The 48,876-nt window shown below is 69.2% G+C and carries 44 protein-coding genes and 1 pseudogene; 16 read left to right on the forward strand and 29 right to left on the reverse strand.

The genetic code is table 11. The annotated features are described in order from the left end of the window. Nucleotides 1-14 precede the first annotated feature (14 nt). The 12 genes from AOK01_RS26910 to AOK01_RS26965 all read right to left on the reverse strand — a co-directional run bounded on the left by AOK01_RS26910 (nt 15) and on the right by AOK01_RS26965 (nt 12,734). On the reverse strand, nt 15-2,129 hold the full coding sequence (locus AOK01_RS26910) for a hydantoinase/oxoprolinase family protein (RefSeq protein WP_245702430.1): 2,115 nt from the start codon (nt 2,127-2,129) through the stop codon (nt 15-17). Next, on the reverse strand, nt 2,122-2,946 hold the full coding sequence (locus tag AOK01_RS26915) for an SDR family oxidoreductase (protein ID WP_190854736.1): 825 nt from the start codon (nt 2,944-2,946) through the stop codon (nt 2,122-2,124). Before AOK01_RS26915 ends, AOK01_RS26910 begins: the two co-directional genes overlap by 8 nt. Before the next feature lie 11 nt (nt 2,947-2,957). Beyond that, complete coding sequence (locus tag AOK01_RS26920) at nt 2,958-4,181, reverse strand: NAD(P)/FAD-dependent oxidoreductase (RefSeq protein WP_055516123.1); 1,224 nt, start codon at nt 4,179-4,181, stop codon at nt 2,958-2,960. After that, nucleotides 4,181-4,405: a ferredoxin gene (locus tag AOK01_RS26925; protein WP_055516125.1), complete on the reverse strand. Its 225-nt coding sequence runs from the start codon at nt 4,403-4,405 to the stop codon at nt 4,181-4,183. The genes AOK01_RS26920 and AOK01_RS26925 overlap by 1 nt, the downstream gene beginning before the upstream one ends. Beyond that, entirely contained in the window at nt 4,402-4,923 is a 522-nt protein-coding gene (locus AOK01_RS26930; protein WP_190854729.1) for an aromatic-ring-hydroxylating dioxygenase subunit beta, read from the reverse strand. The genes AOK01_RS26925 and AOK01_RS26930 overlap by 4 nt, the downstream gene beginning before the upstream one ends. Then, nucleotides 4,920-6,353, reverse strand: a complete 1,434-nt coding sequence (locus AOK01_RS26935) for an aromatic ring-hydroxylating oxygenase subunit alpha (protein ID WP_079103777.1) — start codon at nt 6,351-6,353, stop codon at nt 4,920-4,922. The genes AOK01_RS26930 and AOK01_RS26935 overlap by 4 nt, the downstream gene beginning before the upstream one ends. Continuing rightward, entirely contained in the window at nt 6,350-8,125 is a 1,776-nt protein-coding gene (locus AOK01_RS26940) for a CocE/NonD family hydrolase (RefSeq protein WP_055516127.1), read from the reverse strand. The genes AOK01_RS26935 and AOK01_RS26940 overlap by 4 nt, the downstream gene beginning before the upstream one ends. A gap of 12 nt (nt 8,126-8,137) precedes the next feature. Beyond that, entirely contained in the window at nt 8,138-9,088 is a 951-nt protein-coding gene (locus AOK01_RS26945) for a VOC family protein (RefSeq protein WP_055516129.1), read from the reverse strand. Between the two features lie 115 nt (nt 9,089-9,203). After that, nucleotides 9,204-9,857 carry an FMN-dependent NADH-azoreductase gene (locus AOK01_RS26950; protein ID WP_055516131.1) on the reverse strand — a complete coding sequence of 218 codons (654 nt, stop codon included), beginning with the start codon at nt 9,855-9,857 and terminating at the stop codon, nt 9,204-9,206. Next, nucleotides 9,854-10,963, reverse strand: a complete 1,110-nt coding sequence (locus tag AOK01_RS26955; RefSeq protein WP_063792870.1) for an LLM class flavin-dependent oxidoreductase — start codon at nt 10,961-10,963, stop codon at nt 9,854-9,856. Before AOK01_RS26955 ends, AOK01_RS26950 begins: the two co-directional genes overlap by 4 nt. A 65-nt stretch (nt 10,964-11,028) precedes the next feature. Further along, nucleotides 11,029-11,661, reverse strand: a complete 633-nt coding sequence (locus AOK01_RS26960) for an NAD(P)-dependent oxidoreductase (RefSeq protein ID WP_055516133.1) — start codon at nt 11,659-11,661, stop codon at nt 11,029-11,031. Nucleotides 11,662-11,696: 35 nt separating this feature from the next. After that, nucleotides 11,697-12,734 carry a zinc-binding dehydrogenase gene (locus tag AOK01_RS26965; RefSeq protein WP_055516135.1) on the reverse strand — a complete coding sequence of 346 codons (1,038 nt, stop codon included), beginning with the start codon at nt 12,732-12,734 and terminating at the stop codon, nt 11,697-11,699. A gap of 350 nt (nt 12,735-13,084) precedes the next feature. Between AOK01_RS26965 and AOK01_RS26970 the strand changes: the two genes are divergently transcribed. After that, complete coding sequence (locus tag AOK01_RS26970) at nt 13,085-13,582, forward strand: MarR family winged helix-turn-helix transcriptional regulator (protein ID WP_055516137.1); 498 nt, start codon at nt 13,085-13,087, stop codon at nt 13,580-13,582. Between the two features lie 103 nt (nt 13,583-13,685). On the opposite strand, the gene AOK01_RS26975 is transcribed toward AOK01_RS26970, so the two are convergent. Continuing rightward, nucleotides 13,686-14,600 (reverse strand): alpha/beta hydrolase, encoded by a 915-nt coding sequence (locus tag AOK01_RS26975; RefSeq protein ID WP_055516139.1) that lies wholly within the window; start codon nt 14,598-14,600, stop codon nt 13,686-13,688. A 116-nt stretch (nt 14,601-14,716) separates the two neighbouring features. Between AOK01_RS26975 and AOK01_RS26980 the strand changes: the two genes are divergently transcribed. The 3 genes from AOK01_RS26980 to AOK01_RS26990 all read left to right on the forward strand — a co-directional run bounded on the left by AOK01_RS26980 (nt 14,717) and on the right by AOK01_RS26990 (nt 17,071). After that, nucleotides 14,717-15,133 (forward strand): MarR family winged helix-turn-helix transcriptional regulator, encoded by a 417-nt coding sequence (locus AOK01_RS26980; RefSeq protein ID WP_055516141.1) that lies wholly within the window; start codon nt 14,717-14,719, stop codon nt 15,131-15,133. A gap of 213 nt (nt 15,134-15,346) precedes the next feature. Continuing rightward, on the forward strand, nt 15,347-15,916 hold the full coding sequence (locus AOK01_RS26985; RefSeq protein ID WP_079103780.1) for an RNA polymerase sigma factor: 570 nt from the start codon (nt 15,347-15,349) through the stop codon (nt 15,914-15,916). A 351-nt stretch (nt 15,917-16,267) separates the two neighbouring features. Next, complete coding sequence (locus tag AOK01_RS26990; protein ID WP_055516145.1) at nt 16,268-17,071, forward strand: SDR family oxidoreductase; 804 nt, start codon at nt 16,268-16,270, stop codon at nt 17,069-17,071. A 139-nt stretch (nt 17,072-17,210) separates the two neighbouring features. Here AOK01_RS26990 and AOK01_RS26995 read toward each other — a convergent pair whose 3' ends face one another. Next, nucleotides 17,211-18,713 carry a family 43 glycosylhydrolase gene (locus AOK01_RS26995; RefSeq protein WP_063792871.1) on the reverse strand — a complete coding sequence of 501 codons (1,503 nt, stop codon included), beginning with the start codon at nt 18,711-18,713 and terminating at the stop codon, nt 17,211-17,213. 355 nt (nt 18,714-19,068) lie between these two features. Here AOK01_RS26995 and AOK01_RS27000 point away from each other — a divergent pair, with 355 nt between their 5' ends. Then, nucleotides 19,069-19,413, forward strand: coding sequence for a hypothetical protein (locus tag AOK01_RS27000; RefSeq protein ID WP_055516147.1), 345 nt, complete (start codon nt 19,069-19,071; stop codon nt 19,411-19,413). A gap of 77 nt (nt 19,414-19,490) precedes the next feature. On the opposite strand, the gene AOK01_RS27005 is transcribed toward AOK01_RS27000, so the two are convergent. From AOK01_RS27005 to AOK01_RS27020, 4 genes are all read right to left on the reverse strand, one after another. Further along, a complete protein-coding gene (locus tag AOK01_RS27005; protein WP_245702431.1) occupies nt 19,491-20,639 on the reverse strand; it encodes an endonuclease/exonuclease/phosphatase family protein in 1,149 nt (382 codons plus the stop codon). After that, the gene (locus AOK01_RS27010; protein WP_055516149.1) at nt 20,636-21,763 is read right to left on the reverse strand and encodes a sensor histidine kinase; all 1,128 of its coding nucleotides are present in this window, start codon (nt 21,761-21,763) and stop codon (nt 20,636-20,638) included. The genes AOK01_RS27005 and AOK01_RS27010 overlap by 4 nt, the downstream gene beginning before the upstream one ends. Nucleotides 21,764-21,797: 34 nt before the next feature. Next, entirely contained in the window at nt 21,798-22,493 is a 696-nt protein-coding gene (locus tag AOK01_RS27015) for a response regulator transcription factor (protein WP_055516151.1), read from the reverse strand. Between the two features lie 222 nt (nt 22,494-22,715). Next, nucleotides 22,716-23,249 (reverse strand): TerD family protein, encoded by a 534-nt coding sequence (locus AOK01_RS27020; RefSeq protein ID WP_055516153.1) that lies wholly within the window; start codon nt 23,247-23,249, stop codon nt 22,716-22,718. A 233-nt stretch (nt 23,250-23,482) separates the two neighbouring features. Here AOK01_RS27020 and AOK01_RS27025 point away from each other — a divergent pair, with 233 nt between their 5' ends. Further along, nucleotides 23,483-26,623, forward strand: coding sequence for a discoidin domain-containing protein (locus AOK01_RS27025; protein ID WP_055516155.1), 3,141 nt, complete (start codon nt 23,483-23,485; stop codon nt 26,621-26,623). Nucleotides 26,624-26,697: 74 nt separating this feature from the next. Continuing rightward, nucleotides 26,698-29,400, forward strand: coding sequence for an NPCBM/NEW2 domain-containing protein (locus AOK01_RS27030; protein WP_079103782.1), 2,703 nt, complete (start codon nt 26,698-26,700; stop codon nt 29,398-29,400). 154 nt (nt 29,401-29,554) lie between these two features. On the opposite strand, the gene AOK01_RS27035 is transcribed toward AOK01_RS27030, so the two are convergent. Then, nucleotides 29,555-30,916, reverse strand: a complete 1,362-nt coding sequence (locus tag AOK01_RS27035; RefSeq protein ID WP_055516157.1) for an APC family permease — start codon at nt 30,914-30,916, stop codon at nt 29,555-29,557. Beyond that, on the reverse strand, nt 30,913-31,821 hold the full coding sequence (locus tag AOK01_RS27040) for a carbon-nitrogen hydrolase family protein (protein WP_055516159.1): 909 nt from the start codon (nt 31,819-31,821) through the stop codon (nt 30,913-30,915). Before AOK01_RS27040 ends, AOK01_RS27035 begins: the two co-directional genes overlap by 4 nt. A gap of 185 nt (nt 31,822-32,006) precedes the next feature. Here AOK01_RS27040 and AOK01_RS27045 point away from each other — a divergent pair, with 185 nt between their 5' ends. Continuing rightward, entirely contained in the window at nt 32,007-32,609 is a 603-nt protein-coding gene (locus AOK01_RS27045; RefSeq protein ID WP_055516161.1) for a TetR/AcrR family transcriptional regulator, read from the forward strand. Between the two features lie 184 nt (nt 32,610-32,793). Here AOK01_RS27045 and AOK01_RS27050 read toward each other — a convergent pair whose 3' ends face one another. Continuing rightward, nucleotides 32,794-33,771: a GlxA family transcriptional regulator gene (locus tag AOK01_RS27050; protein WP_055516199.1), complete on the reverse strand. Its 978-nt coding sequence runs from the start codon at nt 33,769-33,771 to the stop codon at nt 32,794-32,796. Between the two features lie 117 nt (nt 33,772-33,888). Here AOK01_RS27050 and AOK01_RS27055 point away from each other — a divergent pair, with 117 nt between their 5' ends. Then, nucleotides 33,889-34,185, forward strand: a complete 297-nt coding sequence (locus tag AOK01_RS27055) for a putative quinol monooxygenase (RefSeq protein ID WP_055516163.1) — start codon at nt 33,889-33,891, stop codon at nt 34,183-34,185. A gap of 245 nt (nt 34,186-34,430) precedes the next feature. Here the strand turns inward: AOK01_RS27055 and AOK01_RS46635 are convergent. Continuing rightward, nucleotides 34,431-34,487, reverse strand: a pseudogene (locus AOK01_RS46635) (TetR family transcriptional regulator); the annotation flags it as partial. 80 nt (nt 34,488-34,567) lie between these two features. After that, nucleotides 34,568-35,446 carry a helix-turn-helix transcriptional regulator gene (locus AOK01_RS27060; protein WP_055516165.1) on the reverse strand — a complete coding sequence of 293 codons (879 nt, stop codon included), beginning with the start codon at nt 35,444-35,446 and terminating at the stop codon, nt 34,568-34,570. Nucleotides 35,447-35,592: 146 nt separating this feature from the next. Between AOK01_RS27060 and AOK01_RS27065 the strand changes: the two genes are divergently transcribed. Together AOK01_RS27065 and AOK01_RS27070 are read left to right on the forward strand one after the other, a co-directional pair. Further along, nucleotides 35,593-36,438: a helix-turn-helix domain-containing protein gene (locus AOK01_RS27065; protein WP_055516167.1), complete on the forward strand. Its 846-nt coding sequence runs from the start codon at nt 35,593-35,595 to the stop codon at nt 36,436-36,438. 145 nt (nt 36,439-36,583) lie between these two features. After that, complete coding sequence (locus AOK01_RS27070) at nt 36,584-37,423, forward strand: SDR family NAD(P)-dependent oxidoreductase (RefSeq protein WP_055516169.1); 840 nt, start codon at nt 36,584-36,586, stop codon at nt 37,421-37,423. Nucleotides 37,424-37,444: 21 nt separating this feature from the next. Here the strand turns inward: AOK01_RS27070 and AOK01_RS27075 are convergent, their stop codons facing one another. The 4 genes from AOK01_RS27075 to AOK01_RS27090 form a co-directional block, all read right to left on the reverse strand. Further along, entirely contained in the window at nt 37,445-38,209 is a 765-nt protein-coding gene (locus AOK01_RS27075) for a DedA family protein (protein WP_079103783.1), read from the reverse strand. Nucleotides 38,210-38,214: 5 nt separating this feature from the next. Further along, nucleotides 38,215-39,075 (reverse strand): hypothetical protein, encoded by an 861-nt coding sequence (locus AOK01_RS27080; protein ID WP_157871498.1) that lies wholly within the window; start codon nt 39,073-39,075, stop codon nt 38,215-38,217. A gap of 278 nt (nt 39,076-39,353) precedes the next feature. Next, a complete protein-coding gene (locus tag AOK01_RS27085; protein ID WP_055516172.1) occupies nt 39,354-40,073 on the reverse strand; it encodes a TetR/AcrR family transcriptional regulator in 720 nt (239 codons plus the stop codon). Between the two features lie 89 nt (nt 40,074-40,162). After that, nucleotides 40,163-41,014: a helix-turn-helix transcriptional regulator gene (locus AOK01_RS27090; protein ID WP_055516174.1), complete on the reverse strand. Its 852-nt coding sequence runs from the start codon at nt 41,012-41,014 to the stop codon at nt 40,163-40,165. A gap of 85 nt (nt 41,015-41,099) precedes the next feature. Between AOK01_RS27090 and AOK01_RS27095 the strand changes: the two genes are divergently transcribed. Further along, nucleotides 41,100-41,891 carry an SDR family NAD(P)-dependent oxidoreductase gene (locus tag AOK01_RS27095; RefSeq protein WP_055516177.1) on the forward strand — a complete coding sequence of 264 codons (792 nt, stop codon included), beginning with the start codon at nt 41,100-41,102 and terminating at the stop codon, nt 41,889-41,891. 140 nt (nt 41,892-42,031) lie between these two features. On the opposite strand, the gene AOK01_RS27100 is transcribed toward AOK01_RS27095, so the two are convergent. After that, nucleotides 42,032-42,547 (reverse strand): YceI family protein, encoded by a 516-nt coding sequence (locus AOK01_RS27100; protein WP_055516178.1) that lies wholly within the window; start codon nt 42,545-42,547, stop codon nt 42,032-42,034. Between the two features lie 346 nt (nt 42,548-42,893). Between AOK01_RS27100 and AOK01_RS27105 the strand changes: the two genes are divergently transcribed. Then, the gene (locus AOK01_RS27105; protein WP_055516181.1) at nt 42,894-43,508 is read left to right on the forward strand and encodes a TetR/AcrR family transcriptional regulator; all 615 of its coding nucleotides are present in this window, start codon (nt 42,894-42,896) and stop codon (nt 43,506-43,508) included. A 138-nt stretch (nt 43,509-43,646) separates the two neighbouring features. Here the strand turns inward: AOK01_RS27105 and AOK01_RS27110 are convergent, their stop codons facing one another. Then, nucleotides 43,647-44,732, reverse strand: a complete 1,086-nt coding sequence (locus AOK01_RS27110; protein ID WP_245702433.1) for a methyltransferase — start codon at nt 44,730-44,732, stop codon at nt 43,647-43,649. A 395-nt stretch (nt 44,733-45,127) separates the two neighbouring features. Here AOK01_RS27110 and AOK01_RS45410 point away from each other — a divergent pair, with 395 nt between their 5' ends. The 3 genes from AOK01_RS45410 to AOK01_RS27125 form a co-directional block, all read left to right on the forward strand. Further along, the gene (locus AOK01_RS45410) at nt 45,128-46,069 is read left to right on the forward strand and encodes a helix-turn-helix domain-containing protein (protein WP_055516183.1); all 942 of its coding nucleotides are present in this window, start codon (nt 45,128-45,130) and stop codon (nt 46,067-46,069) included. 197 nt (nt 46,070-46,266) lie between these two features. Then, nucleotides 46,267-48,324, forward strand: coding sequence for an NPCBM/NEW2 domain-containing protein (locus tag AOK01_RS27120; RefSeq protein ID WP_079103785.1), 2,058 nt, complete (start codon nt 46,267-46,269; stop codon nt 48,322-48,324). Nucleotides 48,325-48,431: 107 nt separating this feature from the next. Next, nucleotides 48,432-48,876, forward strand: a 445-nt coding sequence (locus tag AOK01_RS27125; protein WP_055516185.1) for a P-loop nucleotide/nucleoside kinase family protein, incomplete at its 3' end; no start/stop codon positions are given.

A 48,876-nucleotide genomic window follows, 5' to 3' on the forward strand; every position in this document is an offset into this window, starting at 1 on the left:
GGTCGGGGTCGGTGTCATCGGTTTCCCACCTCCACGTGGATCAGTCCCAGCTCGTCGGTGGAGGCCCTGCCGTCGGGGGGCACCACGACCACGCAGCCGGGCAACTCGATCAGGCACGGACCTTCGACAGCCTGTCCTCGGGCCGGCTGCTCGCAGGAGTACACGGCGGTCCGCTCGGGGCGGCCGGGGTCGTCGAACACGACGTCCCGGATCTCGACGAACTCGAAGCGGTCCTGGGCGGCGGTCGCGACGCCCGACTCCTGGCGGAGCGAGGCGATGGCGCGCACCGAGAGCAGTTCGAAGCCGGCCTCCCGGAAGCCGGCACCGGCGCCGTAGAGGCGCTCGTAGTCGGCCTCGAACCGGTGCAGCACGGCGTCGAGTTCCTCGGCCGTCGGTGTGTCCGCCACGCTCACGTCCAGGTGGTGGGCCTGGCCGTGGTAGCGGACCGCGACCGAGCAGTCCACCTGCGTGCCGTCGGTGGTGGGCATGGTGTCCAGTGCTCGTCTCCTGGTCTCGGCAAGGGCCTCGCCGAGCGTGGCCGCCGTCGACTCGTCGGGGCGGGTTTCCGGTAGCAGCCGGGTGTAGACGGCTCTGGCGGCGGTCGTGCGCAGGTCGCTCGTGCCCGCGCCGAACGCCGACTGCGCGGTCGCGGTGGCCGGTACGACGAAGCCGGTCAGCCCCAGTTCGCGGCAGAGGGCCCAGGCGTGGGACGGGCCGCTGCCACCGCCCGCGACCAGGGTGAACTCTCGCGGGTCGTGACCGCGCTCGATGGTGACCGAGCGGAGCAGGTCGGCCATCGCCGCGTCGAAGACGACGCGGACGGCCCGAGCCGCGGCCACGGCGTCGAGGCCGAGCGGTTCGCCGATCTGCTCGGCGATCGCGATTTTGGCCGCGTCCTTGTCGAGCCGGATGCCACCGCTGGAGAAGCGGTCGGGATCGAGCACACCGAGCACGAGGTCGGCGTCGGTCGTCGTGGGCCGGGTACCGCCCAGCCGGTAGCAGACCGGGCCCGGCCGGGCGCCGGCGCTCTGCGGACCGACCGACAGCACGCCGTCGCGTACGGTCGCGATGGACCCGCCGCCCGCGCCGATACTCGCGATGTCGACCCCGGGCACGCTCATGTCCGCGCCCCCGAAGGTCACGTCGTCCCGCAGCAGCGGCACTCCGCCGGTGATGACTCCGACGTCGAAGCTGGTCCCGCCGACGTCCATGGTGAGCACGTCGGAGACCCCCAGGTCGCGGCCCACGGCCTGGCCGGCGACGACGCCCGAGGCCGGGCCCGACAGCAGTGTGGTCACCGGTGTCCTGGCGGCGGTCCCGGCCGGTACGACGCCGCCCGCGCTGGTGGTCATCATGATCGGCGCCGTCATACCGAGATCGGCCATCCGGCCGGTCAGCTCACGCAGGTAGGCGCCTGCGATCGGGCCGAGCGCGGCGTTCGCGACCGTCGTCGAGGCCCGCGCGTACTCCCCCACGACCGGGGCGACCTCGTGCGAGACGCTGATGAACGCGTCGGGTGCCAGTTCGGCGAGGAGGTCGGCCACGGCCCGCTCGTGCCGCGGATTGGCGGTCGCCCACAGCAGGCAGACCCCGATCGCCTCCACTCCGCGGTCGACCAGTCCCGCGATCCCGTCCCGCACCGACCGCTCGTCGAGGGGGACGACGACCTCGCCGCGGGAGTCGACCCGCTCGGTGACCTCGACGACCAGGTCCCGCGGCACCAGCGGTCGGGTGCGGCCGCGCAGGTGGTAGTCGCCGAGTTCGAGCCCGCGCAGGCCCGCCGTGCCGCGGCGGAGCCGTCCGATCTCCAGCACATCGCCGAAGCCGGCTGTCGTGACGAGCGCGACCTTGGAGGCTCGACCGGTCAGCAGCGCGTTGAGGCCGACGGTCGTACCGTGCCCGAACCGGGTGACCTGACGGCACATGTCCTGTACCGGCATGTCCAGCCGGTCGGCCGCGGCACGGACGGCGTCGACGACTCCCGTCACCACGTCGGGGGTGGTGGGTGACTTGCATACCAGGGATTTCCCTGACGAGGTCCTGAGCCACAGGTCGGTGAAGGTTCCGCCGACGTCCGTTCCGATGGACCATCCCCCGCTCGACATCTTCTTGCCCCGGCTGTCAGACATGGTCGACCACGCCGGTCGCGGTCAGCACGGCCCGGTTCAGGACGCCCTGTTCGGCCAGGACGGTCGTGCCCGTCATGACCTTGTTGTGGCGCGAGGCGAGGAAGGCGTAGAGAGGCGCGTAGTCCTCCGGCGTCGGCAGCTCCTGGAGCGGGGCGAGTTGCTTGAAGGACTCGACGAAGGCGTCCTTGGGGATGTCGGACTGCTTCCAGCCCTGCATGCCGAGCGCCTTGGGGCCGCGTAGCTGACTGTTCGCGAACGCCGCCGGTGCGACCGAGTTGACCCGGACCCGGGGTGCGAACTCGAAGGCCAGCTGCTTGACCAGGCTGACGACCGCCCCCTTGGTGGCGGTGTAGAAGAGTCCTCCGCCGTCGGCCGCGTACGCGGCGACCGACGAGGTGAGCACCACCGCGCCGTCGTTCTCGTCCAGCACGTCGATGAACACACGGACCGGGAGTATGTAGCCCAGGACGTTGGTCCGGAACAGCTCGTCGAACAGCGCCGGGATGTTCTCGGTGGGGATCTGCTTCAGGGGTACGTTGCCGTCGAAGACGCCCTGCGCGCCGACGAGCGCGTCCAGCCGGCCGTAGCGTTCCAGCACCGCGCTGCGGCATGCGGTGAGATCGTCGAGACGGGTGACGTCACCCTGTACCAGGAGGACCTCGTCGCCGAACTCGGCTTTCAGTTCGGCGAGTTTCTCCTCGGCGATCTCCATGATCGCCAGTTGTGCTCCCTCGTTCCGGAAGTACCGGGCCAGCCCGAGGCCGAGGCCCGAGCCGCCACCCGTGATCAGTACGACGTGCCCGTCCAACATCTGCATGATTGTTTCCTTCAGTCGAGTGTGGCTGGTTCGGGTGACGGCGTCCGGGCCGCCCGGAATTCGGCCACCGTCCCGCCTGCGATGAGCCGGGTGCGAAACGCACGCTGGGATCGGTCGAAGCCGCACGAGGTCACGCCGTGGACCTCTGCGCCGCGGGTGTGCAGGACCACGAAGGTTCCGGTCCCTACGTCTCCCTCGATGACCACGTCCGTGTCGCCGGGCCGGCGTTCACCCAGCACCCGTACGACATGGCCGTACTGCTCGGTCCAGAACGAGCGCAGGTGCGGCAGTGGCTCGCTCCGCCGCCCGGCGGCGTTCATGCCGACCGTGCGGCCCTGCTGGACGGCGTTGGTCCAGTGGTCGAAGCGGCGTCGTCGGCCGGTGGCGGGGTCCTCGATGTTCGCCACTTCCCCGGCGACCCAGACCTGGGGCGCCGAGGTCCGGCCGAACGGGTCGCTCAGTACGCCGTGCCGCCGGGCGACGCCCGACCCCCGCAACCACGTGTCGGCGGGGTCGACGCCGACCCCGGCGAGAACCACCGACGCGCGCCGTTCGCTGTGGTCGTCCAGTACGAGCCGGTAGTCGCCGGAACGTCCGTGTACCGCGTCGACGTCGACGCCGTGGCTGGCTCTGACTCCACGGCTCTCGTGCAGGTCGCGCAGCCAGCGGCCGACCTCGTCCCCGACCTGGGCTTCCATCGGGACGCGGCTGCGGCCGAAGATCTCGACGTCGACGCCGCGCTGTCGCAGCGCCGCGGCCACCTCAAGTCCGATGAAGCCGGTCCCGACGATCGCCACCGGTTCGCCCGTGGCGGTGAGTTCCCGGATCCGGGTGAGGTCGTCCAGGTCGCGCAGCGCCGGAAGCGTTTCGCCTGCCGAGGTGAGCAGCGGACGCGGCCGGCTTCCGGTGGCGATCACCAGGACGTCGTACGGCACTGCCGCCCCGTTGTCCGTGACGACCAGGCGCCGGTCGATGTCCAGCCCCATGGCCCGGTGGCCCAGGTGCAGGTCGATGCGGCGTTCCGTGAGCTGTGCCTCGGTGCGCAGGGGAAGGGGTGTGCTCGGGGCCGCGCCGGAGAGGAGCCTCTTGGAGAGCATCGGCCGGTCGTAAGGGGGGTGGGTCTCCGCGCCCAGCACGGTGAGATCGCCCTCCCAGCCGCCGTCGCGCAGTCCGTCGGCCGCGGCGAGCCCCGCGGCCGATGCGCCGATGACCAGCGCGTGCGGGGCAGTGGGCATCACGAGCCCCGGGAGGTGAGAGAGATCGCCTGGGCGGGGCAGGCGAGGATCGCGTCCTGTACGTCGGCCCGGTCGTCGTCCTCGATCCGGTCCCGGATGACGGTCGCCACCGAGGAGGTGGGCGACAGATCGAACACCCCGTCGTGGAATCCGACGCACATGCCGTAGCCCTGACACCGGGCGGCGTCGACGACGACACGGTCACCGGAGGATTCGACGCTCACAGGATCACCGCCAGGTTGGGGGTGGTCAGGCTGGTCTCGGTGAGGACGACCTCCCGGGAGAGCAGCCGCACGCCGTCTCCGGTGAGCCGCAGTCGGTCGTTGCGACGGCACGGTATGAGGTCGTAGTGCGGGTCGATCCCCCGTTGGCGGTAGACGAGCAGCGCGCTGCTGACGTCGACCAGGTCCGGCTGAGGCGCACCGGTGACCTCGACGCTGCCGACGAGCCGCATGGTCCGCGAGGGCGGGACCTCGGAGTAGGCCAGTCCGGTCTGGCTGCGGTCGATCCGGGTGCGCAGGTGCGCCTTGGTGTCGCGCAGTCGGTAGGCGGAGCGGTCGATCTCGTCCGAGCGCGGCTGGGTGGCCTGCCGTATCGGGATCACGTAGAGGATGTCGTCGTCGAGCAGCTCGAACCACTCCTCCTCGCGGCCCTCGTCGAGCAGGCGCGCCTCTCGTGCGAGGAACTGGCTCGCCAGTGTCAGGAGTTGGTCGAGCCCGCCGGCGGTTTCGGTCGCGGTCACGACTGCACCTCCGCCGGTTCGACGCCCGTCGGTGCCGCGCCCGTCGGCTTCACGTCTGTCGGCTCCGGGCCCTTCATGACCTTGAGCCAGTGCCGGTAGAAGTTGAGCTGGTTGTGTTCTCCGTATCCGGTGAGGCGGTGCAGACCGGGGCCCTTCCAGTCCGGGTCGGGCGACTGGTCGATCTCCGACTTGTTGCCCTGTTGGTAGTGGAAGGACATCTCGGCCTTGCGCGCCCAGGGGCTGGCTCCGGCTCGGGCGATGCCCTCCCAGGCGACGGTGTCGTCCTGTTCGAAGATGCCGGCTGATCCGAACTGGAACTGGCCGGTGACGTAGTCCTCCAACGCGTCCTCGTCGCTCTGGAACTTCCACACGAACTGCCAGCTCCACAGCTCGATCTCGCCGGGACCGATCGGCTGCCACTGCCGGAAGCTGGTGAACGCCACGAGCGGACCGCCCGGGACCGTGGGTGAGAAGACCCGGATGAAGCTGAAGTTCGGGAAGATGTTGCCGACGGTCGGCGGCTCGTCCCGGACCACGCGCAGTTGCGTCTCATCGAGTTCGGAGAGGTCGAAGTGGTCCTTGACCCGCGGTGGGTAGCCCCACAGGACACCGTCGGGTCCGAGCACCTCGGTCCAGGCGTGGCCCATGAAGTTGTGCCCGTTCTCGAACTCGTAGCTGCGGCCCAGGTCCGCGGCTCCGTCGATGCCGTAGGCCATCCGCACCTGCTCGCCGCTGGCGTGGAGGTTGGGCACATGGTAGACATCGCCGGCGAAGTTCTCGGCCGCGCTCTTCCAGTTCGCCCGCACCTTGTAGCGGTCGGGCGGACCGGCCACCCGCATTCCGTCGGGGTGCAGTCCGACGATCAGGTCCAGCATCCAGCCGGCACCGCCCAGGTACTCGTCCAGCGGGGGCACGTCCTCGGACAGTGAGGCGAAGACGAACCCCTGGCGCGACTCGACTCGCGGTGCCTTGAGCAGGCTCCAGTCGGTGGGGTCGACCCGCTCCCCGTACGCACGCTGGAGCATCGGTGTGCCGACGAGCTCCCCGGTGTTGGAGTAGGTCCAGCCGTGGTACGGGCACTTGAAGAAGCGCGAGTTGCCGGCGTCCGTCTGGCACACCTGCGTGCCGCGGTGGCGGCAGTAGTTGGACAGGACGTTGATCCCGCCCTCGCCGTCGCGTGTGACGATCACGGGGTCCAGGCCGATGCGACGCTGGACGAAGTCACCGGACTTCGGGATCTCGGTCTCGTGCGCGACGAAGACCCATGTGTGGGTGAAGATGCGCTCCATCTCGCCCCGGAAGACATCCTCGTCGTTGAAGATCTCGACGGGGACGAGGTCGTCGGCCAATTGTTCTTCGACTCGTTCCAGCAGACCGGCCAGGCGTGCCGATCGGTCCCCGGCGGGAGGTGTGGGTGGGTGGTCGGTCATCGGGTCGGCCTCTCGTGATGTGTGGGCGGCGAGGAAGCGTTCGGGCTCGCGCTGTGCACGTTCGGTTCCTCTTTCCGGACGATGCGCGGCAGGGACAGGTACGCGTCCACGAACGGCCCCGTCGTCAGCGTCTGTTCGCCGTGGAACACGCCGGCCGGGCGATCGTCCGGGTGGTCGTGGCCGGTGAATCCCGGCCCGTGCTCGGTGCGCGCGAAGTCACTGCCCCGCAGCGTGAGTTCGAGCCGGGAGCCGGCCGGCAGATGGAGGCCGGCAGGCCAGATCTCGACCGTGAGGTCGTAGTCCTGGCCCGGAACGAGTGGTTCGCGCACCGCGTGGGTGTGGAAGGGCTGGAGGAACCCGGACCGCTCCGGGTCCACCTGGCGGTGGGAGGCGCGGAGCCAGCCGAGCGAAACCGGTGAGTCCGGGCCGCTCGCCGCGTAGAAGGTGGCCTCGTCGCCGTCGGGGCGGTAGGCACGGAGGACTGCGAAGATGTCGGCATCCTCGGTGGAGCAGGCCAGGCGCAGGGTCAGCGAGATCGGTCCGGCGAACTCCAACGGCTCGGCGAGGGGCGCGGTGCTGAAGACCGCGGAGCCCGCCGGCGCGGCGTACGTGGCCTGTCCTGTCGCAGTCGGCCTGTCCGCGCTCAGGGCCATCGAGGTGCAGTCCAGGTGCAGCCGGTGTTCCTCGGTCCCCGGAAGCGGCCACTGCGTCGCCTCGACCAGTTCGTGCACGCCGTCGTCGATGTCGCGCAGCACGATTTGTACAGGTGACTCGTCGGTCCAGGCCGTGTCATCGCCTTTGAGGTAGCGGTCGAAGAACCGGCGCTGGGTGTCGACGTTCTCGGGATGGTAGAAGGCCAGGAAGTAGGAGCCACGCTGGATGCGCAGCCATTTCTCCGGCGAGGCGATGCCGGTGAACCCGAGGAGTGTGCCCCGCAGGTGGACTTGGAGACCGCCCCAGTTCGCCCCGACGAGGGTCGGAATGTCGATCTTCTGGAGTTCGGCGCTGCGGGCTCGGTACCAGTCGTCCTCCAGCGGGTGGTCGAGTATGTCCTGGATGTAGTCGACCCGGTCGGCGGCCAGTTGGTCCGGCGGGAGCTCGGGGCCGGTGTTGCGTCGGCCGGTGAAGTAGTCGACGTAACGCGACGCGCCGTTGCCGTGCTGGTTGGTGTGGACCGACTCCCACCAGAACTCCACGAACCCGCCGCTGAAGATGCCCCCTTGCCGGGTGCGGTCGCGGTAGAAGTCGCTGGTCCCCTGCCAGGGCTGGAGCGCGGCCAGGTGGGGCGGACGTTGCTGCGCGATCATCCACTGGCCGGCGGCGTAGTAGGAGATGCCGAGCAGTCCCACCTTGCCGTTGCTCCAGGGCGCGGTCCCCGCCCACTCGACCGCGTCGTAGGCGTCCATGAACTCCTGCGGAGAGTTGGGCTGCAGGCGTCCGGGTGACTTGCCGGCGCCACGCGAGTCGACTCTCACCACGGCGTACCCCAGCCCGGTCCAGACCTCCGGGTCGGGCGTCTCGAAGACCATGTGCCGCAGGGAGGACTGGCTGGTGATCTCCGGGTGCCCGTCGAGCAGCTCGGCGTACAACTCAGGCCAGAAACTGCTGAAGTGCACGTCCTTGCCGTACGGGCTGTAGTTGACGATGACCGGCGACCGCTCCGCGTCCCGGGGCCGGAAGACGTTGGCCACCACATGACCCCCGTCCCGCAGCGGGATGGTCACGTCCTTCTCGATGATCATGTGGTCCTCGACGAGTCGAGTGACGGCCATGATGCTCACCTCTCAGACCGGCGGCGCGACGAACAGGCCCTTGTCGGGGTCGTTGAAGGACTTGGCGGCGACGAACTCGTTGACGGGATTGGCGGTGCCCCACTGGTCGGTGACGGCCGGGTCGCTCATGTGCATGACCGAGGGATGCCAGGTGTCCTCGTCCACGTTCTCAAGCTCGGTCGTGTACTCGACGGTGTTGCCTGCCTTGTCGAGGAAGTAGCTGAAGGTGTTGTCACCGGCCTTGTGGCGGCCGGGCCCCCAGATCTTCTCGATGTCGTTGCGCAGCATGCGGCCGGTGCCGCGCAGGTACTCGTCGATGCCACGCATCTCGAAGGAGATGTGGTGCAGCGCGACATGCGGGCCACGGGCGATCGCCACGCTGTGGTGCTGCGGATTGCAGCGCAGGAACCACATGAAGTCGCCCCGGCCGGGCAGGTGCAGGGTGTCGGAGAGCCGGAACTGCAGATGGCGGCCGTACCAGGCGACGGTGGCCTCGGGGCTCGGCGAGTTGAGCACCACGTGCGAGAGCCGGACGGGGATGGACTCGCGCTCCTCTATGACGCGGTGTGCGCGTACGGCCACATCTGCCGAGACCTCGACCACCCGGCCGTCGATGTCGAAGAACCGGACACCGTACCCACCGCCGGCGGTGTCCAGCACGCGTGGCTCGTGGACCAACCGCACACCGTCGCGGACGAGTTGGCTGCTGAGCAGGTCGACGTCCGCCGGGGTGGCGGCGCCGAAGGACACCAGGTCGAGCCGCTTCATCGGGTCCTTCCGCAGCCGGACCACGTACTGCTCCGGGGAACCCTCGGCGGCCAGGAAGTGGATACCGGAGTCACTGGCCACCTCGGTCAGGCCCCACAGGTCGCGGTAGAACGCGAGTTGGGTGTCCAGTTCCGGCATCGCGATGTCCACATGCCGCAAATGGGTGATCAGGTATTTCGTCGCCGGTGGGTTCATCTGCCCTCTCCAATTCGACACAAGCAATGACATTCGAAGCGACACATCGACAGGACCGAGGTGTGACCGTTCAGCCCGTTCGACTGCGGGAGTTCCCCGTGCTCATGGCTCAGGCTCAGGCCACGCGCGCCGAGGCGATCCGCTCGACGAGGGACTGACCGTGCTCCCGGGCGATGCGCTCGGACTCCGCGCGCATTCCCGCCGCGACCTTCTTGAACTCGTCGAGGGCGGGGTTCACCCCGACGAGGGTGAAGTCCGCTTCGGTGACGGTGAGGTCGAGGCCCCAGACGTCCGCGAGAACGCGCCGCATCCAGGGTGTGGCGTGGTCCCAGCCGGCGCGCGGCGTACCGGCTCGGTAGTTGCCGCCTCGGACGGTCACCAGTTCCGCCGGCTTTCCGCGCAGCATCTCGGTGCCCGGACCCATGCGTGGGTCGGCGATGACCAGGTCGACGTAGGTCTTGAAGTGCTGGGCGACGCCGAAGTTGTACAGCGGTACGGCGAAGAGCAGCGCGTCGGCCGAGGCCAGCTCGTCGACGAGCTCGGCAGCCAGCGCGACCGCGGCGCGCTGTTCGTCGGTCCGCGACTCGGCGGGTGTGTACGCGGCGTCGCACGCGGCAGCCCAGTACGTGGCCGGGATCGGCTCGGCACCGACGTGGCGTCGGATCACCTGGCCGCCGTCCTTGGTCCACTGCTGCTCGACGATGTCGGCGATGGCGCCGCTGTGGGAGTTCTCGGCGCGGAAGCTCGCGTCCAGACGGAACAGGTTCATGTCGTTGTCCTTCGATTCGATTGGGTTGATATGGGTCGGAGGCGTCCGTTGCGTGGAACGTCGTGGGTGGTGATGCCGGCCGTCGAGTGAACCAGTGGCTTCACCTTGCGACCGAGGAGCTCAATGGCGTTGTGCATGCTCTCGGGCGCCATGATCGCGTTGGTCATCTGCATCGTGAACCGAGCGAGGCCGCCGACCGCCTCCGCCAGCCTGACGATCTTGCCGGCCACGGTTTCGGGGCTGCCGACGAAGAACGCGCCGTCCGCACCACACTCCGCGTCGTACCGTGCCCGGGTCGGCTCGGGCATGCCCCGCTCACGTCCGGTCGTCGACATGGTGCGGTGGTAGCCGGGCCAGAAGTCGTCAGCGGCCTGCTGATCCGTGTCTCCTACGAAGCCGAAACAGTGAATGCCCACTTGCAGGCTCTCGGAGGGGTGGCCGGCTCGCGCGCCCGCTTCCCGGTAGAGGTCGATGAGCGGCAGGTACCTTCTCGGATCACCACCGATGATGCCGACCATGAGGGGCAGGCCGAGCGACCCGGCCCGTGCGAACGACGACGGTGTGCCGCCGACTCCGATCCACATCGGCAGCCGCTCCTGTACCGGCCGCGGGTAGACGCCCTGTCCCGTCAGTGGGGCACGATGCCTGCCCGACCAGTGCGGGTGTGGGTCCTCACGCAGCTGCAGGATGAGCCCCAGCTTCTCCTCGAAGAGCGAGTCGTAGTCGGCGAGATCGAGCCCGAAGAGCGGGAACGCCTCCGTGAACGAGCCGCGCCCCAGCACCATCTCGACGCGCCCGCCGGAGATCAGGTCCACGGTCGCGAACTGCTCGAAGAGCCGCACCGGGTCATCCGCGCTGAGCACGGTGACCGCGGTACGCAACCGGATCTGCTCCGTGAGCGCTGCCGCCGCGGACAGGATGACCACGGGGGCCGAATCGAGGAAGTGCCGGTGATGGTGTTCGCCGATGCCGAAGGTGTCGACGCCCGACCGGTCCGCCGTGACCACCTCGGCCAGGAACTGCTTCATGCGGACGTCACTCGGCACGGTCTTCCCAGTACGCGGGTCCATGACCTGCGAGACGAAGTTGTCGATGCCTATCTCCACAGATTTTCCTCTGTCTGGGCCGGCCGGTCGGTGGTTCGCCGGCCGACGGTTCGGCAGCGCACGGTTCAGTAGCCGACGGTGAGCCAGCCGCGGTGGACGGTCGGGGTGTCGATCTCGTCGGCGAAGGCGATGGAGTAGTCGTCGACGCCGATCCGCGACCGGCCGTTCTCGTCGCTGACCTGAGCGGTCGTACTCCTGCGGTACTGGCCGGTGCGCACGCCCCGCACATGCGAGCCGAACTCGCCGGCCGCGGCGAGGTAGAACCAGCTCAGCGTGCCGGGAGTGTCTCCCAGCAGGTCGAGTGTCTGCTGGTGGGCGCTCACCCGGTCGGCGAGCCAGTCAGGGAACCCCTCGGTGTCGGCGTGCCGGGGGCCGCCCGGGGTGACCGGCAGAACGGCCGAACTGCCCACGAGTCCGAGACGGGCACCGATCGCATCGGCGGCCGTGGCAAGAACGCGGGTGCCGGCCGGGAGTCCGCCGCCGACGAGGGGCGACAGCGCCGACACGATGATGTCGGCTCCTGCTGTCGCCTCCGCGACCACTGCCGGATCGTGAACGCTGCCCGCGATGGTACGAATCCGGGGCGCGAGTTGCGGGTCAGGGTGCCGTGCGACCGCGGTGACCGTGTGCGCGCGATCTGCGAGCTCGCGCGCCAGGACATGGCCCACAAAGCCGGTGCCGAACAGAGATATCTTCACGGTGTGCTCCCAGAGGTCGGACCGAGGTGGCGGGTTCAGGAGCCTGGCCGCACGAGGATCTTGCAGTGCTCCTCGGGCTCCGAGAGCTGCTCGAAGGCCCATGGCACGTCCTTGAGGCCGACTTCCGCTGTGATCAGCGGGGCCACATCCAACTCGCCGTCGGCGATCTGGCGAAGGGTCTCGGCGAACTCGTCGGGGGTGTACGCCTGGACGAACCGGAACTCGGCCTCCTTGGCGATGCCGAAGTAGGGCGTGATGCGGTCCGGCTCCATCGCCGCCCCGACGACAACGACCCGTGTGCCCATCGGTGTCCGCTGAAGGATGCTGTCGAGCATTCCGGGGACCCCGACGGCCTCGAAGACGACGGGGGTTCCCGTGCCGGTCCGCTGCCAGACGTCGAAGATGTCGTCCGTCGCCGGGTCGACGACCTCGTCCGCTCCCATGAGCCGGCCGAGCTTGCGGCGGGCAGGTGAGAAGTCGGAGGCGATGACGGGAGAGATGCCTGCGGCGGACAGTTCCGCGACGACCGCCAGCCCCGCGGGGCCGCAGCCGATGACGATCGCTCCGACGCCCGCTGCGATGTCTGCCTTGGTGACGGCGTGCAGGCCGACCGCCATCGGCTCCGCGAGAGCGGCGAGGCGAGGCTCAAGACCGTTGGGGACGGGCAGGAGAAGCGGCGCGCTGAGAAGCATCCGCTCGGCGTACCCGCCTGGCTCCGTGTTCGAGTAGAGGTGGGGTTCCATGCCCCGTGCGCTCATCAGCGCCGGAACGGAAGTGACCGGGGTACCGGGGGCGGGCGCCTCGGTACGGGGTCCGGCAGAGATGACTTCCGCCGTGAACTCGTGCCCCATGAACACGTCCTGGCTCAGGTCGAGGCCATCGGTCAGGCTCGGGGCGCCCACCATGCGGCCGGCGAGATCGACCATCGTGGCGCTGTGGGTGGCGAAGTGCAGGTCACCACCGCAGACACCGCACGCGGTGACCTGGACAAGAACCTGGCCCTCGCCGGGTACAGGCTCGGGAACGTCGTCGCGGTACACCATCGCTCCGCGCCGAAGTACAGAAGCACGCATCGGAGATCCTCTCGCCGCCATGGATCGATTTACTTAAAGCTACGAGTATTTTACTTCAGGCGTCAAGTGAAGTTACTTCTTACGTGAAGTAATCGCAGCCTCTCGGACGAGGACGGGGCGACAGCGGACGGGCGACAGCGGAGGCACAGCGCGGCACTGGGACGTCTTGCGCACCGTCGAAGGCGCAGCGCCGGACATTAACTTCACGCGTCAAGTTAAGGTGGTCCTCGGAACAAGCAGTCCTCGGACGAGAAGAGGGCAACGATGAGGACGACACTGCCGACGCATGTGATCGAAGCGACACCGGACCGGCGGGCCCGATCCGGTGACACAGCGAGGACCAGGTGCTGATGACTGAGACAGGTGAGCCGCGGTGGCTCGACGAGGACGAGCAAGCCGCCTGGCTGGCACTGACGTCGGTGTTCCTCACGCTCCCCGGAGCGCTGGACGCCCAACTGCAGTCCGATTCGGGGATGTCCTTCTACGAGTACATGGTCTTGTCCATGCTCAGCCATGCTCCCGAAGAGACTCTTCGGCTGCGCGATCTGGCCGCTCTCACCAACGGTTCGCTGTCCCGGGCCTCGCAGGTGGCCACCCGGCTGGAGAACCGCGGCTGGTTGAAACGCTGGCCGGACCCGGCCGACGGCCGCACCACTCTGGCCTCTCTCTCGGAGGCCGGGCGGGAAAGCCTGGTGAAGGCGGCCCCGGGCCACGTCGAAACAGTCCGGCAGCTCGTGCTTGACCCGTTGACGAAAGCCCAGGTCCGCCAGCTCCGGGACGTCAGCCTGCGCATCCGGAAGGCCGTCGAGCCAGGCGACCGACCCATCTTCGGAGCCCACGGCAGCTGATTGCCAAGCCCCGGTCCGGCAGCTCGAACCCGAGCCGAGGGCGGGTGGAGCTTCTTCGGCTGCCCGCTCGTAGCTGCCTCGCAGGTTCGCCGGGTTGGACGAGTTACAGGTTGTTCGAGTAGAAGTCGGCGAGCCGGTCGACTGCGGCATCGACATACCGAGGCTCGTCGTACAGCTCGTAGTGGCCGGCGCCGGCGATGACCAACAGGTCGACCGGGTTGGGCGCCAGCTTCCACAGCCGCATACCGGACTCGTAGGAACCGGTGTTGCCGATGCGGCCGGCGAGAACGACCTGCAGCGGCTGGGTCATGAGTTGGTCGACCAGGTGGTACGCGTCGTAGCCCAGCAGCAGCGAGTCGCCGCGCGAGAGGCGGCGGTTCGTCGAGTGTTCGTTCCAGCCCCGCTCTGTGCGGTAGTAGGTGATCGCCTGGGTCGTGTCGATGTCGGTCAGTCCGGCTGCCGCGGCTTCCTCCAAGGTGTCGGGCAGCCAGTTCGCGCGGGCCGGCTCACCGGAGCGGGACTCCTCGATACGCGCGCTGGCCATGGTGTCGAGTGCGGCCACCACGCCGTCGGGCTGGAAGCCGCGGAACGACGTGCCCATGTTGCCGGGGACGACCGTGCCGACGGCCTTGATGCGGTGATCCGTGCGGGCGGTGTGCACCGCGTAGCCGCCGCCGGCGCAGATGCCGAGGACACCGATGCGCTCCGGGTCGATGCCGGGGGTCGTGCCGAGCGCGTCGATCGCGTAGGAGATGTCCTCACCACGGCGGTAGGGATCTTCGAGGTCGCGGGGTTCACCGCCGCTCTGGCCTTGGTGGGCGGGGTCGAACACGAGCGCCGCGATGCCGCGGGCAGCGAGGCGGGACGCGTAGTTCGCGCCTATCTGCTCCTTCACGCTGCTGCCGGGCGTGGAGAGCACCACGGCGCGCACGGGTGCCGCGTCGTCGACGCTGTCCGATAGGTAGAGGTCGGCTGCGAGATCGATCGGCCCGCGCGGGATCGTGATGTGCTGAAGCATGCGGTGGCGCCTTCTCTGCGAGGATTAGTTCCATAACCGTTCAGTACCAGACCTGTACTGGTACAGTTTCAAACTAATTCAGAACCGTACCACCTTGGGTGGATGGAGGGACTCGCGTGGCGAATGACGGGGCACAGCTGTGGACGCTGAACCAGCGTCTGCTGAGCGTCGTGCTGGATGCCTGCAGCACCGAACTGGCCGAGCTCGGGCTGGAGACGAAGGAGTTCTTCGTGCTTGCCGAGGTGGAGGCGTCGCCGTACCCGGCCGAACTCGCGGCGGCGCTGATGATCCCCAAAGCGAGCGTGACGGTCTACGTCCGCAACCTCGTCGCCAAGGCATTCATGCGGCGCGAGATCGACGACGAGGACCTGCGGCGGCATCGGCTCGTACTGACCGCCGAGGGCGAGGCGGCGCGGGACCGTGCGCTCTCAGCGCTCGCGGCGGAGTTCGACCGCAGGCTGGCGAGGATCTCCTCCCGGGACCGCAGCGAGCTGCAGCGCATCCTGCTGGAGATGCTCAAGTCCCCGGGCTGAGGCCGTGTTTCCGCGGAGTCACGGCGGAATGCGAATCCTTTTCCCAGCCGGCTCCTCTTATGGACATGCGGGCCTCAAGGTCGGCACGTCGAGGGAGGTTCCCATGATCGTAGCAATGGTCGCCGTCGTGGTCGCGGCTGTGCTGGTGTGTGGTTGCGTGCTGTTCCTGCGTAGGAGGGCAGGTTCGCGTGGCTAGGGCCCTTCTGATGGANNATCCATCAGAAGGGCCCTAGTTCCGCGAGGTCCTCGTGGCCGGGGGACGAACTCGTTGCCGCGGCCCAGAACGGAGACGAGGCCTCGATCGCCGCGTTGGTCTCCGGTGCGCATCCTCATGTGCGGCGCTTCGCGTTCACGCTCTGTGCGAGCAGCCAGGACGCAGAGGACGCGGCACAGGAAGCCATGATCGTTCTGTTTCGGAAGATCGGAACGCTACGGGCGGCGGGAGCCCTCGCCTCATGGATGTTCCAGATCGTGCGCCACGAATGTCTGCGTCGAGCGCGAGCCATGGTGCATCGCCACGAACCGAGTCCCGAGGTGGTCATTCCCTCGGCCGAGGATGACGTACTGGGCAAGCTGGAGATCGAGCGGGTGACGGCGGCCATCGCGTCGTTGCCCGCCGACCAGCGCCGGGTGCTGATCATGCGTGACGTCCAGGGCCTGCCGGGAGGTGCTGTGGCCAGGTCCCTCGGGCTCAGCACCACCGCGATGAAGTCCCGACTGCACCGTGCCCGCGCCGCCGTGCGCGCCGGCCTGAACCGTCAGAACGGGAGCACACCCGAATGAACACTCCGGTCGTGCCGAGCGAGAGGTCGTTCGCCAGTAGGTCCGTGCCCGCTCACCTGGTGAGGGGAATCATCGGTTTCGGGCTGCTCGCCGGATCGGTCGCGTTGGTTCCCGTCGTCGGCCTGTTCGGCTTGCTGCTGGCGCCCGGAGGTGCCGTGGCGCTACGCGGCTGTCCCGCCTGCTGGGCGATCGAGCTGGCACAGACGATCTCACGCGGGCGCCTGAGCAGGGCCTGTGCCGATGATCGCTGTCGGCCGACCCTGCGGCACGCCCGCCCACCCCTGTCGTCTGCCGCGGCGTCGCAGGAAAAGCCATTGACGCCCCGGTGCCGTTCGTGAACCATTCCTGACCGTGACGCCGAACATCGATCATGGCCGGCCCGCCCACGGGCAGGGCGCTCCGGGCGACCGTCCGCTCGCGCTGATCACCGGCGTGGGCCGTACCGTCGGTATCGGTGCCGGCGTCGCCCGTCGGCTGGCCGCATCGGGCTGGGACATCGCGTTTACCTACTGGGCCCCCTACGACGACCGTATGAGCTGGGGCAGCGAGCCCGGCGCGACCGAGGCGATCAGCCGCGCACTCGCCGAACACGGTGTGTCCGTCACCGCGATCGAGGGGGATCTCGCCGACCCCGACACCTCGGCACGCGTCTTCGAGCAGGTCGAAGAACGGATGGGCGGTGTCACCGCGCTTGTGATGTGCCACTGCGAATCCGTCGACTCCGGGCTGTTGGACACCACCGTCGAGAGTTTCGACCGGCACTTCGCCGTCAACGCGCGCGCCACCTGGCTGCTCATCCGCGAGTTCGGACGCCGCTTCGCCGCAGAACGGGGAACCGGCCGGATCATCAGCCTCACCAGTGATCACACCGTCGGCAACCTGCCCTATGGGGCGAGCAAGGGAGCCCTGGACCGCATCACGCTGGCCGCCGCCCGCGAACTCGGGCACCTCGGCGTGACCGCCAACGTGATCAATCCCGGGCCGGTCGACACCGGCTGGATGCCCGAGGAGGTCCGGGAGCACTGCGTCCGCGGCACGCCGCTCGGTCGGCTGGGCACTCCGCAGGACACCGCGCACCTGGTGGACTTCCTGTGCTCCAGGGAAGGCGAGTGGATCAACGGTCAGCTACTGATGAGCAACGGTGGGTTCGCGTAGGCGCCAAGTCCGGTACACCGGCGCCTACGCTCGGTCACACCCAACAGGCCTCATTTGCACGGGAGTTCACGTTCAGGTCGACCGCCGGCTCGCCGACATTCCTGTCCGCGTCAGGGTCCCGCGCGTCACCGGACGCCGCTCACCCGGCAGGCGCGATGGCCACGTTGTCGAAGGAGGCCGCGGTGTCGAAGACCCGGACGCCGTTCGCCCCGCTGCGGTAAGTGCCGTCGCTGACGGAGATCTTGGGCGTCGTCATGTCGTCGACGAACACCTTGATCGAAGAACCGACTGCGGTGACACGCATGCGGTGGGCCGAGTTGGAGCCGACGGCCGTGCGGGCGGTCGCCAGTTCGGTCCAGGAGCCGTTCGCCCGGCCGAGGACCACCTTGCCGCTCGGACTGATGCCCGCGTAGTAACCCGAGTAGCTGTCCCAACCGACCGCCGGGCTGCTCACTCTGAACGTCAGGCCCGCGTCCCCGCCACCCGAGGTGACGGTGACGTCGGCGTCGTAGGTGAAGTCGGCGAAGTCGGTGTCGAGCAGCGCCTTGCCGCCCAGACCGCGCCCCACCCGGTACTGTCCGCCGCCGGCCGACCACGTCCCGCCGTACGTCTTCCAGCCCAGCGCGTTGTTGTCGGCGAAGTTGTCCTTCACCTGCATCGCGATACGCCTGATGGTGCCGTCAGGGTTGAAGTACATGCGGTCGTAGGCCAGTTGGCGGTGGTTGCCGTCACTCTCACTGAGCGGACGGCGGTGGTAGACGATGTACCAGGTGTCGGTGCCCGGAACGTTGACGACGGAGTTGTGGCCGGAGCCCTTGGCTACCGCGGGGTCCTGGGCGAGCACTTTGTCGATCTTCGTGAAGGGGCCGGTCGGCGAGTCGGCCATGGCGTACGACACCGAGTAGTCGGGGCCGGTCCAGCCGCCCTCCGACCACATGAAGTAGTACTTGCCGTTGCGCTTGAACATGTAGGAGCCCTCGGTGTAGTTCTCCGGGGTGATCTCCTTGTAGGTGGATCCGTCGTCGAACGTGCCCAGACTGGTCATGTCCGGGTTGAGCTTGACGACGTTGGAGTGGTGCCAGCCCCCGTAGTACATGTACGCCTGGCCGTCGTCGTCGATGAACACGTCCTGGTCGATCGGCTGGGCTCCGTTGTGGAACTGCGAGATCAACGGCTTGCCGAGGGCGTCCTTGTAAGGGCCCTCCGGACGGTCGGCGACTGCCACGCCGATGCCGCCCAGCTGGGAGTTGTTCTGGATGTCGTTCGCGGCGAAGTACAGGTAGTACTTGCCGCCTCGCTCGACCGGCGCCGGGGCCCACACCGCGTACTTGGCCCAGGAGACGTCCGCCGCCTTCAGGATGTTGCTGTGCTTGGTCCAGTGGACCAGGTCGGTCGAGGAGAACGCGTCGAGGTAGGTCTGCTCCGCGTAGGCCTTGGACGCCGTGGGGTAGACCCAGTACTTGCCGTCGTAGACCGCGATGTCGGGGTCCGCGTACCAGCCGTCGACGAAGGGGTTGCCGGCCTCGGAGGTCGAGTACTCGGGCGCCGCGACGGCGGTGGTAGGCGAGAACATCGCCACGAGACCGCCGACGAGCAGCGTGGCTAAGGACTTGGCGACGAACCCGGTGGATCGGACAGTCACAAGAACCTCCGTGGGGTGAGACCAGTGGCAGACAACTGCAGACAACTTGCAGAACTTGCAGACAACGTTGTCCAGAACTCGGTACCTGAGAAGCCGTTCATGAATCGCTGCAAGCAGGTGTTTACATCGTTGCAAGGAAGCTGTAAAGCCTTTACGCGCAAGCCGTCCAGCGCCGGGCCGCAGCCACGCAGCAGGTCGGCGGCCTCGGCCACTGCGGCGTGTCCCGCGGTGCCGGGGAAGTGCGGCACGTTCACGGCCAGCCGTATGGCACCCGCGTATCCCGCTCAGCGGTGACATCACCTATCACGAGGGGTGGAACGCCAGCGGCATCGAACTCACCCCAGACCGCCGCGCGTTGCTGGTCGCCCAGTCCAACACTGGCCGACTCCACCGGGTCGACCCGACCAGCGGCGTCGCAACACAGGTCCGCCTCGGAGGCAAGACCCTCATCGGCGCTGACGGAATACTCCTCATCGGCCGGACTCTGTACGTGGTGCAGGGAGGAACCAACGTCCTGTCCGTGGTGCGGCTCAACGCGACCGGCACCACCGGCCGCCTGATGGAACAACGCACCGACCCCCGCTTCGACCTACCGACGAGCGTCGCTCGTTTCGGCAATCGCCTCTACCTGCCCAACGCCCGCGTCGGCATCCCGTCCCCGGAGACCGCACCGTACGACGTCGTCGCTCTGCCGCTCTGACCCCTCCGGACCTGCGGACCGCACTCCGGGCCACCGCTCAGCGCCCGCCTCCGGCGGCGGGCGACCTGTCGCGCGGTTCACCAACTGATTCCCGCCGCCACCGGCAAGTGGTCGCTGCCGGTGGACGGCAGCACCCAGGAACTCTCGGGTTCCACTCCCCTGACCAGGATCTGGTCGATCCGCGCCATCGGGAACGACGCCGGCCAGCTGAAGCCGAAACCGGCGCCGGCCTCTTCGTGGGCCGAGTGCAGCTGCGAGGTGAGGCCGTCGAGCGCGCGGTCGTCCGTGGTGCCGTTCATGTCGCCGAGCACCACCACCCGCTCGTTCCGCTCGGCGGCGACGGCTTCGGCCAGCGCGACCGCGCCGAAGTCGCGCGAGTCCGTCCAGAAGCCGTCCCTGGGAACCACCCGCACGGACCCCAGGTGCGCCACATACACCGCCAGCGGCCCATGGGCCGTGGCCACCGTGGTACGCAGCGCCCGGGGCGGGTCCGCCGAGACGTCGACCGGTCGGGTCTTCGCCAGCGGCCCGACCATGCCGCGCACGACGTCGACCGGCCGGGTGCCCGACAGCGGCAGCTTGCTCCACAGCCCGACCGTGCCCTGCACCGTGTGGTACGGGTATGCCTTCGCCAGCTCCTTCCCGTACGTGACCGTGGCCTGCGGAGTCATCTCCTCCAGCGCCAGCAGGTCCGCCCCGGCGGCGGCCAGCTCGCGCGCGGTGCCGGCCGGGTCGGGGTTCTCGGCGCCGACGTTGTGGCTGACCACGGTGAGGTCGCCACTCGACCGGGACTTGTCGAAGAGCAGCCCGCCGAAGAGGCTCAGCCACGCCACGGCCGGCAGCAGCAGCGCGAGCACAGCGGAGGCGGAGCGGCGCCACAGCGCCCCGGCCAGCAGCACCGGGACGAACAGGCCGAACCACGGGAGGAACGTCTCCACCAGGCTGCCGAGGCCACCCCGGTCCGTGAGCCGCGCGTGCAGCAGCATGAGCAGCCCGAGGAGCAGCGCCGACGCCGCGAGTACCAGGCCGCGTTTCCACGGACCCGGCCGGGAGAGGAGCCGGATCGCCCGGCGGATCACTCGACGGATACGCGCGCGCCAGGCCTTCAGGCTGGTTTCCCCGCGACCGCCGCCCTGCCCGGCCTCCGCCGTGTCCAGGGTCTTGGCGCGCTCCTCGACGTCGGCCTGTTGCCGCGCGTCCGGAACTTCTCGTAGTGCTTCACTCACTGCTCAGACGTCCTATCGGTGGAACGTGCCGGTGTGGCGGGCAATCGAACGGCGATGCGGAGTCCGCCCGCAGCGCGAGGGGTGAGGGTGAGGGAGCCGTCGTGTACCTCGGTGATCCGCTCGACGATGGCCAGGCCGAGGCCGACCCCCGCGTGGTCGCGGCGAACGCGTTCGGTGCCGCGCTGGAACGGCTCGGTGAAGGTCGAGGCCGACTGCGGGGAGAGCTTCTCGCCGCTGTTCTCGACCGTCAGCACCACGGTCTCGGGGCCGACGGCGGTCTCGACCCGCACCGTGCCCTTCTCGGGCAGGTTGTGCACGATCGCGTTGTGCACGAGGTTGGTCGTCAGTTGCAGCAGGAGAGCCGCCGAACCGAAAGCCGGGGCGACGTCACCGGAGGTCTCGACGGTGACACCGCGCTTCTCGGCGAGCGGGAGCAGCGTCTCGGTGGCCTCTTCCACGAGCAGGGACAGGTCGACCGGTGTGCGGGTGAAGGACCTCTGGTCGGCGCGGCTGAGGACGAGCAGCGCCTCGGTGAGGTCGATCGCCCGGGTGTTGACCACGTGCAGGCGGTCGAGGATGTCGCCGAGGTCCTGTGTCGGATCGTTGCGGGCCACGTCGAGCAGCGCCTGCGAGATCGCCAGCGGGGTGCGCAGTTCGTGGGAGGCGTTGGCCGCGAATCTCCGCTGTTCGGCGACGTGCGCTTCGAGCCGGGTGAGCATCGCGTCGAAGGCGTCGGCGAGTTCGCGGAACTCGTCCTTGCGCCCCGGCAGCCGGATCCGGTGGGCGAGTGATCCGCTCGTGGCCATGCGCGTGGCGTCCGCGATGCGGGTCAGCGGGGCAAGCATGCGGCCGGCGAGGAGCCACCCTCCCAGGAGACCGAAGACCAGCAGGAACGCCAGTACCGCGGCCGCCCTCGGGGCGAAAACGTCCAGGAGGGCGGACCGGATGGGGAAAACACCGTTCGCCGGCCTGTCGTCGGGGTTGATGAGCATCGCGCGATCGGGGACGTAGCGCAGGAGGAACACCCACACCGCCGCGAGCAGCAGGATGCCGGCGATCATGAGGAATCCGGCGTAGCTGAGGGTGAGCTTGAAGCGAACGCTCAGCCCAGGCGTCCTGTCCACCGACCCGGGCGTCCTGTCCACCGATCCGGGCGTCCTATCCACGCTCTTCTCCCTCGTGCCCGGTCTCCGGTCGCGTGTCGATGCGGTACCCGGCGCCCGGCACCGTGGAGATGACCCAGGGTTCGCCGAGCCGCTTGCGCAGTGCCGAGACCGTGATGCGTACGGCATTGGTGAAGGGGTCCGCGTTCTCGTCCCACGCCCGCTCCAGGAGCTCCTCGGCACTGACGACCCCGCCCTCGGCGGCGACCAGCACTTCGAGCACCGCGAACTGCTTCCTGGTCAGCGCGACATGGAGACCGTCGCGGTGGACCTCCCGGCGGAACGGATCCAGCCGGAGACCTGCGATCTCTCGCACGGGCGGCCGGCTGTGTGCACGCCTGCGGTCGAGTGCTCTCAGCCTCAGCACGAGTTCCTGGAGCGCGAACGGCTTGGTGAGGTAGTCGTCGGCGCCGAGTTCGAACCCGGTGGCCTTGTCGTCGAGACGGTCGGCGGCGGTGAGCATGAGGATCGGCATACCGCTGCCGGAGGCGACGATGCCTCTGGCGATCTCGTCGCCGGTGGGGCCGGGAATGTCCCGGTCGAGGACGGCGATGTCGTAGGCGTTGACGCTCAGCAGCTCCAGAGCGGCATCGCCGTCACCCGCGAGGTCGGCGGCGATCGCTTCCAGACGCAGGCCGTCGCGGATGGCTTCTGCCAGATAGGGCTCGTCCTCGACGATCAGTACACGCATGCTCCGAGGCTACGAGTCGGCACATATCGTCGGCGTATCCAAAACCACCCACCTGCCGGCGACGCCACGCTGCCGGGAGGACAGTGATCCGAAGAGCCGCGCTTCCCGGAGGACCGGTCCTCGGAGCGGGCGCAGAACGGGGAGAGGAGGAGAGAGGAGAGCCGGAAGAGCCGCCATGACGGTGTGCGCCTTGGACGCCGGCCCGCAGGTCAGGCCCGCAGGTCAGGTGTGGCGGACGGCGCCCATCTCGCTCATGAAGCGCGCGGGATCACTGTCGGATCCCCGGATCATCTCGTGCATCTTCCAGTGGCCCAAGTCGTCGCGGACGAACTCGGCGAGCGTCGTCGCGCTCGCTCCGGCCACGCCGGAGAAGTCGTCGGTGAGCAGTTCCTCGTAACCCTCGACGATCAGGATCCCGGCGTTCGACATGTCGCCGAACGTCCTGGGCACCGGCTCCTGGTGAATGACGACACCCACGACCACCCGTGCGTAGGCACTGGACAGACGCTCGAACTCCAGGGACATCACTTCGACGAAGCCGAAACCCTGACCGGTCTGGCTGTGCCGGCTCATGTTGATGGTGCCGTCCGGCGAGCGGCTGTCGTAGTGCACGAGGTACACCGGCCTGCCGAACGGGTCGTCCACGGAGTACGTCGCAGCGACGATGTCGAGATGGCGCGGGGACTCACCCACAGGGCTCGGGTCCCACTTGAGCCGTACCTCGATCTTGCCCAGCCCGTTGCCGCCAACCCCCACCGAACGCCTCCTCTTGTGGTCCGCTCATTACGCGGAGCCCGCACACGTCCCCAACTATGTCCTGAAGTATGTCCTGTGATCCACCTCTTGATGCAGCCCCGACAAGAAAGATCCACTGCCTCATCCGTCGAGCGGCGTCGGGAAACGACAGGACTCTTGACGCGGCCACCACACGCCCGAAGAATGGCGGCGGCCATCTGACAACGTTGTCTACAGGAAATGGGTCGCACCGCATGCCGCACCACGTCACGGGGCTCACCCGCCGTCACATCATGCAGGTGCTCGGCCTTTCCGGCGCCCTGACCGTCTCTCCGCTCGTCATGGGGTCGAAGCGGACCTCGGCCTCGGCCTCGGTGGCCGCTCCCGGTCCGGAAACGTCGGAAACGGACCCCGTCTCCGACACGTACTACCGTGTCCTCCTCTCCCACACCCACTGGTCCGAACAGCAGTGGGACGCGGCCCAGGGCCACTACACCGACAAGGACTTCGGCTTCGCGGTCGTGCTCGGCAACGCCGTCCTGCTGACCCGGGGCCCGTACGACGCCGACCGCGCCGGAGTCGACAAGGACACCCTGCGCGCCCGTACCCTCGCCACCCTGAAGCACTTCGCGGCGTCCAACCGGCTGACCGGCGGCACCCAGTGGGGCCGGAAACTCTTCTTCGACACCACCTTCCAGTCCTACTTCGTCCTGGCGGCCCGGCTGCTGTGGGACGACCTCGACGAGGTGACGCGCCGCGACGTCGACACCATCGCCCGCGAACAGGCGCAGTACACCGCCGCGTTGGGCACGGGTGACGACCCCGCCTCCGGCGACTGGTCGCCGCACGGTCTCGACGGAGGTTTCCGGGGCGACACCAAACTGGAGGAGATGGGGGTCTACGCCCAGGCGCTCGCACCCGGCCTGGCCTGGGCGGGTGACGACGCCCGGTACGAGGCCTGGCGCGCCGCCTTCGGCCGGTGGAGCCGCAACGAGGCGGGGCTGCCGGCGGCCGACCTCGCCAACCCGGCCCGCGTGGACGGGGTCGCCGTCAGCGAGAACACCGCGCAGAACCTGTACGACACGTTCATCGTCGAGAACCACGGCTCGTTCGGCCCGCACTACCAGGCAGAACTCTGGCGGACCTCCGGACGCAACGCGGTCCACTTCCTCACCGCGGGCCGCCCCCTCCCGGAGGTGCTCACCGCGCAGCCCAACGCCGGGCCGCTGTGGCGCACCCTGCTCGGCGTGATGAGCGACGCGGGCGAGCCGCTGATGCCGATGGTCGCCGACCGCGAACACCTCTACGGCCGCGACGTCATCCCGCTCGCCTTCCTCGCGCAGGTGGCCGGGGACCGCGCCGCCGCCCGCTGTGAAATCGCCCTGGCCGAACGCCTTGAGGCCTACCAGGCATATCCGCCGCAGTACCGCCTCGCGAAGTTCTCGGGCGAGCCCAAGTACGAACCCGAGGCGCGCGCCGAACTGGCCATCAGCTATCTGCTCCACGAGTGGCGGGCCCGGTCGGGGCGCGCACCGGTACGGCCCCTGTCGCAGGGTGAGTTCTTCGAGGAGGCGAGCGGCGTCGCCGACTACGGCCCGGGCCCCGGTCTCCTCTCCCACCAGTCGCCCGGCGCCTGGGCCGGGTCGGTCGGCAAGGCCGGTTTCGTGAAGTTCGCCTGGCAACCGGCCCACGACGACTGGCTGTTCGCGCTCAGCGGTACGACGCCGATGTTCCTGCCGAGCACCCGCGCCGAGGTCACCGGGCGGTCGGTCGTCGCGTACTCCCGGCTGCGGGACGGCTTCGACGGCAGCGCGAGCCTGCTCACGCTGGACACCGGACATGCGGGCTTCACCACGCTGCCGTCCGGGGCCGTCGTGTACGCGACGTCCGGTACGGCCGCCGGTGAAGGCCACCTGGAGGTGCACAACCTGGACATGCCCGGGATGCCGGGGCTGGCCGGAAGCCGCACGTACGGGGCGGCCGAGGGAAGCGTGACGGTCGCCGCACAGGCCGCCGCCCCGACGCCCACCGGCTCCCGGGTCGACGAACTCACCTTCTCGCGCGGCCGGTTCCGTCACCTGCGGATGCTCGGGACACGCCCCGACCCCTCGTACGGCTATTCGCTGTACGCCTTCGAGATACGCGACGGAGCCGCGGGCGCCGACCTGGCGCGCGGCACCGGGGCGACGGCCTCCGCGTCCTCCTTCGACCCCGGCAAGGGGCCCGCGCTCGCGGTCGACGGCGACGGGGCGACCCGTTGGGCGGTGTCCCGCGCGGACCGGCCGCGCGCCGACAGCTGGATCGCCGTCGAGCTGGGCGCGGCCCTGGACGTGGACCGGGTGACGCTGCGCTGGGAGAGCGCGGCGGGCCGCGCGTACCGGGTACAGGGATCGGCCGACGGACAGACATGGACCGAGCTGGCCGCCTGGCCGCGGGCGGACCTCACCAGCCGCGGCGGCTGGCTGGACATCGACGGCCGCGCCGGTCTCGTCGTGCGCGGCGGCGCCAACCCGATCTCGGTGTACGGCAACACGGTCGTCCTCTCCGACGGACCGGCCGAGGGCCTGCTGGTCGAGGGCCTCCCGGGCGCGACGCCGGAGCAACTGCGCGCCGCGACCGCCCGCAAGAGCCCCTCGGTACGGTCCGCGCAGGTGAAGGCCGCTCTTACCGACCACTACCTGAGCCTGTTCAACCTCTCCTCGGATCCGGTGACCACCACGGTGACGATCCCCGGCTCGCGCTCCGAGGGACTGCGCCTGTACGCGGGTGTCCAGGACGTGACGGAATCGGGCACCGACCTTCGGACCGAACTGGGCGCCGCTTCCGCCGCGTTGCTCCCTGCACGCTTCGTCCTGTCCGGGAAGCGCGTGCCTGTCGGTCTGCGCGCCGCAGTGGTCGACGGCCGCACGGTGCGACTCAGTGGGCCTTCCTGCCACGTCGCTGTCTCCGCGCAGGGCCGGACCCACGACGTCACGGTCCGGGCGGGCCGTACGACCACGGTCACCCTGCCGCGCGCCACGGCGTACCCGCTCGCCGACCTGGCGCTCGGCCGCCCCACGTTCCCGACCGCACCCCTGCCGCCCGGTATGACGGACCCGAAAGCCGCGGTCGACGGGGACGAGAGCACCGCGTGGACCCCCGGCCCCGACGGTCGCATGGTCGTCGACCTGGGCGCCGAGCGGCACATCACGGAGATCCGCACGCGGTGGCGGGGCGGCCGGGTCCCGGCGGCGCAGGCCGAGTTCAGCACGGACGGCCGTACGTACACGGGCGCGGCACGGCTGACGGCGCGGGGAGTCCTGCGCACGGACAGCGCAGCCCGCTACGTGGCACTCCGGGTCACCGCCCCGGCCGGAACCCACGCCGCGCTCACGGCCCTCACCATCACCTCGTGACCTGGGAGGACTCTCGGGGAGTGGCCAACCGACCACGCTGCCGTACTCGGACTCGGACTCGTACTCGGACGCAGATGGAGGCCTACGTGCACACAGGAACGCACCGGTTCAGACGCAGACTGCTGGCGTGGTTCGCCGCGGCGGTGGGCGCCACCGTGGGACTCGGAACTCTCACTCCCCCGGCCGCGGCGGTCACCGAGAGCGCGGCGACGACGTCGTGGAACGTGACGCACAGGACGGGAAAGCCCGGTGACGCCCTGACCGCGCGTCTCCAACTCGACGCCGCACGAGGCACCTTGTCGCTGGGCGTCCGTCGAGGCGGCGCCACCGTGCTCGACCCCGCCCCGGTCGGCATCACCACCGACGCCGCCGACCTGACCACCGGTCTGCGGCTCCGTGGCCACACCGTACGGAACGTGACCGAGCGCTACTCCACGACGACCGGCAAGCAGCGCAGGCGCGTGGCTCAGATGACCGAGGCGCGGTTCTCCTTCGCCAAGGACGGCGGGGACCGCCTCGACCTGATCGTCCGTGTCTCGGACGACGGGTTCGCCTACCGCTATGTCCTGCCCGGCGACGACGAGGTGACGGTGCTCGGCGAGGCTTCCGCCTTCCAGGTGCCGGACGAGGCGACGGCGTGGCTGATGCCGTACACGCCCAACTACGAAAGGCCCCGCACCGAGACCACCGCCGCGGGCGCCCCGGCGGGCGACTACGGGTATCCCTCGCTCTTCCGGGTCGGTGCGTCCTACGTCCTGCTCACGGAGTCGGACGTCGACGGTCGTTATGCCGGCAGCCGTCTCGCGCACGACGCCGGAAGCGGCCGTTACACCGTGGAACTCGCCGACGAACGCATCGCTTCGACGGGCCCGCTGACCACCCCGTGGCGCACCGCCGTCATCGGTGACCTGGCCACCGTCACGGAGTCCACCCTCGTCGACGACCTGGCGCCCGACTCCCGGGTGGCGGACACCGGGTGGATCCACCCGGGCAAGGTCGCCTGGTCCTGGCTGGCCGGCTTCGGCGCGGCCCAGCGCAGCCTGGAGACCCAGCAGCGGTTCGTCGACTACAGCGCAGCCCACGGCTGGGAGTACACGCTGGTGGACGACGGGTGGAAGACCGAGGACTGGATGCCGCAGCTCATCAAGTACGCCGAGCGGCGTGGTGTGAAGATCCTGCTGTGGATGCACTGGACCGACCTGGACACGGCCGCCGAACGCGAAGAGACCCTGGACACGGTCAAGGCGTGGGGCGCGGCCGGGCTGAAGATCGACTTCATGGACTCGGACGCGCAGGAGCGCTTCCGCTGGTACGACGACATCCTTGAGGCGACCGCGGAACGCGAACTGCTGGTCAACTTCCATGGGTCGACCATCCCGCACGGCATCCAGCGCACCTGGCCGCACGTCATGTCGATGGAGGCGGTGTACGGAGCCGAGCAGGGCAACGTGTCCCTCTCCGACGTCACCACACTGCCCTTCACCCGCAATGTGGTGGGATCCATGGACTACACGCCCATGGGATTCCAGTTCGGCACCCGCAACACCTCGGAGGCCGCGGAACTGGCCCTGTCCGTCGTGTACGAGTCCGGTTTCCAGAACTTCGCCGGTTCGGTCGGGGCCTACCGGGCCCGTCCGGAGCTCGAACGGTTCCTCGATCAGGTACCGACCGTCTGGGACGAGACGCGGCTGCTGTCCGGCCACCCCGGTGACGGGGCGACCGTCGCACGGCGGCACGGCAACCGCTGGTTCGTCGGCGACGTCACCGCCGCCGACGCGCCTGCCACGCGGCGCGTACCGCTGGACTTCCTCGGCGCCGGCCACTGGCGAATTGACGTCCTGCGCGACGGACCGGACGGCCTGGTCCGCGACTCCCGGATCGCCGACCGCCACGACGTCCTGACGGTCCCCACCTCGGCGGGCGGCGGCTTCGCCGCGCTGATCTGCCGTGCCCTGCCCGGCCGCACCACGTGCGACCGGCCCGTGCGTCACATGCCGTTGACCACCTTGTCGGCCACCCCGCAGAAGGCGCAGGCCGACCCGGGTACGACTGTTGAGGTCGAAGGCACGTTCCAGGTGGAGGACTTCGGCCCGGTGCGCGACGCCGACGTGCGCGTGAACGCTCCCGAAGGGTGGACGGTCACGGACGGCAGCGCTCACGCCGACGAACTCGCCACCGGCGCCGCGCTCACCACGCGCGCCACCGTGCACGTCCCGGCGGACGCGGCGTACGGCTACCACGATGTGGTGGTGAACGCCACCTACCGGGCTCCGGGCGAGAAACCCGGTGTCCCCGCGCTGCGCCACGAGCGGACGGTACGGGTGTTCGTCGCACCGCCGGGAGTGGACTACGTGAGCGATCTGCCGTTCACGGCGGAACGCAACGGCTGGGGGCCGGTCGAGCGCGACACCTCGAACGGGGAGAACGCCGAAGGCGACGGCGGTCCCCTGCGCATCCGCGGCACCACGTACGACAAGGGCCTCGGCATGCATGCCACGGCCGAGGTGTCCGTCGACATCGGTGGCGCGTACGACCGTTTCCGGGCTCACGTGGGCGTCGACGACGAGGTGATCGGCGCGGCCACGGTCGTCTTCGAGGTGCTGGGTGACGGGCATCTGCTCACCCGGACCGAGGTGCTGACCCCCGCGGACGCCGCTCGCGCGCTCGACGTCGACGTCAGTGGAGTGCAGCGCCTGACGCTGCGCGTCACCGACGGCGGCGACGGCATCAACTTCGACCACGCGGACTGGGCGGACGCGGAACTACGTCTGGCCTGACCTCCTGACCTCCTGACCCGCTGACCCTGCACCGGACGCCGTATGAGTCCCGCCCCTCCGAGAGGGGCGGGACATCGGGCCGGGCACGGCCGGGGCCTGTCCGAGCATGCAGGACCAAGGCCAGGACCAGGACCAGGACCAGCCAGGGCCTGGTCTATGTCGGCGAGGCCTCCGCGTGGAACTCGGGTGGTTCCCGGCGCAGCCCGCGGGTGAGGACGCACAGGTAGGCGACGCCGATGACGAGCCAGCCGAGCCCGAGCAGGACGGCGGTGTGGTTCAGCTTGGTCAGCAGGTAGACATCGGCCGCGGCGCCGAGGACCGGCAGGACGACATGGGCGAGGACGGATCGGCGGGTGCCGGTGCGGCGATGGCGCAGCCAGGCGGCGATCACACAGACGTTGACCAGGGTGAAGGCCAGGAAAGCGCCGAAGTTGATGAACGAGGTGGCGGTCTCCAGTGACAGCCGAGTGGCCATCAGGCCGATCACCGCGATGAGCAGCAGGTTGAACAGAGGCGTGCGCAGTCGCCCGTGCAGCCGGCCGAAGGCGCGGCGCGGCAGCACCCCGTCCCGGCCCATGACGTACATCAGCCGGCTGGTGCTGGCCTGGATGGCGACGCAGGAGGCCATTCCGCCGATCAGGGTGATGGCGTTCATGACGTTGGCGAAGCCCTTCCCACCGGCCAGGACAGCCACCTCGTACCCGGCGGTCGACTCGTCGTCGAAGACCGCTCCGGGATGCACCCACTGCAGCAGCAGCGAAATGAGGAAGAAGATGCCGCCGCCGACGATGACGGTGAGCAGGATGCCGCGGGGCACGTCGCGCCGCGGTTCGCGTACCTCCTCGCTGAGGGTGCTGATGGCGTCGAATCCGAGGAAGGAGTACGCGGCGATCGCGGCGGCGGCGGTGACGGTGCCCACGGAGGCCGCCGGGTTCCACAGGGCGTGTGCGCCGTCGGCGGCGGAGGCGCCGCCGAGCGTGTGGACGCACACCACCACGAACGCCAGCAGACCCAGCGCGGTCAGTCCGAGCAGAACCTTGTTGACCCGGTCGGCCAGGACGATCCCCAGGGCGTTGACGAACGTCGTGACGACGATGACGACGACCAGCCAGCCCCAGGTCGGCAGGGCGGGGAACTGCACATGGAGGTAGAGCGCCTGGATCAGCCAGGCGACCATGGGGAGGAAGAGGTAGTCGAGCAGCAGCGCCCATCCGGCGAGGAAACCGATGCGCGAACCGAGCAGTTTGCGTGCGTAGGTGTAGACCGACCCGGAGGCAGGGTGGTCGCGCGCCAGCTTTCCGTAGCTGAGCGCGGTGAGTGTCATGGCCACGGTGGCGACGACGTACGCGGTGGGCGCCACGCCGGCCGAGGTGGTGGCTATGACGCCGAAGGTCGACACCACGATGGCCGGTGCCATGTAGGACAGGCCGAAGACGACGAGCGACAGCAGACCGAGCCGGGGCACCAGCCGGTCGGGGGCCTCAGTGGTCTCAGTGCCCTCAGTGGTAAATGTCATGAGGTTTCGGCCCGTTCTGTGCGGGATGAGCCGTCGTGGCCGGCTCCCCAGGTGTGGGGATCGATCCTGCCGCCGTAGAGGGGCAGATCGAGGGAGGCGTCGCCGGGCCGGAACTGCTCCCAGGGACGGTTGAGCCCCGCGGTGCCGTACCGGCGGGTCCGGGCGGTGTCACCGAGATCGATGACATCGGTGAGTACGCAGTCCTCGGCGCCCGGCGCCTGTGTGCGGACGCGGCCCTCCGGGTCGACCAGGAGGCTGCGGCCCAGGCCGGTGGGTCCTGCGGCGTTCACACTGGCGACGAAGACCTGGTTGGTGATGGCGTTGGCGCGTGCCAGGACCACCTCCTGCTCCCGGTCGCTGGTGGGAGTCTGTACGAGGTTGACGATCAGGTCGGCCCCGAGGTGGGTGAGGTTGCGGGCGATCTCCGGGAACCAGGCGTCGTAGCAGATCGTCATGCCGACGCGGCCGTACTGCCCCATCTCGAAGACGACGAACTCGGTGCCGGGCGTGGTCGTCTCGTAAGGGCGCCACGGGCAGATCTTGCGGTAGGCGGCCACTCGCCGCCCGTCGGGCGAATACACCGGGGCGGTGTTGTACACGTGCCCGTCGTCGCCCCGTTCGTACAGCGTGCCCGGCATCAACCAGACACCCAGGTCCCCGGCGAGCTCGGCGAGCTGCCGGTCGACAGGGCCGTCGAGCGGCTCGGCGAGCTCCTCCAGGACCGCCGGACCGCCGTCGGAGCCTGTTCCGGGGGCGGGGGTGGCGAGGTGCAGCTCCGGGTAGACGAACAGCCGAACCGCCGGCCGCTGCCGTGCGAGTCGCTGTAGGTCGGAGGCGAAGGAGCCGAGGTCACCTGCCGGGCGTGCAGGGGCCTGGACGAGGGCGAGGGGAAGCGGTGAGGTCATGGGTGCTGCCTTCCATCATTCGTTAAACGAAGTTTGATTAACTAAGGCGAGCGATGTCAAGGGTTCGCCCGTGACCGCGGATGTCCGCGTCAGATCCGGCCTGATGTCCGGCCTGATGTCCGGCGTGAGGTCCGGCCAGAAGTCCGGCTGAAGTCCGGTGGAGCCCGGCGTGAAAGGATGAGCGCATGCCGCGCCCCCGCAACCAGACCGCCCGCCGAGCGCAACTGGTGCAGGCGGCGGCGCAGGCGGTCCTCGAACGCGGTGTCACCAACGCACGGCTGCGGGACATAGCCGCCCAGGCGGGTCTGACACCGGCCTCGGTGCTGTACTACTACCCGGACATCAACGACCTGCTGGTCGCCGTCTTCGAGCAGGGCACCGGAACGTACGTACTGAGGCGCCAAAAGGCCGTCGAGGGGTGCACCACAGCCTGGGCGAAACTCGCGGCGTGCGTCACGTCCGGCGTTCCCTTCCCCGGGGAGGCCGAGACGACGAGCCGGCTGCTGTACGAACTGCTGCCCGTCACCTTCCGCAGCGACGAGGCCGCCGTACTCCAGAAGGCGTTCATCACGCAGCAGACGGCCTTGTACCAGCAGGTGCTCGACGGAGGCAGGGACGCGGGCGACTTCCGGCTCCTCGCCCCGTCGGACTTCCTCGCCCGCAGCTTCGTGGCCCTTGAGGACGGATACGGCATCGACGTCCTCTCCGGCACGGCGACCGCTGCGGAGACCGAGGCGCGTCTGCTGCACCATGCCCGGCTGATGACCGGAACGCCCGACGTCGACTGATGACGAGGCACGGGGGGACGCTGGAGCGGCAGCACACGTCCGGCCTCGGCCTCGGCCTCGGCAGCGGCGACCAGATCACCCGGCTGTACTCGCCGGCGGTACGTCTCAGGCCATAGCGGGCCGGCCGACCCGCCGGAAAGCTTCTCGTGACGGAATCGACGTCGCTTTGCCAGACGCCGCTTTGTCAGACGCCGCGTAGATGCGCGGTGGTTTTTCCGGTCCGTTCGCGAAGAAGCACGCGCAATGTATTCGAATGCTCGTAACCGACTTTCCGGGCAACTGTTTCCAATGACAGCTCTGTAGTACGCATCAGGTGGGTGGCTCGCTCGATCCTGATGTCCTGGACGAAGCGAATGGGAGAAGTACCCATGGTCCGTTGTACGGTGCGCTGCAAGGTCCTGATACTGACACCGATGGCGTGGGCGGCTTCCGGGACACTGATGGGCTCGGCCAGTCGCTCTCGCACCCAGCGCTCGAATGCGGCCACCACGGGATCATGCTGGGCCAACGCGCTGGGAATGACGTAGGCCGACTGGGACGGACGTTCGTCGACGACCAGGTAGCGCGCCACGAGATCGGCGAGCATCGGGCTTCGCCGGCGGACGATGCACAGCGCGAGGTCGACATGCCCGAACGCCGCGCCCGCCGTGGTCACGCCGTCCGAGGTGACGACCATCCGGCTCTGGTCGACCCGGACCTCCGGGTAACGCGCGCGGAAGGGCGGCACCAGCCACCAAGTGGTGGTCGCGCGAAGGCCGTCGAGGATTCCCGTCTCGGCCAGCACGAACGTCCCCGAGCATGCGGACGCGACGTCGGCGCCGCGGTCACGCGCCCGTGAGATCAGGTTTCGCACCGGTAGCAGCCGCTCGCTCCCGGCCTGGTCGATGATGGCCGCCGGCCGGCGTTCGGCCATGGCGGGGACGATCAACAGGTCAGCCGATGCCGCGCGGGCAAGGGGCTTCGTCGGGACCAGATGGCCGGCCCCGGTCCGCACTTCCGGCAGGGCACCGACCGTGGTGACGTTCCACAAGGGAGAGCAGGACATCTCCTCGCCCATCACCCCGGCTTCCTCACTCATCGCATTGGCGGTATTCAGAACGTCCAGCACAGCTGCCAGACCCGAGTCGAACACTCCGTCATATACCAGAACCGCTACTTCCATGGCGTAAACGCTATCAGGCATGTCGTTTCCGCCACTGGGTTACTGGGAGATCACACCGTAGATTCGCTGTATGCCGAGTCCCGGCAGGTTCAGTTTCGCAATCCAGGAGTGACGTAGATGAAATTCGGTCTGCTGGCGCGTATCGAAGTAAAGCCCGAGTACGCCGACCAGGTCGAGGCAATGTTGCGCGACGCGGTGGGACTGGCCGAGCAGGAGCAGCGCACGGCGGCCTGGTTCTCGTTCCGTCTCGATGCGACCACGTTCGGGGTGTTCGACACCTTCGATGACGAGCAGGGGCGCGAGGAGCATCTCCAGGGGAAGATCGCCGCCGCTCTCATGGACGCCGCCGAGACGATGCTCAGTTCGGCTCCTGTGATCGAGCCGGTGGACCTGCTGGGCGTCAAGGTTCCCTGACCGTCGGTCGTTGCGCGTGCCAACAAACAGGCAGCCCCGCCGAAGTCGGCGGGGCTGCCTGCCCCGTTCCCACGGGAGCCGATGTCAGGCGGTGGCACTCCGGCCGTGGCGCAGCCCGTCCACGAGCAGGGTGATCATGCGGTGGGTGTGCGCGTGGTCGTCCGGAGCGGCGATGCCGCTCCAGGGCACGCATCGGGTCGTCCGGGCTGATGTCCGTCCTGATCTTGCCGGAAGACGGCGGTGACCAAGTCCGCACGCTGCGGGAAGTGCCGGTAGAAGGTGCCCGAACCGACGCCGGCCACGGCGATGATCCGTCACACGGAAGCGTCCACGCCGTCCGACGCGAAGACCTCGGCGGCGGCTGCCGGGACCGCGCTGTTGCTCAGTTCTCGTGGACGGCGAAATCCGTCACCGGCATGACGGTCCGGGCCTGCCTCGACCCGGCGGCCGTCGCCGTGGTCCTCAGCGTCTCGAAGGCGGCCGCCGTGAGACTGGCCGGTTCGGCTTGGTACACCACCAGTTGCTGGTGCGGGGCCCCGTTGACCGTGAACGCCGCGAACTCGATGTGCAGGTCCCCGACCTGCGGGTGCCTGAGGTGCTTGCCTTCCTGGGTCTTGCTCTTGACCTCGTGCAGGCGCCAGATGCCGGCGAACTCCTCGCTCGCGGCGGACAGTTCCGCCACGACCTCGGCGATGCGGGCCGATTCGGGGTCGCGGCCGAAGGCGGCCCTGATCTCGGCGACAGTGGAGTGCGCGGCCCTCTCCCACTCCTGGTAGAACTCGCGCCCCGCCGGGTCGACGAACACCATGCGGGCAAGGTTGTCGAAGCGGTCGAACCCGCTGTGGAGGGCCGTGGCGAGTGCGTTGCCCGCCAGGACGTCGAGACCCGGTCCGAGGACGAAGGCGGGCGTGTGCTCCCATCCGTCCATCAGCCGCAACAACTGCCGGCTGACGTCCACCGCGCCCACGTCGTGCGGTCGTTGCGAGGCGGCGAGGCAGAGGCGGTTGATGTGGTCGGTGGCCTCCGCGTCCAGTTTCAGGGCCTGCGCCACCGCGGCGACGACTTGCGGCGACGGGCTGTTCTCGCGTCCCTGCTCCAGCCTGATGTAGTAGTCGGAACTGACTCCGGCGAGCAGCGCGACTTCCTCCCTGCGCAGTCCCGGCACCCGGCGTCGTCCGTATTCGGGCAGGCCGACGTCGTGGGGCTGCAAGGCCTCTCGGCGGGCTCGGAGGAAATCACCCAATGATGTCCCATCACTCATACGTCAAGGGTAGAAGGTTTCTCAGTCGAGGAGAGGGACCGGCTGCAAGGGACCCCGGTTCCGGGATCCTGGTTCCGGCATCCTGGGTGTAATGCACCCACCGTCGGCGGAACGCTTCCCGGCGTTCTCCGTCTAGCGTTGGCGACATGGAAAACGACAGGTCTCCTGGCTCGGCGCGGGGGCTGGGTCAGTTTCTCCGTTCCCGCAGAGAAGGCCTCAGCCCCGCTGCGGCAGGCCTGTCCGGCGCGGGCAGGCGGAGGGTGCCCGGTCTGCGGCGTGACGAGGTCGCGGCGCTCGCAGGAGTCAGTCCGAGTTACTACTGCCGACTGGAACAGGGCCGCGAGCTCAGCCCCTCACTGCGGGTACTGGAGGGTATCGCCCGCGCGCTGCGCCTCGGGGACGAGGACAAGGGGGAACTCTTCCGGCTGGCCCAGCCCACGGCCCGCCGTACGAGGTTCCCCCCGCGCGTCGAGCGCGTGCGCCCGCATCTGCGGCAGCTGATCGACAGCTGGACGGGGACGCCGGCCTTCGTCATCGGCCACGCCCAGGACCTGCTGGCCACGAACGCGCTGGCCGACGCTCTCTACCGGGACTTCGCGCAGCACGACAACGTACTCCGCATGCTCTTCCTGGACCCTGCGGCGAAGGGTTTCTACCGCAAGCCGGAGCGGGCCCGGCAGCGTGCGGTGGCCGATCTCCGGACCACCGCCGAAAGCCGGCCGGACGATCCCCGCATCCTGGAACTGGTCGGCGAACTCTCGGTGCGCAGCAGCGAGTTCCGCGTCCTGTGGGCACGCGAGTACGCCCGGGTGCCACCGTACGACGTCAAGCAGATCCACCATTCCGGTGTGGGTGACCTGGAGTTGCGGCACGAGGCCCTCACCATCCGGAGCGCCCCCGGGCAGCAGCTCATCGTCCTACAGGCCGAGCCGGGTTCTCCGTCCGCCGACGGACTGGCCCTTCTGGGCTCCATCAGCGCGCCCGGCGCCTGATCCATTCGCGCCCTGCTTCCACTTCCTGGGTGTGCGACTCCCAGGAAGAGCGCGGCCTTCAAAGCCACCTGCCCGGCGGGCACCGTCGAATACGTCAACAGGAAATCCCCTGAACAAAGGGGGAAGCGACGAGAGAGGTTTTCCCATGGCTACGTGGTTCGTGACCGGCGCCTCCCGCGGAATCGGCGCGGAAATCGCCCGCGCCGCTCTGGCGGGCGGCAACAATGTCGTGGTCGCCGTACGAAACCCGGAACGCGTGCCGGACGGTCTGAAGGACTCCGACCGTGTCTTCGCGGTCGCCCTGGACGTCACCGACAACGACAGCATCCCGCGGGCGGTCGAGGCCGGCCTGGACCGGTTCGGCGGCATCGACGTCCTGGTGAACAACGCCGGCCGCGGCCTGCTCGGCGCGTTGGAGGAGATCACCGACGCGGAAGCCCGGTCGCTGTTCGACCTCAACGTCTTCGGCCTGATCAACGTCACCCGCGCCGTGCTGCCGGTCATGCGCAAGCAGGGCTCAGGCAGGCTGGTGCACATCGGTTCCCGCTCGGGCTTCGAGGGTGAGCCCGGTGTCAGCCTCTACAGCGCGTCGAAGTTCGCCGTCGCCGGCATCAGCGAAGCGCTCTCCGCCGAGCTGGCCCCGTTCGGGATCCAGTCGATGGTCGTCGAGCCGGGCGTCTTCCGTACCGACTTCCTGGACGCCAGTTCCCTGTCGGTCGCCGCGGAGCGCATCGTCGACTATGACGACACCCCCGCGCACGTGACGCTGGACTGGGTCGGCCAGGCCAACCACGCGCAGCTCGGCGACCCCGTCAAGGGCGCCGACCTGATCGTCGAGGCTGCCTCGGCCGAGAAGCTGCCCACGCACCTCTATCTCGGGCGCGACACCTTGGAGCGGCTCGACGTCAAGTACCGGCAGGTGCGGGACGACCTCGCTCCGTGGCGCGAGAAGTCCGCCGCCACCGCCCACGACGACGCCGCCTGACAGGAGCTACGGGGTCGGAAGCTACGGGGTCGGAAGCTGGGGGGTCGGGAGATTTCCGGCTCCCCAGCCGTCAGCAGGCGCTGCAACTGCCGTACGTTGCGCGGCAGTTGCCGGGGCATCGCGGTGCTGGGCCGGGTCCGGGAGAGCCGCACTCTCCGTCGCCTGTCCCGGAGACGGTGTCCGTGTGCTGCCGCGACGGCGTCCGAGGAACCACACGAGGCCGATGAGCGCCGCGGCCAGGGCGGTGAGCGTGACGGCGCCGATCAGACCGAACGAGTGCAGGAACTCGATGGCTGCCGCGCCGGCGAAGTAGCCGAGGAGCACGTTGCCGACGCCCCAGATCAGCGAGGCGAAGGTACTGAAGAGGAAGAAGCGGCGGTACGGCATGCCGGACGCCCCCGCGGCGAAGGGCAGGAAGGTCCGTACGAATCCGATGAACCGGCCCGTGACGACCGCCGCCCCGCCGTGACGCAGCAGGAATTCATGGGCATGGCCGATCCGGCCGCCGGAGCGGATCCGGCGCAGCAACCGGGCATTCGGGCGTCTCCCGTACCCATGGCCCAAGGCGTAGCCCAGACTGTCGCCGATCATGCCACCGGTCACGACGAGAACCGCGAGCAGCACCGGGTTGATGTCGCCTTGGGCCGCGATCGCGGACGCGAGGAGGATGACGGTCTCGCCAGGCAGCAGTACACCGATGAAGGCGCTGGTCTCGCCCGCCGTCACGGCGAACACCACGAGATACGACCACCATCCGGCCGCCTCGATCAGAGCACCGACGTCCATGGCCGTCAGCTCGCGCGCTGCAGTGGCACAGGTTCCGGGGCGACCGCCGGCTCCGGCGTCCGGATGCGGGCCCGGAACGCCACCGTGTGCCCTGGCGACCCGACGGCAGTCGACGTCGGCGCCGCTTCGCGTGGCCGCTGCTTCTCGCCCTGGCCCGCGAGGCGCCCCGTGACGCTCCACGCCAGGAACGGCACCACCACGGCCGACAGCACCGCGATCCATGGGCGGTCCGCGGTCGACGACGCAGCCGTAACCGTGGTCGTGGCCGCGACGGTGACCGCGAGCAGTGCGGTCAGCAGCACGACGGTCCGTATCCAGATCCTCGCGGTGACGACGGTCACCGCCAGCGCCATCAGCAGGTACCAGCCGGCGCTCACACTGGGTACTGCCAGGTAGTCACCGATCGGTGACGCCTCGCGGACCGGCCATCCCCGCGCCACGGCGAAGGCGCCGAGTCCGGCCGCGCCGGACAGCAGCAACGCGCCGGCGAGACGCACGTACGCCTTCGGGTCCCGGTGGGCGAGCCAGAGCAGAATCGATACGGCCAGGGGCAGTGGGGCAACAGCGAAGGTCCACGTCAGTGCGTGTGCCACCTCGTGTGCGAGCACCGTGCCTCTCTCCGTGACGGTGACGGTGTGAGGGCGGAGCCGTTCGGCGGCGGACGACGTCCAGCCGGACATGGCGGGGAACTCCCCATGGACCGACACCGCCAGGAGGACGGCGTACGTGAGCAGCGTCGCGCTCACACCTGCCGCGGCGCGCCGCAGATTCCGCCCGATGGGCGCTCTCCTCGGCGCGACCCGGCCGGGCTCCGCCGAACGCCGCCTGCCGCGGATGCCACCGGGACACACGGCGACCAGAGTCACCGGGCTTCCCCGGCGTCGTGCGGCATGCTGCCCAAGCGGTGCGCGCCGGCCGCTTCCCACAGCGGTACGACGCGTTCGGTCTTCTGACTCGCCGTACTCGGCGACGGGGATGTGCCGTTCCGCGGGGATCCGGGCGGGGTCATGGCAGCCTCCTGGTCAGCCAGGGACGGCACCGGTGGAGCGACGCTCAGCGTCCCTGTTCACTGACCGGCTAACCGGATACAGCTCTCCAGTTATTTCGACCTTCGCATGTGATGTGCGTCACTCCGCCGGCCTTCTCAACAACCTCGGCCATCTCGCTGGTCGCCCGAGCCCTCACAGCTGACCGCTCTCAACCCCTTGGTCTCCGCATGCTCCTGCTGAGCACGCGCCGCCTGCAGGGGTGTCGGTGCCGCGGGAAGCGGGCCGTTGCGCCCCGGTCGGCAGGAGTCCAGCAGAAGAGCGACCAGGCGTCGCCACGCGTGCGGCGCGGCACAGTGGGTCAGCCGGGCGATGGCCCCGTTGGCCACGAGAAAGAGGAAGATGTCCTCCGGAACCAGATCGTCCCGGACGACCCCGGCCTTCTGGGCGCGGACAAGCAGGTCCGCCTGGGCGCGGGAATGGCGTTCGCACGCTCCCGCGCTCTCGCCCGAGGCGGGCAGCTTCAGCAGGAGGAGGTCACCGAGCCCCCGGTCGGCCGCCATGACGGCGCAGATCCGCTCCAGATACGTACTGAATCCGACCCACGGATCCTCGCAGCGCAGCGCCTCTTCGCCGATGCCGGCCATCTCCGCGAGCTCTTGTTCGAACACCGCCTCGACCAGAGCCACGCGGCTGGGGAACCGGCGATACAGCGTCCCGGCGCCCACGCCCGCACGCTCCGCGACCTCGTCCAGTGGCGCGTCCACCCCGCGCTCCTCGAAGATCCGCCGCGCGGCCTCCAGGATGCGCTGCCTGTTCCGCAGAGCATCCGCACGCAGCCCCCGCCCGGCGATTGGCGTGCTCTCCGTCGCGACCATGCGCCCACCCTACCAATCGGAGGAAATAGTCCATTTACTCCGGGACGTCACGCTGCCGCCCATCGTGCCCGCGGTGGGCGGCTGTGGCGCTACGGCAGGTAGTTGCTGGCCTCCGCTCCCAGGACGTTCAGCAGAGCCAGGGCCTCGGCGTCGGGGGATCCCAACGGCGCGCTGTAGAGCACGAGGTACTGGTCACGGTCGGTGAGGGCGAGCCTGTCGCAGTCGACGGTGACCTCGCCGACGGTCGGGTGGTGGAAGGTCTTCGTGAGCGTCGGCGGGGCCTGTACGTCGTGCCGTTCCCAGAGCCGGTCGAAGTGGGGGCTGCCGTCGCGGAGTTCGTCCACCAGGCCGGTCACCGCGGGATCGCCGGGGTAGCGGGCGAGGGTGGCCTGGAGTTGCATCACGACGCTCAGCCGGAACTCGGCGGCGTCGGAGATCCCGTACAGCGGCGTATCGGTGTTCTGCGGCCCGAGGAAGGCCCGGCGTGCGAGGTTGCGGTCCGCGGGGGCGAGCGGGCCGAAGTCCTCCATGAGCGCGGCCGCGAGGTCGTTCCAGGCGAGGACCTCGAACGCGGCGGACAGCACGAAGCCGGCTGTCTGCGGCATCCGCTCAAGGAGCGCGAGCACGCTGGGGCGGACGTCGCGCCGGTGCAGGCCGGTACGGTTCGGCGCGGTGCCCGCCAGGACGTGGAGGTGGTCGGACTCGGCGTCGGTGAGCCGCAGCGCGCCGGCGATCGCGGCCAGGACGTCGCCCGAGGGGCGTGGCGCCCTGCCCTGCTCAAGACGGACGTAGTACTCGGTGGAGATGTGCGCGAGGACCGCCACTTCCTCGCGGCGAAGACCTGGCGTGCGGCGTCGTGATCCGCTGGGTAGGCCGACGTCCAGCGGGCGGAGCCGCTCACGGCGGCTGCGCAGGAACGCCCCGAGTTCTTCTTTGTCCATACGCCAAGTGTGCACGCGGCGCGGCGGCGGATCCTGGTACAGCCTGTGCCTGTATCCGGCCGGGAGCCGGCGGGACGCTGTTGCCATGACGAACAACACGCACACCACCGACAGCGCACCCATCGGCCTGCTCACCGGCAAGGTCATGTTCATCACCGGCGCCAGCCGCGGCATCGGGGCGGCAGCGGCCCGGCTCTTCGCCTCCGAGGGCGCGGCCGTCGTGCTCGCCGCCCGCAGCACCGACGCCCTCGACCGCATCGTGAAGGAGATCCGCGCCGACGGCGGCGTCGCCGATGCCGTCACCCTGGACCTCGCCGACCCCGCGAGCATCCGCGCGGCGGTCGACCGCGTCGAGGAACTGCACGGACGCCTCGACGGCGCCTTCAACAACGGCGCGGCGATCCAGCAGCCCGGCCCGCTCGACACCACCAGCGACGAGGACATCGACGTACAGTTCGGCGTCAACTTCCGCTCGCACTGGACCGCCATGACCGCCGAGGCCGCACTCATGCGCCGCACCGGCGGCGGGGCGATCGTCAACACCTCCAGCATCGGCAGCCGCCGCGCGAACCCCGCCCTGCCCGCGTACGGCGCCATGAAGCGCGCACTCAACAGCATCACCGAGTCCGCCGCCGTGACCTGGGGCCGCGAGGGCATCCGGGTCAACGGCATCACTCCCGGCGGCACCGCCACGGAGATGATCGACGCGTGGGAGGCGGCGACCCCGGGCATCGTCGAGACCATCACCGCGTCGGTCCCGCTCGGCCGCATGGCCGAGCCCCGCGAGGTCGCCGAGGTGGCCGCGTGGCTGCTCAGCGACCGCGCCTCGTACGTGACCGGCGCGATCGTCCCGGTCGACGGCGGCGCCGGCGCGTGAGAAGAGCGGCCCGGGCTCCGGACCCCCACCGCGAGTCGGGATCGCCCGCGGTGGGCCGGTCCGGCGCCTTCGGTCGCAGCCGTGCCCGCAGCAGTGCCCGCAGCCGTGCCCGCCGATGCACCCGCCGACGCGCCCCACTCCTACGCGGGCGTGCGCGTGAACCGAAGCGTCGACGTGACCGTCGTCAGGCCACGGAGCATGCCCAGCCGGTTCCAGCCCAGGCCGAAGTGCTCCCGGTCCACGATGAACTCCGCGGTGAGCGTGATCGCGTCGGCGCTCGACTCGGTGACCGTCGCGGTGACGGCCTGCGGGCGGCTGACACCGCGGACGGTCAGCTGACCGTTGATCTCGACGGTGTCGTCCGGGCGGACCGAGGCGTCACGGACGGCGAAGACGAGAGTCGGATGCCGCTCGACGTCGAAGAAGTCGGGGCCGTGCAGGTGCTCGTCGCGCTTGGTGTGCTTGGTGTCCAGGGAGGCGGCGTCCAGAGTGACGGTGCCGCGGGCGGTGCCGTCGGCCTGGACCTCGCCCTCACCGGTGACACCGCTGAACGTGCCTTTGACCGTGACCATGCCCCACACCGTCAAGTGTTTGATGGCGATGGCGGAGCGCACGGCGTCGAGCTGCCACAGTCCGGTTTTCACAGCGACGGTCATGGGACTTCTCCTGAATGATTGCGGACCACTGGACCAATAATCCAAAATTGGATGACTACACGCTGACTGCACGCTAGCCGGTCATCCAAAAATGGACAACCAGCGAAACGGACTCTACCCCGTTTGCGGGTGGACGCAAGGCGACGCGTGCCATGCCGCTGCGGGTGGGCTGCGCACGCGAACAAGGAGATGGCCGGTGCCGCCCGAATTCGGGCGGCACCGGCCATGACGCGGCCCTGCGCCGGGCACGCGGGACGGACGCTTCCTTCAGTCGCCGCCCCGTATCGCGCCGCCGCCGTAAGCGGACTTTACCCCGGTTGACTGGAAGGCGGTTAGGATCACCAGCATGAACGGACTACCGGTGAGCTGGGGAGCGCCACGGCCGGAGCGGGCGGACGCGGCGCGCAACCGTGCGCAACTACTGGCCACCGCCCGCCAGATGCTGACCGAGTCCGGCCCCGACCAGCTGACGATGGACGCGTTGGCCGAGCGCTCGGGCCTGGGCAAGGGCACCGTCTTTCGGCGCTTCGGTACCCGGGCGGGGATCTTCCAGGGCCTGCTCGACGAGGTGGAACGAGGCCTGCAGGAGCAAGTGCTGTCCGGGCCTCCTCCGCTTGGGCCCGGTGCACCACCGGTCGACCGGCTCGTCGCTTACGGCCGGGCTCGGGTGCGCTGGCTGATGCAGAACACCGAGATCGCCAGGTTCGCGCTCGACGGCCGGCAGCCCGTGCCGGGCGGCTCACAGACACCGGTGTCCCAGATGCACATCCGGATGCTTCTCCGCCACATGGACCTCGGCGGCCTGAACGTCGACGTGCTCGCGATCCAGCTCACCGCAGCGCTGGACGGCCCGCTCCTGCTGTACTTGTCCACCGACGCGCTGACCAACGCCGGCCCGCAGGTCGAACAGAACCTGGGTGCGGCCTGGCAGGACCTGGTCGAACGGGTATGCAGGCCCTGACACGCCGCGAAGTAGTCGCGGAGCGGGCTCAGCGCGTTCCGGTGGACGGCTGGACGGCTGGACGCCCGAGTGTTCGAGCATTGCCACGCGAGGACGGCCACGCGCGGATCGCTGCTCAAAGGCTCGCGCCCAGTGCCGTCAGACGGCGACGAGTTCCATACCGAAGTACCCGCCGCCTACGGGGTACGTCGTCGAGCGGCGCCATCCCGAGGCCTCGAAGAGCGCGTCGAATTCGTCCAGATCGCGTTCCATGCCGTTCGTCATGGTGAGCATCGCCATGTCCGACAGGGGTGCCAGGTCCGGCTTACCGATCTCGGCGATGACCATCTCGACGACCAGCATGCGTCCCCCTTCGTTCGCGGCGGACCGACAGCTGCGCAGGATGGTCGCGCACTGTTCGTCGTCCCAGTCGTGCAGGACCGTCTTCACCAGGTAGAGGTCCGCCGGGGGAACCGCCACGAAGAAGTCCCCCGCCACCGCGGAGAAGCGGTCGGAGAGACCACGCTTCTCGGCCTCACGGTGTGCGCCCTCGACCACGTGGGGCAGATCGAGGACCTGCCCGCTCAGCCGGGGGTCGGACTCCATCAGCGTCAGGACGAAAGCCCCGTTCGAACCGCCGACGTCGACCACGGTGGACACGCCGGTGGTGGAGACAGCACTCACGGCGCCCCGCGTCACCATGTCGGACAGGTCTCCCATCGACTCGGCGAAGAGCGCCGCCTCCTCGGCGTTCTGCGGCTGCGCGTAGTACTCGAAGATGTCCGTTCCCAGCGCCTTCTCGGTCTGGGAGGACCCTTGCCGTACAGCCTCTGGGAAGTGTTCCCAGGACTGCCAGTGCCCGTGGCTGGTCTGGGACAGCACCAAGGAGCGCAGGGAGCCGGGCACATCCGCCCGCAGCAGCCGGCCCCGCCCGGTGAGACCGAAACGGTGCTGCCCCTCGTGGCTGAGCATGCCCAACGACGCGGCCGCGCGCATCAGACGGTACGTGGCCCGCGGGTGACTCCCCTCGCGTTCGGCCACCTCTTCGGCCGTCATGACGCCGTCGGCGAGGTGATCGGCCATGCGCAGCGCCGCCATGCCCCGCAGGGTCTGGATGACGGTGATGCCGACCAGCATTTCGAAGACAGCGACGGCATCGGCCGCGGGATCGCTCGTGGCGACATCAGCGTCATTGTCGACATCGACGTCACGGCTCATATCAGTGCCGTCAGTGCTGTCGGTCATGTCGGTCATGGAAGTAGGAACCTTTCAGCGTGCACAGCGGGGGCGGAGGCAATCATGGAAGGCGGCCGAACGTCCGGCGACAAGACGGCTCCATGAGCGGCACTCCGCCGGACCTGGGCTGCCGTCCGCCGGTCTCGGAAGCGGTGTGACCCGGCTTCCGCGCTCTGCGACATCGTCCTCGCCGCCCACGTTACGGAGCAGGCGAGGGCGTGCGCTTGCACCACAGTGCCAACCTGATGGGACGTCAGTGTCAGCAGGTGAAGGCGTACCCATGCTGGAATGAAGACGTAAGTGTGCGAACCCGACAGGGAGTTGAGGTGTTGGCGATGGATGCCACGGGGAGCGCCAGGGGAAGCGCCGGACCGGGGGCCGACGGACCGAGGAGGAACTTCTTCGTGGACGTCACGGCCCCGAGCGCCGCGCGGGACGGGTTCGACGTCTTCCGGCGCGCGTGGGAGGGACAGACCGGTGAGTGGCTCCCGCTGCCGCCCCTGGAGCCGCTCGGACCGGATGGTTTCCGCGTCAGGGTCCGTGCGTCGAAGGTGCACGACGCGGTGATCGCGGACCTCTACGGTGAGTCGATCACCGGCGGCACCCGGGGTGCTTCCCACCAGCTCGACGACCGGGTCCTGGTGCATGTGATGCAGCGGGGCAACTGGCGCTTCGTCCGTCCGCGCGACCAGGTCGAGGCCACCGTACCGGCCGGGCGGTTCATCGCGCGGCACAACGGCCCTCCGGTGCGCTTCGAGGTGCAGCCGCGTACGAGAGCAAAGGTGCTGATCCTTCCGGCCGCGCCGCTCAGGCCCCTGATCGGCGACCGGGCGACCGTCGGGTCGGTCGAATCGGCGGAGGTACGTCTGCTCATGGCGTACGTCGGGATCGTCGAGACGACACTGAACGACCTCTCCTCCGCCGGTGTGCAGGCCGCCCGCGCCTCTCTGCTGGAGCTGGTCAAGGGGGTGCTTGTGCAGGCGTTCGACGACAGTGAGCCCCGGCTGGCCCCCGCGTTGGCCCAGGCGGCCAAGGACATCGTGGACAGCCGCCTCATCGATCCCGAGCTCTCCCCTGCGGCCCTGGCCCGCGAACTCAAGGTCTCCGTACGGACGTTGTACCGGGCGTTCGCCGCGACCGAGGAGTCGGTGACCTCGTACATCCGCCGCAGAAGGCTGGAACAGGCCAAGCTCGAACTGGCGGCACCGGTCGGCCGGCCGAGCATCTCAGAACTCGCCGCGCACTGGCGGTTCGCCGACAGCAGTCACTTCATCCGTGCCTTCAGGAAGCAGTACGGCCAGACACCTACCGACTACGCCCGTTCAACCAGGCAGACCGACCGGTAACCATGTCGGAACTTCAAACATTCTTCACCATGCTTACGACAATCTCAGCCACCACCGGGTGCCTTGGGAAACTCCGTGCCGAACAAGCCCGCATAGTCAAACCTCTTCCAACAAAGTCAGACAGTCCTTAGCCTCATCGCTCAGCAGGTCGCACCAAGGAAGCACTCCAGGACGCCTGATGAGGGAGATACGCGCAGATGCCTCACACTCCCGGGTGGAGAACCCGCCCCGGCTCTTTCGTACGCACCGCACTCGCGACGCTCGGCGCCGGACTGCTGTGCGCCACGGCACTCGGCTCGCCGGCTCTCGCCACCACGGGCGCCCTGGAGGAGACCCGTACCTCTGCCGCGTCATCGACCGCGCGTGACGACCAGCCGGCGCTGACGCCTCCGATGGGATTCAACAACTGGAACTCGACCCACTGCCGGGCGGAGTTCGACGAAGAGATGGTCAAGGGTATGGCCGACCTCTTCGTGCAGAAGGGGCTCAAGGACGTCGGGTACGAGTACATCAACCTCGACGACTGCTGGGCCCTGCCCGAACGGGACGCCGCCGGCAAGCTCGTACCGGATCCGGCACGGTTCCCGCACGGCATCAAGGCTGTCGCCGACTACGTGCACACCAAGGGTCTGAAGTTCGGTATCTACACCAGCGCCGGCACCAAGACCTGCAGTGACATCGGCTTCCCCGGCGCGCTCGGCCACGAGTTCAGCGACGCCCAGCAGTTCGCCGACTGGGGTGTCGACTACCTCAAGTACGACAACTGCAACAACCAGGGCGTGGACGCGAAGCAGCGCTACACCACCATGCGCGACGCGCTGAAGGCCACCGGCCGGCCGATTCTCTACAGCATCTGCGAGTGGGGCGAGAACAAGCCCTGGGAGTGGGCGAGGGGCGTCGGTCAGTCCTGGCGTACGACGGGCGACATCAGCGACAGCTGGGACTCCATGCTGTCGATCATGAAGAAGAACCTGCCGCTGGACGAGTACGCCGGTCCGGGCGGCTGGAACGACCCGGACATGCTGGAGGTCGGCAACGGCGGCATGACCGACACCGAGTACCGCACGCACTTCTCCATGTGGTCGGTCATGGCCGCGCCTCTGCTCATCGGCTCGGACCTCCGCTCGGCACCCCAGTCGGCCTTCGACATCCTCTCGAACGAGGAGGTCATCGCCGTCGACCAGGACGTACTGGGTAAGCAGGGCGGCGTGGTCAGCTCCGAGAACGGCCGCTGGGTGGTGGCGAAGCAACTGGCCGACGGCAGCCGGGCGGTGGCGCTCTTCAACGAGAGCAACACGCCGCAGCGGATCTCCACCACGACGAGTGCGGTCGGCCTGCCGCACGCGGCCGGGTACCGGGTACGGGACCTGTGGCAGCACCGCGACACCCACACGGCGGGCAGGATCTCGGCGACGGTGCCCGCGCACGGAACCGTGCTGGTGCGGGTGAGCCCCGACCGCGACTGGGCCGCGTTGCCGCCCGCGGTGGACTCCGGAGTGGACGGCAGCGCGATCGCCGAAGCGGGAAATGAAGTACGGCTCACCGCGGTCACCGAGAACCTCGGACGCCGCCCGGTACGTTCCCTGTCCACCGACCTCACCGGCCCCGAGGGATGGCGGCTGCAGGCCGACTCCCGCCCCGGCACCCGGCTGCTCAACGGTGGCGCGACGCTCCGGACGATCTGGCGGGCGACGGTTCCGGAGGCCACAGAACCCGGCACCTACGACCTGGAACTCACCACGAAGTACCGCGAGCCGTCCGGGCAGCAGGTCAGCTCGGCCTCCCCGGTCCAGGTGCGGGTGTCCGTCGCTCCGGGCGGCGGCACGACCTACCTGAGCGACCTCACCCCGCTGGCCACGGCCAACGGCTGGGGACCGGTGGAGAAGAACCTGAGCAACGGCGAGAGCGCGGCCGGCGACGGCAAAACGCTCACCATCGGCGGCCGGACCTGGGCCAAGGGTCTCGGTGTGCACGCCGCCAGCAGCGTCGAGTACTACACGGCGGGGCGCTGTGAACGGATCACCGCCCTGGTCGGTCTCGACGACGAGACGGGCGAACGCGGCACCGTCACCTTCGAGATCCGCGCCGACGGCGAGCCCAAAGCCTCCACCGGCGTCCTCGGCAACTCCCAGGACGCACAGGAACTCGCCGCTGACGTGAGCGGTGCCGAGACGGTCACCCTGACCGTCACCGACGGCGGCGACGGCATCGACTTCGACCACGCCGACTGGGCGGACCTGAAGGTCACTTGCTGAAAGCGTCCTTTCAGGGTCACCTGCTGAAGGTTGCCTGCTGAACGCTACGGTGGCCGGACCCGCTGGAGGGTCCGGCCGAGGCGGGGACGACGAGGTGGGAGAAGCGTGTGATCGTCTGGGTCAACGGTGCGTTCGGCAGCGGGAAGAGCACGTTGGTGGATGAACTGCGTCCGCGTTGGCCCGAGGCGCTGGTCTTCGACCCGGAGATGGTCGGGTATGTGCTGCGCGAGATCGTCGAGGTGCCGACCGGCGATTTCCAGGATCTGCGACTGTGGCGGCGGCAGGTGACCGACCTGGCCGTGGGTCTCGTCCAGGAGTATCGACGTCCCGTCCTGGTCCCCATGACGCTGGTCGACCCGAGGTACGTCGGCGAGATCTTCGGCGCGCTGAAGAACGCGGGCATCGTCGCCCATCACTTCTTCCTCAAGGTCTCGCCGGACGTCTTGGTACGGCGGATCGACGAACGAAGCTTCACCCCCGACGATCCCGCCAAGGACGAGCAGGTCCGGCAGTGGTGCAAGGACAGGATCGAACCGTGCACGGCCGCGGCCG

It is taken from the genome of Streptomyces aurantiacus (genome assembly GCF_001418335.1).
GTDB classification, from domain to species: Bacteria; Actinomycetota; Actinomycetes; order Streptomycetales; family Streptomycetaceae; genus Streptomyces; species Streptomyces aurantiacus.

Bases quoted from the DNA above. Each gene is read 5' to 3' on its own strand.
- AOK01_RS27085 (WP_055516172.1), bottom strand. From the start codon at position 40,073: ATGGTCGCGACGGAGAGCACGCCAATCGCCGGGCGGGGGCTGCGTGCG.
- AOK01_RS26975 (WP_055516139.1), bottom strand. From the start codon at position 14,600: ATGCTTCAGCACATCACGATCCCGCGCGGGCCGATCGATCTCGCAGCC.
- AOK01_RS27045 (WP_055516161.1), top strand. From the start codon at position 32,007: ATGCCGCGCCCCCGCAACCAGACCGCCCGCCGAGCGCAACTGGTGCAG.
- AOK01_RS27040 (WP_055516159.1), bottom strand. From the start codon at position 31,821: ATGACCTCACCGCTTCCCCTCGCCCTCGTCCAGGCCCCTGCACGCCCG.
- AOK01_RS27110 (WP_245702433.1), bottom strand. From the start codon at position 44,732: ATGACCGACAGCACTGACGGCACTGATATGAGCCGTGACGTCGATGTC.
- AOK01_RS26940 (WP_055516127.1), bottom strand. From the start codon at position 8,125: ATGGCCGTCACTCGACTCGTCGAGGACCACATGATCATCGAGAAGGAC.
- AOK01_RS27095 (WP_055516177.1), top strand. From the start codon at position 41,100: ATGACGAACAACACGCACACCACCGACAGCGCACCCATCGGCCTGCTC.
- AOK01_RS26945 (WP_055516129.1), bottom strand. From the start codon at position 9,088: ATGAACCCACCGGCGACGAAATACCTGATCACCCATTTGCGGCATGTG.
- AOK01_RS27030 (WP_079103782.1), top strand. From the start codon at position 26,698: ATGGAGGCCTACGTGCACACAGGAACGCACCGGTTCAGACGCAGACTG.
- AOK01_RS26970 (WP_055516137.1), top strand. From the start codon at position 13,085: ATGACTGAGACAGGTGAGCCGCGGTGGCTCGACGAGGACGAGCAAGCC.
- AOK01_RS27050 (WP_055516199.1), bottom strand. From the start codon at position 33,771: ATGGAAGTAGCGGTTCTGGTATATGACGGAGTGTTCGACTCGGGTCTG.
- AOK01_RS27120 (WP_079103785.1), top strand. From the start codon at position 46,267: ATGCCTCACACTCCCGGGTGGAGAACCCGCCCCGGCTCTTTCGTACGC.
- AOK01_RS27035 (WP_055516157.1), bottom strand. From the start codon at position 30,916: ATGACATTTACCACTGAGGGCACTGAGACCACTGAGGCCCCCGACCGG.
- AOK01_RS27065 (WP_055516167.1), top strand. From the start codon at position 35,593: ATGGAAAACGACAGGTCTCCTGGCTCGGCGCGGGGGCTGGGTCAGTTT.
- AOK01_RS26915 (WP_190854736.1), bottom strand. From the start codon at position 2,946: ATGCAGATGTTGGACGGGCACGTCGTACTGATCACGGGTGGCGGCTCG.
- AOK01_RS26965 (WP_055516135.1), bottom strand. From the start codon at position 12,734: ATGCGTGCTTCTGTACTTCGGCGCGGAGCGATGGTGTACCGCGACGAC.
- AOK01_RS27090 (WP_055516174.1), bottom strand. From the start codon at position 41,014: ATGGACAAAGAAGAACTCGGGGCGTTCCTGCGCAGCCGCCGTGAGCGG.
- AOK01_RS26935 (WP_079103777.1), bottom strand. From the start codon at position 6,353: ATGACCGACCACCCACCCACACCTCCCGCCGGGGACCGATCGGCACGC.
- AOK01_RS27060 (WP_055516165.1), bottom strand. From the start codon at position 35,446: ATGAGTGATGGGACATCATTGGGTGATTTCCTCCGAGCCCGCCGAGAG.
- AOK01_RS27100 (WP_055516178.1), bottom strand. From the start codon at position 42,547: ATGACCGTCGCTGTGAAAACCGGACTGTGGCAGCTCGACGCCGTGCGC.
- AOK01_RS27055 (WP_055516163.1), top strand. From the start codon at position 33,889: ATGAAATTCGGTCTGCTGGCGCGTATCGAAGTAAAGCCCGAGTACGCC.
- AOK01_RS27070 (WP_055516169.1), top strand. From the start codon at position 36,584: ATGGCTACGTGGTTCGTGACCGGCGCCTCCCGCGGAATCGGCGCGGAA.
- AOK01_RS27025 (WP_055516155.1), top strand. From the start codon at position 23,483: ATGCCGCACCACGTCACGGGGCTCACCCGCCGTCACATCATGCAGGTG.
- AOK01_RS26950 (WP_055516131.1), bottom strand. From the start codon at position 9,857: ATGAACCTGTTCCGTCTGGACGCGAGCTTCCGCGCCGAGAACTCCCAC.
- AOK01_RS26920 (WP_055516123.1), bottom strand. From the start codon at position 4,181: ATGCCCACTGCCCCGCACGCGCTGGTCATCGGCGCATCGGCCGCGGGG.
- AOK01_RS27015 (WP_055516151.1), bottom strand. From the start codon at position 22,493: ATGCGTGTACTGATCGTCGAGGACGAGCCCTATCTGGCAGAAGCCATC.
- AOK01_RS27105 (WP_055516181.1), top strand. From the start codon at position 42,894: ATGAACGGACTACCGGTGAGCTGGGGAGCGCCACGGCCGGAGCGGGCG.
- AOK01_RS26910 (WP_245702430.1), bottom strand. From the start codon at position 2,129: ATGTCTGACAGCCGGGGCAAGAAGATGTCGAGCGGGGGATGGTCCATC.
- AOK01_RS27075 (WP_079103783.1), bottom strand. From the start codon at position 38,209: ATGGACGTCGGTGCTCTGATCGAGGCGGCCGGATGGTGGTCGTATCTC.